The sequence below is a fragment of the Pediococcus sp. EKM201D genome, from assembly GCF_011800215.1.
Taxonomy (GTDB): Bacteria; Bacillota; Bacilli; order Lactobacillales; family Lactobacillaceae; genus Pediococcus; species Pediococcus pentosaceus.
In genome coordinates this window covers 402,724-460,394 of sequence record NZ_JAALFK010000001.1, presented here as the reverse complement: position 1 = coordinate 460,394, position 57,671 = coordinate 402,724, and the positions used below count along the sequence as shown (strand labels likewise).

The 57,671-nt window shown below is 36.4% G+C and carries 58 protein-coding genes and 1 other annotated feature (2 of these 59 only partly in view); of the genes, 50 read left to right on the top strand and 8 right to left on the bottom strand.

Annotation, left to right across the window (positions count from 1 at the left end):
* The 7 genes from HFC68_RS02365 to HFC68_RS02335 form a co-directional block, all read left to right on the top strand.
* Positions 1 to 182: the 3' portion of a Crp/Fnr family transcriptional regulator gene (locus tag HFC68_RS02365; protein ID WP_167399625.1), read on the top strand. The gene continues 490 nt to the left of window position 1, outside the view; 182 of the gene's 672 nt are visible here — the last part of the coding sequence; the start codon falls outside the window, past its left edge; it ends in the stop codon at positions 180 to 182.
* 22 nt (positions 183 to 204) lie between these two features.
* Positions 205 to 663, top strand: a complete 459-nt coding sequence (locus tag HFC68_RS02360) for an arginine repressor (protein WP_002833770.1) — start codon at positions 205 to 207, stop codon at positions 661 to 663.
* Between the two features lie 108 nt (positions 664 to 771).
* The gene (locus tag HFC68_RS02355; protein WP_167399675.1) at positions 772 to 2,919 is read left to right on the top strand and encodes a PBP1A family penicillin-binding protein; all 2,148 of its coding nucleotides are present in this window, start codon (positions 772 to 774) and stop codon (positions 2,917 to 2,919) included.
* Between the two features lie 64 nt (positions 2,920 to 2,983).
* The gene (locus HFC68_RS02350) at positions 2,984 to 3,328 is read left to right on the top strand and encodes a YlbF family regulator (protein WP_002833772.1); all 345 of its coding nucleotides are present in this window, start codon (positions 2,984 to 2,986) and stop codon (positions 3,326 to 3,328) included.
* 114 nt (positions 3,329 to 3,442) lie between these two features.
* On the top strand, positions 3,443 to 4,666 hold the full coding sequence (locus HFC68_RS02345) for a DNA repair exonuclease (RefSeq protein ID WP_167399624.1): 1,224 nt from the start codon (positions 3,443 to 3,445) through the stop codon (positions 4,664 to 4,666).
* Positions 4,656 to 7,232, top strand: a complete 2,577-nt coding sequence (locus HFC68_RS02340; RefSeq protein ID WP_167399623.1) for an AAA family ATPase — start codon at positions 4,656 to 4,658, stop codon at positions 7,230 to 7,232. The genes HFC68_RS02345 and HFC68_RS02340 overlap by 11 nt, the downstream gene beginning before the upstream one ends.
* 14 nt (positions 7,233 to 7,246) lie before the next feature.
* Positions 7,247 to 8,194, top strand: a complete 948-nt coding sequence (locus HFC68_RS02335; RefSeq protein WP_029257856.1) for a 3'-5' exoribonuclease YhaM family protein — start codon at positions 7,247 to 7,249, stop codon at positions 8,192 to 8,194.
* 40 nt (positions 8,195 to 8,234) lie between these two features.
* Here the strand turns inward: HFC68_RS02335 and HFC68_RS02330 are convergent, their stop codons facing one another.
* From HFC68_RS02330 to HFC68_RS02320, 3 genes are all read right to left on the bottom strand, one after another.
* A complete protein-coding gene (locus HFC68_RS02330; protein WP_002833776.1) occupies positions 8,235 to 9,122 on the bottom strand; it encodes a peptidylprolyl isomerase PrsA in 888 nt (295 codons plus the stop codon).
* 106 nt (positions 9,123 to 9,228) lie between these two features.
* Complete coding sequence (locus HFC68_RS02325) at positions 9,229 to 9,594, bottom strand: hypothetical protein (RefSeq protein WP_002833777.1); 366 nt, start codon at positions 9,592 to 9,594, stop codon at positions 9,229 to 9,231.
* 2 nt (positions 9,595 to 9,596) lie between these two features.
* A complete protein-coding gene (locus HFC68_RS02320; RefSeq protein ID WP_023440240.1) occupies positions 9,597 to 10,028 on the bottom strand; it encodes an HIT family protein in 432 nt (143 codons plus the stop codon).
* Positions 10,029 to 10,165: 137 nt separating this feature from the next.
* Between HFC68_RS02320 and HFC68_RS02315 the strand changes: the two genes are divergently transcribed.
* From HFC68_RS02315 to trmB, 3 genes are read left to right on the top strand one after another with little or no spacing between them, the layout of a single operon-like run.
* Positions 10,166 to 10,903: an ABC transporter ATP-binding protein gene (locus HFC68_RS02315; protein WP_002833779.1), complete on the top strand. Its 738-nt coding sequence runs from the start codon at positions 10,166 to 10,168 to the stop codon at positions 10,901 to 10,903.
* Complete coding sequence (locus HFC68_RS02310) at positions 10,896 to 12,095, top strand: ABC transporter permease (RefSeq protein WP_167399622.1); 1,200 nt, start codon at positions 10,896 to 10,898, stop codon at positions 12,093 to 12,095. Before HFC68_RS02315 ends, HFC68_RS02310 begins: the two co-directional genes overlap by 8 nt.
* Before the next feature lie 15 nt (positions 12,096 to 12,110).
* The gene (trmB, locus tag HFC68_RS02305) at positions 12,111 to 12,749 is read left to right on the top strand and encodes a tRNA (guanosine(46)-N7)-methyltransferase TrmB (protein WP_011673202.1); all 639 of its coding nucleotides are present in this window, start codon (positions 12,111 to 12,113) and stop codon (positions 12,747 to 12,749) included.
* 56 nt (positions 12,750 to 12,805) lie between these two features.
* Here the strand turns inward: trmB and HFC68_RS02300 are convergent, their stop codons facing one another.
* Complete coding sequence (locus HFC68_RS02300) at positions 12,806 to 13,132, bottom strand: PepSY domain-containing protein (protein ID WP_011673203.1); 327 nt, start codon at positions 13,130 to 13,132, stop codon at positions 12,806 to 12,808.
* 82 nt (positions 13,133 to 13,214) lie between these two features.
* Here HFC68_RS02300 and ytpR point away from each other — a divergent pair, with 82 nt between their 5' ends.
* From ytpR to rplT, 18 genes are all read left to right on the top strand, one after another.
* Complete coding sequence (gene ytpR / locus HFC68_RS02295) at positions 13,215 to 13,847, top strand: YtpR family tRNA-binding protein (protein WP_167399621.1); 633 nt, start codon at positions 13,215 to 13,217, stop codon at positions 13,845 to 13,847.
* Positions 13,848 to 13,860: 13 nt separating this feature from the next.
* Positions 13,861 to 15,777 carry a DNA translocase FtsK gene (locus HFC68_RS02290; RefSeq protein ID WP_167399620.1) on the top strand — a complete coding sequence of 639 codons (1,917 nt, stop codon included), beginning with the start codon at positions 13,861 to 13,863 and terminating at the stop codon, positions 15,775 to 15,777.
* A 41-nt stretch (positions 15,778 to 15,818) separates the two neighbouring features.
* Entirely contained in the window at positions 15,819 to 17,129 is a 1,311-nt protein-coding gene (murC, locus tag HFC68_RS02285; RefSeq protein WP_167399619.1) for a UDP-N-acetylmuramate--L-alanine ligase, read from the top strand.
* Positions 17,130 to 17,231: 102 nt separating this feature from the next.
* Entirely contained in the window at positions 17,232 to 17,930 is a 699-nt protein-coding gene (locus tag HFC68_RS02280) for a Bax inhibitor-1/YccA family protein (RefSeq protein ID WP_167399618.1), read from the top strand.
* Between the two features lie 99 nt (positions 17,931 to 18,029).
* A complete protein-coding gene (gene polA / locus HFC68_RS02275) occupies positions 18,030 to 20,693 on the top strand; it encodes a DNA polymerase I (protein WP_167399617.1) in 2,664 nt (887 codons plus the stop codon).
* Between the two features lie 12 nt (positions 20,694 to 20,705).
* Positions 20,706 to 21,533 (top strand): bifunctional DNA-formamidopyrimidine glycosylase/DNA-(apurinic or apyrimidinic site) lyase, encoded by an 828-nt coding sequence (mutM, locus tag HFC68_RS02270; RefSeq protein ID WP_023440248.1) that lies wholly within the window; start codon positions 20,706 to 20,708, stop codon positions 21,531 to 21,533.
* Between the two features lie 4 nt (positions 21,534 to 21,537).
* Entirely contained in the window at positions 21,538 to 22,128 is a 591-nt protein-coding gene (gene coaE / locus HFC68_RS02265) for a dephospho-CoA kinase (RefSeq protein ID WP_167399616.1), read from the top strand.
* A gap of 31 nt (positions 22,129 to 22,159) precedes the next feature.
* Positions 22,160 to 22,633: a transcriptional regulator NrdR gene (nrdR, locus tag HFC68_RS02260; RefSeq protein ID WP_002833791.1), complete on the top strand. Its 474-nt coding sequence runs from the start codon at positions 22,160 to 22,162 to the stop codon at positions 22,631 to 22,633.
* Positions 22,634 to 24,004, top strand: coding sequence for a replication initiation and membrane attachment family protein (locus tag HFC68_RS02255; protein WP_002833792.1), 1,371 nt, complete (start codon positions 22,634 to 22,636; stop codon positions 24,002 to 24,004).
* 2 nt (positions 24,005 to 24,006) lie between these two features.
* Complete coding sequence (dnaI, locus tag HFC68_RS02250) at positions 24,007 to 24,936, top strand: primosomal protein DnaI (RefSeq protein ID WP_002833793.1); 930 nt, start codon at positions 24,007 to 24,009, stop codon at positions 24,934 to 24,936.
* Between the two features lie 292 nt (positions 24,937 to 25,228).
* Positions 25,229 to 27,175 (top strand): threonine--tRNA ligase, encoded by a 1,947-nt coding sequence (thrS, locus tag HFC68_RS02245; protein ID WP_002833794.1) that lies wholly within the window; start codon positions 25,229 to 25,231, stop codon positions 27,173 to 27,175.
* 152 nt (positions 27,176 to 27,327) lie between these two features.
* On the top strand, positions 27,328 to 29,067 hold the full coding sequence (locus HFC68_RS02240) for a LytS/YhcK type 5TM receptor domain-containing protein (protein ID WP_167399615.1): 1,740 nt from the start codon (positions 27,328 to 27,330) through the stop codon (positions 29,065 to 29,067).
* A gap of 5 nt (positions 29,068 to 29,072) precedes the next feature.
* Positions 29,073 to 29,804 carry a LytTR family DNA-binding domain-containing protein gene (locus tag HFC68_RS02235; protein ID WP_069825240.1) on the top strand — a complete coding sequence of 244 codons (732 nt, stop codon included), beginning with the start codon at positions 29,073 to 29,075 and terminating at the stop codon, positions 29,802 to 29,804.
* A gap of 228 nt (positions 29,805 to 30,032) precedes the next feature.
* Positions 30,033 to 30,437: a CidA/LrgA family protein gene (locus HFC68_RS02230; protein WP_002833797.1), complete on the top strand. Its 405-nt coding sequence runs from the start codon at positions 30,033 to 30,035 to the stop codon at positions 30,435 to 30,437.
* 1 nt (position 30,438) lies between these two features.
* Positions 30,439 to 31,167 (top strand): LrgB family protein, encoded by a 729-nt coding sequence (locus HFC68_RS02225; protein ID WP_167399614.1) that lies wholly within the window; start codon positions 30,439 to 30,441, stop codon positions 31,165 to 31,167.
* 69 nt (positions 31,168 to 31,236) lie between these two features.
* Positions 31,237 to 31,364, top strand: a sequence feature (ribosomal protein L20 leader region).
* Positions 31,365 to 31,405: 41 nt separating this feature from the next.
* Entirely contained in the window at positions 31,406 to 31,906 is a 501-nt protein-coding gene (infC, locus tag HFC68_RS02220) for a translation initiation factor IF-3 (protein WP_002833799.1), read from the top strand.
* Between the two features lie 24 nt (positions 31,907 to 31,930).
* Positions 31,931 to 32,128, top strand: coding sequence for a 50S ribosomal protein L35 (rpmI, locus tag HFC68_RS02215; protein WP_002833800.1), 198 nt, complete (start codon positions 31,931 to 31,933; stop codon positions 32,126 to 32,128).
* A 56-nt stretch (positions 32,129 to 32,184) separates the two neighbouring features.
* Complete coding sequence (gene rplT / locus HFC68_RS02210) at positions 32,185 to 32,538, top strand: 50S ribosomal protein L20 (protein WP_002831385.1); 354 nt, start codon at positions 32,185 to 32,187, stop codon at positions 32,536 to 32,538.
* Positions 32,539 to 32,631: 93 nt separating this feature from the next.
* On the opposite strand, the gene HFC68_RS02205 is transcribed toward rplT, so the two are convergent.
* Positions 32,632 to 33,558 (bottom strand): NADP-dependent oxidoreductase, encoded by a 927-nt coding sequence (locus tag HFC68_RS02205; RefSeq protein ID WP_099299901.1) that lies wholly within the window; start codon positions 33,556 to 33,558, stop codon positions 32,632 to 32,634.
* 141 nt (positions 33,559 to 33,699) lie between these two features.
* Here HFC68_RS02205 and HFC68_RS02200 point away from each other — a divergent pair, with 141 nt between their 5' ends.
* The 13 genes from HFC68_RS02200 to HFC68_RS02140 all read left to right on the top strand — a co-directional run bounded on the left by HFC68_RS02200 (position 33,700) and on the right by HFC68_RS02140 (position 44,226).
* Positions 33,700 to 34,224 carry a YqeG family HAD IIIA-type phosphatase gene (locus HFC68_RS02200; protein ID WP_002833802.1) on the top strand — a complete coding sequence of 175 codons (525 nt, stop codon included), beginning with the start codon at positions 33,700 to 33,702 and terminating at the stop codon, positions 34,222 to 34,224.
* Complete coding sequence (gene yqeH, locus HFC68_RS02195) at positions 34,225 to 35,337, top strand: ribosome biogenesis GTPase YqeH (RefSeq protein ID WP_099299902.1); 1,113 nt, start codon at positions 34,225 to 34,227, stop codon at positions 35,335 to 35,337.
* A gap of 22 nt (positions 35,338 to 35,359) precedes the next feature.
* A complete protein-coding gene (yhbY, locus tag HFC68_RS02190) occupies positions 35,360 to 35,671 on the top strand; it encodes a ribosome assembly RNA-binding protein YhbY (protein WP_002833804.1) in 312 nt (103 codons plus the stop codon).
* A gap of 16 nt (positions 35,672 to 35,687) precedes the next feature.
* On the top strand, positions 35,688 to 36,332 hold the full coding sequence (locus tag HFC68_RS02185) for a nicotinate-nucleotide adenylyltransferase (protein WP_002833805.1): 645 nt from the start codon (positions 35,688 to 35,690) through the stop codon (positions 36,330 to 36,332).
* Positions 36,322 to 36,930, top strand: a complete 609-nt coding sequence (yqeK, locus tag HFC68_RS02180) for a bis(5'-nucleosyl)-tetraphosphatase (symmetrical) YqeK (RefSeq protein WP_002833806.1) — start codon at positions 36,322 to 36,324, stop codon at positions 36,928 to 36,930. Before HFC68_RS02185 ends, yqeK begins: the two co-directional genes overlap by 11 nt.
* 16 nt (positions 36,931 to 36,946) lie before the next feature.
* Entirely contained in the window at positions 36,947 to 37,303 is a 357-nt protein-coding gene (rsfS, locus tag HFC68_RS02175) for a ribosome silencing factor (RefSeq protein ID WP_002833808.1), read from the top strand.
* Positions 37,303 to 38,040, top strand: a complete 738-nt coding sequence (locus tag HFC68_RS02170) for a class I SAM-dependent methyltransferase (RefSeq protein ID WP_099299903.1) — start codon at positions 37,303 to 37,305, stop codon at positions 38,038 to 38,040. Before rsfS ends, HFC68_RS02170 begins: the two co-directional genes overlap by 1 nt.
* A gap of 5 nt (positions 38,041 to 38,045) precedes the next feature.
* Positions 38,046 to 39,146, top strand: a complete 1,101-nt coding sequence (locus tag HFC68_RS02165; protein ID WP_167399613.1) for a nucleotidyltransferase family protein — start codon at positions 38,046 to 38,048, stop codon at positions 39,144 to 39,146.
* A gap of 57 nt (positions 39,147 to 39,203) precedes the next feature.
* The gene (locus HFC68_RS02160) at positions 39,204 to 39,743 is read left to right on the top strand and encodes a DUF177 domain-containing protein (protein ID WP_002833811.1); all 540 of its coding nucleotides are present in this window, start codon (positions 39,204 to 39,206) and stop codon (positions 39,741 to 39,743) included.
* Positions 39,744 to 39,792: 49 nt separating this feature from the next.
* On the top strand, positions 39,793 to 39,975 hold the full coding sequence (gene rpmF / locus HFC68_RS02155; RefSeq protein WP_002831400.1) for a 50S ribosomal protein L32: 183 nt from the start codon (positions 39,793 to 39,795) through the stop codon (positions 39,973 to 39,975).
* Between the two features lie 233 nt (positions 39,976 to 40,208).
* Entirely contained in the window at positions 40,209 to 41,627 is a 1,419-nt protein-coding gene (gndA, locus tag HFC68_RS02150; RefSeq protein WP_002833812.1) for an NADP-dependent phosphogluconate dehydrogenase, read from the top strand.
* Positions 41,628 to 42,056: 429 nt separating this feature from the next.
* Positions 42,057 to 42,743, top strand: coding sequence for a response regulator transcription factor (locus HFC68_RS02145; RefSeq protein ID WP_002833813.1), 687 nt, complete (start codon positions 42,057 to 42,059; stop codon positions 42,741 to 42,743).
* Between the two features lies 1 nt (position 42,744).
* On the top strand, positions 42,745 to 44,226 hold the full coding sequence (locus tag HFC68_RS02140) for a HAMP domain-containing histidine kinase (protein WP_060743731.1): 1,482 nt from the start codon (positions 42,745 to 42,747) through the stop codon (positions 44,224 to 44,226).
* A gap of 60 nt (positions 44,227 to 44,286) precedes the next feature.
* Here the strand turns inward: HFC68_RS02140 and yidC are convergent, their stop codons facing one another.
* Together yidC and HFC68_RS02130 are read right to left on the bottom strand one after the other, a co-directional pair.
* Positions 44,287 to 45,237 (bottom strand): membrane protein insertase YidC, encoded by a 951-nt coding sequence (yidC, locus tag HFC68_RS02135; protein WP_158190510.1) that lies wholly within the window; start codon positions 45,235 to 45,237, stop codon positions 44,287 to 44,289.
* A gap of 79 nt (positions 45,238 to 45,316) precedes the next feature.
* A complete protein-coding gene (locus tag HFC68_RS02130) occupies positions 45,317 to 45,589 on the bottom strand; it encodes an acylphosphatase (protein ID WP_023440263.1) in 273 nt (90 codons plus the stop codon).
* Between the two features lie 185 nt (positions 45,590 to 45,774).
* Between HFC68_RS02130 and HFC68_RS02125 the strand changes: the two genes are divergently transcribed.
* The 8 genes from HFC68_RS02125 (at position 45,775) to greA (ending at position 53,683) form a co-directional block, all read left to right on the top strand.
* On the top strand, positions 45,775 to 46,542 hold the full coding sequence (locus HFC68_RS02125) for an RNA methyltransferase (protein WP_002833817.1): 768 nt from the start codon (positions 45,775 to 45,777) through the stop codon (positions 46,540 to 46,542).
* Between the two features lie 97 nt (positions 46,543 to 46,639).
* Positions 46,640 to 47,149: a hypothetical protein gene (locus HFC68_RS02120; protein ID WP_002833818.1), complete on the top strand. Its 510-nt coding sequence runs from the start codon at positions 46,640 to 46,642 to the stop codon at positions 47,147 to 47,149.
* A gap of 17 nt (positions 47,150 to 47,166) precedes the next feature.
* Positions 47,167 to 47,499, top strand: coding sequence for a helix-turn-helix domain-containing protein (locus HFC68_RS02115; protein WP_002833819.1), 333 nt, complete (start codon positions 47,167 to 47,169; stop codon positions 47,497 to 47,499).
* Positions 47,500 to 47,777: 278 nt separating this feature from the next.
* Positions 47,778 to 48,824 (top strand): phenylalanine--tRNA ligase subunit alpha, encoded by a 1,047-nt coding sequence (pheS, locus tag HFC68_RS02110; RefSeq protein WP_002833820.1) that lies wholly within the window; start codon positions 47,778 to 47,780, stop codon positions 48,822 to 48,824.
* A 6-nt stretch (positions 48,825 to 48,830) separates the two neighbouring features.
* Complete coding sequence (gene pheT, locus HFC68_RS02105; protein ID WP_167399612.1) at positions 48,831 to 51,260, top strand: phenylalanine--tRNA ligase subunit beta; 2,430 nt, start codon at positions 48,831 to 48,833, stop codon at positions 51,258 to 51,260.
* 83 nt (positions 51,261 to 51,343) lie between these two features.
* A complete protein-coding gene (gene mltG / locus HFC68_RS02100) occupies positions 51,344 to 52,513 on the top strand; it encodes an endolytic transglycosylase MltG (RefSeq protein WP_029257866.1) in 1,170 nt (389 codons plus the stop codon).
* 15 nt (positions 52,514 to 52,528) lie between these two features.
* Positions 52,529 to 53,185 carry a uridine kinase gene (udk, locus tag HFC68_RS02095; protein WP_002833824.1) on the top strand — a complete coding sequence of 219 codons (657 nt, stop codon included), beginning with the start codon at positions 52,529 to 52,531 and terminating at the stop codon, positions 53,183 to 53,185.
* Between the two features lie 15 nt (positions 53,186 to 53,200).
* Entirely contained in the window at positions 53,201 to 53,683 is a 483-nt protein-coding gene (gene greA, locus HFC68_RS02090; protein WP_011673213.1) for a transcription elongation factor GreA, read from the top strand.
* Between the two features lie 26 nt (positions 53,684 to 53,709).
* Here greA and HFC68_RS02085 read toward each other — a convergent pair whose 3' ends face one another.
* The gene (locus HFC68_RS02085; protein ID WP_167399611.1) at positions 53,710 to 56,325 is read right to left on the bottom strand and encodes a YfhO family protein; all 2,616 of its coding nucleotides are present in this window, start codon (positions 56,323 to 56,325) and stop codon (positions 53,710 to 53,712) included.
* 132 nt (positions 56,326 to 56,457) lie between these two features.
* Here HFC68_RS02085 and HFC68_RS02080 point away from each other — a divergent pair, with 132 nt between their 5' ends.
* A protein-coding gene (locus HFC68_RS02080; protein WP_167399610.1) for a penicillin-binding protein 2 crosses the window boundary here: on the top strand, positions 56,458 to 57,671 show its 5' portion. Its footprint extends 877 nt past the window's final position; the window shows 1,214 of its 2,091 coding nt (coding positions 1-1,214); it begins with the start codon at positions 56,458 to 56,460; its stop codon lies off the right edge, out of view.

Here is a 57,671-nt window from a genome sequence, read left to right as displayed (position 1 = left end):
ATTATTTAAATGAAGACTATGCGCAGACGCATGGTACTGTTAAGAAGGTACCTTTTAAAATATTTTTGAAAGATTTGGCGGTTTTGAGTGCCACTACGAGTGAAACTGCCGGATCGGTAATTAAAGCAATGAAAGAAGAAAAGAAAGTGCTGTATAATAATAAAATAATTTCGTTTATATAAATATTGAGCGGAGCGTGAAGATATGAAAAAAGAATTACGTCAGAAAAAAATATTAAATTTAATTTCTAAAAAAAATATTGCAACTCAACTAGAATTAATTGATGCACTAGCAGAAATTGGTATTAAAACCACGCAAGCAACGTTATCTAGAGATATTAAAGAGTTACATCTAGTTAAAAAAACAGATATTACAGGTGAGGTCGCTTATCGAGTTTTAAATGCAGAAGAACAAGTTGAATATAATAGTGGACCCGTTCGCGATATTTTTAAGGAAAGTGTAAATGGTATTACACAAGTACAATTTATTAATATTATCCAAACTGATCCAAATGACGGTAGTCGGGTAGCAGCGGTAATCGATGACGCAGAAATTGATGGAGTTAAGGGAACATTAGCCGGGTATGATACACTGGTGATATTTAGCGCAGATGCTGAAGCGGCCGAAGCTTTGCATCAGAAGTTAAAATCATTTTTAGAATAAAATAGGTTATTAAGACGAAGTTAAAAAGGGCAATCAACCTCGGTAGAATAACATTGATATGATAAACTATTAAAGTATCGTAATCAGCAACGAGGTAAATGTATGAATATGAAAAAAATAGGGAGTGCGATTAAAGCATTCTTACAAAAGATTGGTGCATTTTTAAAACCCGTGTGGGATAAAATTCACCCGTTCATCCATAAGTATTGGCACAGATATCAGCTTACGCGATGGATTATTGTAGTGGTTTTAGCAGTTGTATTTTTCTCAAGTGCGATTTTAACTTATCAAGCGAAGACTGCTAATGTAAAAAATTTAAAAGCAGCTTTATCCCAGCCTACTTTAGTTTATGACAAAAATAATGCTAAAGCTGGAAGTCTATATTCTCAAAAAGGAACCTGGACAAATCTAGATAATATCTCACCTAACGTTCAAAATGCCGTCATTGCGACGGAAGACCGAAACTTCTATAAAGAATATGGTTTTTCAATTAAGGGAATCGGTAGAGCGTTTGTGATGTACGGGATCAATAAATTACTTGGTCGAGATTATATATCTGGTGGGGGAAGTACTTTAACCCAACAATTAGTAAAAAATGCCTTTCTATCACAGCAACAGACTTTTACTAGAAAGGCTAAAGAGTTATTTTTATCAATTGAAGTTGAAAATGTTTATTCAAAAAAAGATATCTTAGCAATGTACTTGAATAACGCCTATTTTGGAAATGGAGTTTGGGGAGTACAGGATGCTGCTGAGAGGTATTTCGGGGTCAGTGCTTCGGAACTATCGGTTCCCCAAGCGGCAACTTTGGCAGGGATGCTGACTAATCCGAGTGGCTATAATCCGATCGATCATCCAAAAAATGCCTTTTCACGCCGTAATGTAGTTTTAAGTTTGATGGCAGAAACCGGTAAGATATCCAAGGCTGACGCCAAATCCTATGCTCAAACAGCTATCTCAACCAGTGATAATTACAATAGTGAGGACGGTTATAAGTATCCATACTACTTTGATGCAGTAATCGATGAAGCCATTAGCAAGTACGGATTGACGGAGTCGGATATTATGAATCGCGGGTATAAAATTTATACGTATCTGGATCAGGATAGTCAGCAAGGTATGCAAGATACTTTTGACAATTCCGCTAATTTTCCGGTTGATGCTACAGATGGTACTAAAGTACAGGCTGCATCTGTTGCAGTAAATGCCAAAAACGGTGGTGTAGAAGCGGTAGTTGGTGGTCGTGGTAATCATGTCTTTAGAGGCTATAACCGAGCTACCCAGATTAAACGCCAACCTGGCTCAACCTTAAAACCTATTGCAGTTTACGCCCCTGCTTTAGCGAGTGGATATAGTTATAGTTCTATGTTAGAAGATAAACTTCAAACATATGGAACTAATAAATATAAACCTGAAAATTACAATAACGAATATGCAGGAAAGATTGCGATGTACCAAGCACTTGAACAAAGTAAAAATGCGCCTGCGGTATGGTTATTAAATAAAATTGGTGTAGATAAGGGTTACGATTACACCAAGAAATTCGGCTTAAACCCAAGCAAAGATGATAAGAATCTAGCGATGGCTCTTGGTGGATTGACGAATGGTGTATCGCCAATTCAACTAGCTTCTGCTTATACTGCATTTGCTAATAATGGAACGTTGTCGAAGACTGGATTTATTCGCAAAATTGTAGATGCTTCTGGAAATACGATCGTAAATAACACCACGGAATCCAAACGAGTTATTTCAAAAAAGGTCGCTAAAGAAATGACCAGTATGATGTTAGGTGTTTATGGTGACAGTTCTGGCACAGGTTATGGGGCAGAACCTTCTGGTTATACAATTGCTGGTAAAACAGGTAGTACTGAAGCAGATACAGGAACTAGTTCATCAGATGCAACCCGTGACAAATGGATGGTAGGATATACAAAGGATGTTGTAGTTGCTACTTGGGAAGGGTTTGATGACACAAACAAGACCCATCATCTGGAAAATATTACGGGAGTCGGCATGAATAGTATGTTCAAGAGTGAAATGAGTGCCATTTTACCAAATACAAAAGGTACTTCATTTGACGTTAAATCAGCTTCTACTCTAGCTAATAGTGGAAACAATGTTACCTCAAATGTTTGGGATAATATTGAAGACGGAACTTCTTCCATCACAGATAGTATTTCTCGAGGAGCTAGTGGGGTCAAAGAGAAAGCGGGAGAATTCTTCAACGAAGCTAAAAAGTTCATTACCGGGAATTGATTTTTATATTAAAAACAAGGCCTAAATGATATAATTAAGATGTTAATTTCAGAGGAGGCGTACTATGGCTGTAAACATTTATGATACTGCAAACCAAATGGAACAAGAAATTCGCCAAACAAGTGAGTATAAGAGCTTGCAAGAAGCTTTTGCTGAAGTACGAAAAGATGAACATGCTAGTGCGTTGTATAGCAAATTTCAGGATGTTCAGAGTAATCTTCAACAAAAACAAATGAACGGTGAAGAACTAACCGAAGAAGAAATCAAAAATGTTCATGAAATTGCAGATCAAATTGAAAAAGTAGATTTGATTAAGGATTTAATGGATAAAGAACGTAATATGAACCAATTATTTAGCGATGTTAGTCAAATCATCGTTAAACCAATCCAAGAATTATACAAAAACTAATTAATTGCACGTGACAATCTTTTTGTTATGACGCTGTGCTATAAAAAATTGGGACTGTAAGACAAAAAATGTCGCAGTCCCATTTTTTAGTTTCTGGGAAAGTAGAGGAAAAATATGAAATTTATTCATGCGGCTGATATCCATTTAGGGAGTCCGTTTCAAGGATTAAAAAATATTCCGGCTAACATCCGTAAACGCGTGGTTAGTTCGACCGGAGTGGCCATGAAAAACTTGGTTCAGGTAGCCATTGAAAATACAGTGGACTTTGTCTGCATTGCGGGGGATTTATTTGATAATCCGGAACCGGATTTGGAAACTTTAAACCTTGCCATCGATCAACTAGAAATTTTAAATGCTGCAAATATCCCAGTATTTCTAAGTTATGGAAATCATGATTATCTTAATGCTAAAATACCTGGAGCAATTTTTCCGGATAATGTAAGTATTTTTGGAGAAGAAGTTGAAACCAAACAAATAACATTGGTAGATGGCTCAACGGTGGATATAACAGGCTTTAGTTATAATAAACGCGCAGAAATTAATGCTCGGATTGAGGAATATCCTAGTAAAAGTAATCAAGCTGATTTTCAAATTGGAATGTTGCATGGAAGTATGGACGGTCTAAAATCGAGCGAAGCCCACTACGCACCTTTTACAATTTCACAATTGTTAGCTAAAAACTATGACTATTGGGCATTAGGGCATATTCATAAGCGACAAACTTTAAATGATATGCCGGTCATTGCCTATGCGGGAAATACTCAGGGACGTCATATTAATGAACCTGGACCCCGTGGGATAAGTCTAGTTACCATTAACCAACAAAAGCAAACTGACGTCCAATTCTTAAGAACCGATGTTGTAGAATGGACTAATGTAGCAGTTCAAGCGCAAAAAGGGATGGATTTACAACAAATTATTTCAGCGATCATTCAAGCGGTCGAACCTTTAGCAGCGCAACAACTTAAATTAGTTAATATTAACCTACAGAATAGTAATGTTTTAACACCAGAAATTTTAGATGAACTTACCAGCGGAATTGTTTTAACTCAAATTCAAAAACAGTTAGACCAAGAGGTATTTTGGGTTTATCGAATTTCTTTGAAGGTTAATAATAATATTCGGATTTTTTCAGAATTAGACCAAGCATACTGGGAAAAAGCGACCGCCAATGTTTTTAACGAAAAAAAAGTTCAAGAAAAGCTCGGCAGGTTAATGGAACTTGATTTTATAGCAGAAACCTATGGAAATGATTTAGAACTTAACCCGTTGAAAGACCAAGTTGAACTAATGTTGAAACAACGGAATGCTCTTGGAGACGAACGCGATGAAAATTAATAAGATTGAGATTTATGGATTTGGAAAATGGAATAACGTTATTTTCGATTTGAAACAAGATTTGCAAGTTTTTTATGGTTTGAATGAAGCTGGTAAATCAACGCTAAGACAATTTATTTATAGTATTCTATTTGGTTTTGCTGGTGGTCGTGGTAATCATAAGTATTTACAATATGTACCTAAAAAAGCACAAGGTGCAGCAGGGTACGGTGGCAATTTGGTAGTAGAATATCAAGGAAAAACTTACCAAATCGAGCGAATTAAAGGTAAAAATGGTGGGAAAGTAAATGTTAAAAATATGGATGATGGACTCGAAATGAATCCAGAATTTTTAACAGAGATGCTTGGCCCCATTGACCAAAATGCTTACGAACGGTTGCTGGGATTTAACCAGAGTGATTTGGACGACTTCAATGATTTAGGCAACCGGGATGATTTACGAAGACATATTCTGCGAATGGGCGCAGTCGGAAGTGATGAGTGGATTAAGCTCGAAAACGACTTAAAAAAGGAAGCGGATAAGCTTCATACTGCCAGTTCTCGAAAACGAGACCTAGATCTTAAAATCAAGCAATATAAAGAAGCTGTTGATCAGCTTCAAGCTGATAAGGCCAAACTACCAGATTATCAGGTAACGAAAGACTTAGAAGAAGCCAGTCAACAAAAGTTGCAGCAAGTTCGGTCGGAGATTGCAAAATTAAATACTAAAATTACTGAAACCAATAATTTGATTAATACGTGGCCTACATATTCAGAAACATTGGATTTAAAGCAAAAGCTGCAAGATATCCCCGAAGCATACTTGAATTTAGATTTGAATCAGTTGGAAGTTTTAGCCAACCAGATACGTGAAAATCAGAATGAACTTCGTAATTTACAAAGTCAGCTAGAGGATTTACCAAATGAGAAAAACAATGTAATTGATATAACTAAATTAGACGAACTACAAAGTAAGCTCCCAGAAGTAAAATTGAATTATGGTCAGTTAGAGGACTTGAAACATAGATTCAATCGATTGAACCAACAACTTGAAGAAATTCAAGCGCAGTATCAAGTTGACCTTGGTAACCTTAAACCCATGCCAGAAGGTCAATTTGTTGAATTAAAGGACTTATTGTTAAAGCAGAAACGTAAGAATGCGGATATTAATCAACTTAAAACACAAATGTTAGAAACTACGGGAAGTCGTTCAACGCATACGAATTCTAATTCCAATATAGTAATTGGCGCAGCCGCGGTACTGGTCGTAATTGATTTTTTAATCCCATTAAACTGGTTATTTAAGTTGATCTTGCTAGCAATAATTATTGGTGGTGGATATGGTTTAACCCATGCTAAATCAGCAGACAACGTTACACCTAATGAAGAGAATTTAGAAGATGTTTTGAAGCGGGATGAAACCGAAGCTGAGCAAATTAAAACTGCAATCAAGCAAATTGGTGATAAAACAAGCTTTAACGCATTTCCAGTGGAAGATTGGGTAGCATTACAATCTAACTTATTGAACTATCAGCATTTGGTTAGTGAAATGAGCGAATTAAAGGGACACTTAACCCAAATCGAAGAACAGCTTGGCACTTTTTGGGAATTCAGCGATGGAATTCTCCCAGTGGATGAACATCGAAAAGAAGCTCTACAAACTCTGATCGATCAGGTAAATGGAATGGTTGAGCAAGATCGAAAGCAACAAAGTATCAGCCAACAGCGTCAATTACTTAATAAGAGTGTGGCAGAACGGCGCGCTGAGTTAGATAAATTGCGAATTCAATTTAAACAGCTTAATGGACCTGAAATTAATGCTGATTTTGATGATTGGCTTAAGCAAGTTAGATCAGCCCAACATTTAAATTTAAGATTAAATACTTTATTAGAATCTAACCAAGTTAAGTTTTTTGACCAACTACAACAATATGCAGATTTAACAAAATTGCAGCAACTTCAAAACGAACAGGAACAAAAGCTAGCCGAGTTTAAACAAGCTGAGCAAGATATTTTAGACCAACGTGCTAATCAACTAGGTGAACTTACGGGCCTTAAGAGTAGGGTAGACATCCTAGCTGAACAACAGTTACTATCAGAACAAGAAACTGAAATTAAAGATTTGGTTTCAGAATGGTTAACTTTACAGCTAGGTGCTGAATGGGTCGATCAAACACTAGGGGTGGCAACTAAGGGACGTTTACCGGTGATCCTTGATAAGGCAAATGAGTACTTTAGACAGATAACTAATCAACGCTACCAAAAAATCGAATTTGATAAAGATGATATGATTAATGTAACGGATGAAGCTGGAAACGTATTTGAAATTGGTGAGCTGTCGAAAGGTACAATGGAACAACTTTATATTTCAATTCGGTTTGCCTTTATGCAAGCTTTTGCGGATACGGTAAGATTACCAATTATCATTGACGATGCTTTTGTAGCGTTCGATGATGTTCGTTTACGACAAGCCTTTAGTTTATTAAACAAAATTGCAGAACAAACTCAAGTTATTTATTTTTCTGCCAAGAAAGAAGTTTACGACTTAATTGATGACCAAAAAATTATTAATTTAAATGAAAAATAAAAGGGGGAGATATTTTGACGAAAAAAATAACCGAATTTCAAAATGATGAAGAAATGGAATTATTTGTCTTAATCAAATCTGCGGAAAAGCGGGTGACCAAAGCTGGAAAAGATTTTATTTCGATGAAGTTTCAAGATCGATCTGGAGACATTCACGGAAATTACTGGGATGCTAAGGAAGAAGATTTTAAAAATTTCCAACCTGGGCGAGTAGTTCTTCTAAGAGGAAAAAGAGAAACTTATAAGAATGCTCCACAAGTAAAGATTATGGCGATGCGTTTAGCTACCGATGAGGAACCAAACGATCCTACTGCTTATACTGAAAAAGGACCGGTTTCAGCTGAAAAATTGCGAGAAGAATTTACACAATTGATGTTTGAAATCAACAATCCAGATTGGAATCGAGTGGTTAGATATTTATTGAAGAAGTATGACCGCGAATTTTTCAGTTTTCCAGCAGCTAAAACTAACCATCATGCTTTTGAGGGTGGTTTGGCTTTCCACACACTTTCAATTGTTAATTTAGCTAAGTCGGTTGCTGCTCAATATGAACAAGTAGATCAATCTTTATTAATTGCGGGAGCCATCCTGCATGATCTAGGTAAAACGATTGAATTATCAGGGCCCATTGCAACTCAGTATACGGTTGAAGGCAATTTGTTAGGGCACATTGTCATTGTCGACGAGGAAATTGTGGAAGCAGCTAAGGATTTAAAAATTGATCCGAGTTCTGAATCAATGGTGGTATTAAGACATATGATTGTTGCTCATCATGGTTTGAAAGAATATGGTTCACCAGTTGAACCGCACATGCTGGAAGCAGTTATTTTACACGCATTGGACGAACTTGATGCTGAAATTCAAATGGTATCTGGAGCTTTGAAAAATACACAACCTGGAGCTTTCAGTGAACGAATTTTTGGTATGGATGGACGTAATTTTTATAAACCAGAAAGCAAATAAAAAAGATGAACGAGAAATCGTTCATCTTTTTTATTTAGCATTATTTAGTACTTGAGCTAGCAGAGCTACCAAGGTAATCGTCAAGAACATTCTTAAGGTCTTTGTCCTTAATAGTTACGTTACCCTTCTTAAGAACTTTAGTGATTACACTACGTAAGGTTGTGCTATCGCTCATATCTGCATTCCAGATACGTTCTTTAAGTTCTTTAGTATGGTCAGACATCTTACCCTTAGATGGTTTGTTAATCATCTTAATCACTTGGTAACCATATTCAGTTTTAACTGGTGTAGTTGTATATTTACCTTCATCAAGCTTGAATGCAGCTTTCTTGAAAGAAGAGTCCAGTGTTGAGTTTGTGTCATCAAAGGCAGCAATTTTACCACCCTTATTCTTAGTTGAAGAATCAGTTGAATATTGCTTAGCAAGTTTAGTGAAATCTCCACCATCGTTAAGCTTCTTGATAACATCTTCAGCAGTTGATTTCTTAGAAACTAAAATCTGAGCCACTGTAACCTTTGGTTCATAAGATTTCCATTCTTTCTTAAGGTCTGCATTTGAAATCTTATCGTTAGCTTTAACGGCTTCTTTCAATAGCAGGTTAGAACGAATCTGAGTCTTCAAAGAAGAAGTTGTCATACCATTAGATGAAAGGATGCTCTTAAATGATGATCCATATTGATCCTTGTATGAGTTGTATTGCTTAGTAACCGTCTTTTTAGAAACTTTATCACCATATTGTTTTTCTAAAACTTTGTTGACGATCATTTCTTGAAGAACTTGCTTACCACTAGTGGTGTTCTTCAAGCTGCTGTAGTATTCGTCTTGAGTGATTTTACCACCCGATGTTGTAGCAACCGTCTTATTTCCACACGCTGCTAAGGTAAATGCCATTGCAATACTGGCAAAACCAATTAAAACTTTTTTCATTACAATCTACACATCCTAACAATTTAATTTGTTAAATACAAAACCTATCATACCATACCTAAATGGATGATAATAAAACAACTTTAATCTTTAGAAAAAGTTTTAATCATTTTCTTTTTTTATCCAAGATTTGGTCTTGTAAATGATCAATTTCGCTATTTATGTGTTTTTTTAGTTCATTAATTTTTTCAATGCGAGGGTCGAGTTTATATTCAAAGCGATCCACCGATTTAGTAATTTGGTTAACCGTTCGCTCGGCTTTTTTTAATTCAACTTGGAGTTGAGCCGAGTTAGCCTTTAAACTTTGAAGTGAGTCAACAAATTCACTTAAATTGGTAAAGTATTCCTTCATCGATATTTTAAAATCACGGATGAAATGGGGATGGTTAAGAAGATATTCGACACCTTTAAAACCAGCCCAAGTTCCGATGGACCACTTTAACCATGAATGCTTCTTAGTTTTTTTTGCCATAATTAATCACCTAAACGATCAGTAATCTGTTTTTGGATTTTTTGAAGTTCCTCAGAACTGTATTTATCGGTGTTATCAGTAAAGGTCATGCTGAAACCATCATCCTTGGTATAACGTGGAATCAAATGGAAGTGAGAGTGGAAGACACTCTGATAGGCTAATTCGCCGTTATTATTAACCACATTCATGGCTTTAATGTCAGGATTGCTAGCCTTGATGGCCGTCGCAATCTTAGGAATTCTGGAGAAGACGTCTGCTGCCAGCTGGGAATCATAGGCAAAAAGATCGGGAACATGTTTTTTAGGTACCACCAAAGTATGTCCAGGTGTTACTTGAGAAATATCAAGAAATGCTTTAACCACGTCATCTTCATATACAGTATAACTAGGAATATCGCCAGTAATTATTTTACAAAATACACAATTTTCATCCATTATTTCTACCTCCAATTTATAATTAATTATACATTAAAAAGGAGGGAATGTATCATCATAGCAATATGGTTAAAGACCGATATGTTATAATTTATGGAGATTTTCAAAATCTTTTTTAGACGATTGGGGATTTAAATTTGACACTATCAATTGAGCACTTAACGGGCGGTTACACACAAACGCCAGTCATAAAAGATATTAATTTTGAAGTTAAAAATGGTGAATTACTAGGATTGATTGGTCTAAATGGAGCAGGAAAATCAACTACAATCAATCATGTCATTGGATTAATGCGTCCTATGAAGGGTAAAATTATTTTAGATGAAATTGATTTGGAACAGAATCCTACTCAATATAAAACCAAGCTTGCGTATATTCCGGAATTACCTATTTTATATGATGAATTGACGTTGAAGGAACATATTGAACTAACGATTAAGGCTTACGAAATGAATTCAGAAAAAGCATGGCAGCAAGCTCATAAACTTTTAAAAACCTTTCGATTAGAGAATAAGCTAGACTGGTTCCCAGCTAATTTTTCAAAGGGGATGCGTCAAAAGGTGATGATTGTTTGTGCCTTTATTACTGACGCAGAATTATTTGTAGTCGATGAACCTTTTCTAGGGTTGGATCCGCTAGCAATTGATGACCTTTTAAAGGTGATTAATGAAAAAAAGCAACAAGGAGCTTCCATTCTAATGTCTACGCATGTCTTAGACACTGCTGAAAAGTATTGTGATCGCTTTGCTCTCTTAAATGAAGGTGAATTAAAAGCGGTTGGAACGTTAGCTGACTTTCAGAAACAATTTAATTTACCGAACTCTAGTTTAAATGATATTTATTTAACAATTGCTAAGGGTGAGCGCGATGAATGAGTTATGGAACAGTCGAACTAAGCAATATCAAAAAATGATCATGCGATATTTAAAATATGTATTGAATGATCATCTGATTTTAGCGTTGCTATTTTTCGGTGGTGGAATTGGTTTAGCATATTCGAATTGGTTAAAAGAAATCCATCCAGGAACCTGGTATATCAAACCTTTAGTTTTAATTGGAGGCGTTTTGCTAACTTTACTAGGTAACCCTGTCCTCCTACTAAAGCTGCCGGATAAAGTTTTCTTGGTTCCTAAAGAAAAAGATATTCATCAATATTTAGGGAAATCGGTCAAAAGATCATTAATCTCAGTGGTATTGCCAACTTTGATTGGTAATATTATTTTATTTCCATTATTAGCATTGGAATATCACCATGTTGAAGCGGCGGTAGCCATTACGGTTACTATTTTCTTGGGAAGTATGGCAAATGTCTTGAGAAAATATCAAACTCTATACTTTGATACCAGCCTTTCACAAATGTGGTTTCATTTGGTAGTGATGTTGATTGCTGTAGGACTAGGTGTTTGGTTTAGTCCGATGGGTGGATTAATATTAATGGCGATTAATTTGATTTTTAGAGTTGTACTTTTGAATCAGGTTTTCAAAACTAAGCGGTTTAACTGGAATCATGCAATTGACTTAGAGAATAGTCGAATGCAGCGCTTGTATCATTTCTTCAGCTTGTTTACCAACGTCAAGCAGGTTAGTGCAGAAGTTAAACGTCGAAAATATGCGGATGGCTTGGTTCATATTTTATCTGGGAAACCAACCTTGTTTACTTATTTATATCCTAGAATAATGATTCGGAGCGGTAATCAAGGGAGTTTGATGTTACGTCTATTACTATTAGGGATGGTTATTGAAGGTTATAGTCAACAGATTCCATTAAAGGTAATTGTTGGTGGACTAACAATCTATTTAATGGTTATCCAAATGATAGACATTTATCGTCCCGTTCACGAAAATGTATTTATTAAGATCTATCCTGTTAGCCCAGATGCAGCAGAAAAAGACTTGTTATCTGTTATGAAAAGAATCATACTTATAAGCGCGATATTTTTAACATTAATTGGACTGATAAGTAACTTATCATGGAACTTTTTAGTTGCATCGGTGGTAACACAGGGGATTGTTGCAGTGATTTTACTCAAGTGGTTCATACCACGTTATATAAAAAAATTAAATTAAATTTAAGAGGTAATTATGCGAGTTAGAAATAAACCATGGGCACCGGAGTTAATCGAGGCTCATCCAGAAAAGATTGTTGAAAAGGGCCAAGCGTTCAAGGGTCAATGGAACCAGCGGTTTGAAAAAGAACAACCAATTTTTATTGAAGTAGGAACGGGTAAGGGTCAATTCATTATTAATATGGCCAAAAAATATCCTCAATACAATTTTATTGGAATTGAAATTCAAAAAACTGTAATTGCCATTGCTTTAAAAAATGCTTTGGAGGAAGAAATTCCCAATTTGCAATTCTTATATGCTGATGGCGCTGAACTTACGGATTATTTTGAAGATGGTGAGGTTTCCAAAGTTTTTCTTAACTTTTCAGACCCATGGCCTAAAACACGTCATGAAAAACGCCGGTTAACCTTTAAGACTTTCTTGAAAGTTTATGAACAAATTTTAGTTAAAAATGGGGAAGTTGAATTTAAAACGGATAATCAAGGATTATTCGAATATTCACTTTACAGCCTTAATAACTATGGAATGACTTTTGAAGGCGTTTGGTTAGACTTACACAATAGTGAAGAAAACGAAGATAACGTTGAAACTGAATATGAACATAAATTCAGTGCTAAAGGCCAACCAATTTACAAATTAAAAGCACATTTCTAAAGTGAAAAATAAAAAGAGTCTGAGGATTTTTCCTCAGACTCTCTATTAGTTTGCTATTATCGACGATAAATATCGATAATGGTACCAGTATAGGCATCTGCGATAAATTCGTACTGAATAAGTTCATTGTTTTCGTACTTGGTGATTCCACCATAATAAACTGAAGCTTTAAGGCCATAACGATTAAGAGGAGACGGCTTTGATTCAATCCAAGCGCCCTCAATGGGGCCATCGTCTTCAAAAGAACGTCGTACCCGAGCTAAGGCAGATTGTGGTCTTACTTTACGGTGTTCCTTGATTTGATATGTAACTAATGAACCCAGTGCAAAAGTTCCGATTGCGGTAAGCGTTAAACCGAGTAATGCAGATGATTTAGATGACATGAAACCACTTCCTTTTCTACTAATTCTAACATTAGTAAGAAGGTTTTGAGAATTAAAAAGTATATATTTTAAGGAGAAAATAATGTTAATTGCTAGTTATAATAAAGAAACCATGGGAGATATCCTAATTACGATGATTCGTCCAGATGCTGAGGAAGCAAAAATTGAACAAAAAGGCTCCGTAGTTCGAATTGCCGATGCTAAAACAAATGAAACCACCGGTTTTAATTTCTTAAATGTTAGCGAAATTTTTGAAATCAATGGTAAGGGTCCCATTACTTTGACTCAAGAACAAGTAAAGCAACTTAATGCCACATTATCTGCTAATGGTTTTGAAGCTGAATTAGTAGCAGATGAACGTCCAAAATTTGTCATGGGTTACGTGAAATCAACTAAACCACATCCAGATTCAGATCATTTGTTAATCACTGAAACTGAGGTGGACAATGGTGAAACTTTGCAAATCGTTAGTGGTTCACCTAATATGACCGACAATATCAAGGTAGTAGTAGCTAAGGTGGGAGCAATCATGCCAGATGGAATGATTATTTGGCCAGGCGAACTTCGTGGCGTTGAAAGTAATGGAATGATTTCCTCTGGAAGAGAATTGCATTTAAATAATGCACCTCAGAAGAAGGGAGCATTAATTTTACCAGATGATTTCGTTGTAGGTGAAGCATTTGATTTTGAAAAAGGTAATCATATCTTTGATTAAAGAAGGGATTTAGATGGTTAAATATGATGGGCCTGCTTTTTTTCGAAAAAAAGGCGTAGATTTTAATAATCCAAGTTTAAATATTCAAGAAGACCAAACTTCGAAGTTAAAAAATGAGGATTTTACCCCTGCTATTAAACGGCGTAAACAGGTTCCAGAGACCATTTCCCAAGCAAAATTATCGCAGGCGGTAGATCCCATCCAACCAACGTTGGCTAAAGATACACCTGAACCAACTAAACAAGTGGTAGAGAAAACTGAGCATCGACAGCCTCGTTTTAGAATGCCCCGTACAAAATATGAGGCACCGAAACGTCCAGCAAAGGTTATGCATGAAATTAAGCATCGACACCAGCTTGAGAAAAGTCATCATGAACTTGATGAAAATATTACACCGGTGATAGAAAAAAACGTACCGAAAACGATGGTTGAAAAAGCTGTCCCAATTGAAAATAATAATCACTTTGAAGAGCAACCGCTGGAAGAAAATCCAAGGCAGCCATTTGAACGAAGTGAAACTAATGAATTCGGGTATCAATTTCCAAGTTTGAATTTATTACCTAATCCAGTAATTGACACTGATAATACGGACGAGTGGGTTAATGATCAAATTCAAAGATTGAATGATGCCTTATTAGCGTTTGATGTTGATGCTGAGGTTGTAAATTGGACTGTGGGTCCAACGGTAACTCAATTTGAAATTGAACTCGGTCGAGGAGTTAAAGTCAATAAAATCACGAATCTAACGGATGATTTAAAGCTGCAGTTAGCGGCTAAGGATATTCGAATTGAGGCTCCAATTCCTGGTAAAAATACCGTGGGGATTGAAGTACCTAATTTGCATCCTCGACCAGTGCCTTTAAGTGAAATTATTAGTTCAGATAAGTTTAAAGCAAGTGAGTCACCATTAACCGTGGCTTTGGGAGTTGATTTGTTTGGTCAACCTCAAACTTATGATCTTCGCAAGATGCCGCATGGTCTGATTGCTGGTGCCACTGGTTCTGGTAAAAGTGTTTTTATTAACAGCGTTTTGGTGTCGTTGTTATACAAAGCGACTCCCCAAGAGTTGAAACTACTATTAATTGATCCCAAGACGGTTGAGTTAGCGCCATACAATGGACTGCCACATTTGCTTGCTCCAGTTATTTCAGATCCTAAGGCCGCATCGGCTTCTTTAAAATGGGTTACCAAAGAGATGGATGAGCGTTATGAAAGACTGGCGGCTGCAGGTGCTCGCAATATTGAGCAATATAATAAAAAGGCCGAAAAGGCCCAAGATTACGCCAATAAGATGCCGTACATTGTAGTTATTATTGATGAATTAGCTGATTTAATGATGGTTTCTTCTTCAGAAGTACAGGATTACATTGTACGAATTACGCAAAAAGCACGAGCAGCTGGGATTCATTTATTGATTGCAACCCAGCGACCTAGCGTGGACGTAGTAACCGGATTGATTAAAAATAACATTCCAACAAGGGTAGCGTTTATGGTATCTAGTCAAGTCGATTCAAGAACAATCTTGGATCATTCAGGGGCAGAGCGACTCTTAGGAAGAGGAGATATGCTGTTCCTTGGAAATGGAAAGAGTAATCCGGTTCGTCTACAAGGGGCCTTTATTGATGAAGAAATCGATGACATTACTGATTTTGTCCGAGCACAGGCTGCGCCACAATATGCTTTCAATCCTAATGAGTTGAAAGTCCAAAGTGAAGAGTTGGATAGCGAAGACGAATTAATGGATGATGTACTTGAATTCTTAGCGGATGAGGAAACTATCTCAACATCTAAATTACAGAGAATGTTTTCAATTGGATACAACCGAGCAGCAACCATTATGGATCAACTTGAGGCTTCAGGATATATTTCGGAAGCTCGTGGTTCAAAACCACGGGAAGTTTTTTATGATGGAAACAATAACGAAGTGTAGTGTGGTAAACTAAAAACAATTTAATTATAGGAGTGGTAAAGGTGGATAAAGATTCAACTTATTATTTTATCGGTATTAAGGGGTCAGGGATGAGTTCCCTAGCACTTATTTTGCATGACGAGGGATACAAAGTAGAAGGATCAGATATTGAGCAATATACCTTTACACAAAAGGGCTTAGAAGCTGCTGGGATTAAGATATTATCTTTTGATCCGGCCAACCTACGTGAAGGCTTGACGGTGATTGCTGGAAATGCATTTACTGACGAACATCCTGAAATTAAAAAAGCTAGAGCAATGGGTCTAAAAGTAATTCGTTACCATGAACTTCTGGGACAAATGCTAGACAAATATACTAGTATTGGTGTTGCAGGAACGCATGGTAAGACTAGTACAACAGGATTGCTTGCTCACGTTTTAAGTGGTTTAGACAAGACTAGTTATTTAATTGGTGATGGAACCGGTAAGGGTATTCCAGATGCACGATTCTTTGTTTTTGAAGCTGACGAATATCGTCGTCATTTTATTGCATACCATCCAGACTATATGATTATGACTAACGTCGATTTTGATCATCCAGATTATTATAAGGATCTCGCCGATGTTGAAAGTGCCTTCCAGCAGGTTGCCGATCAAGTTCATAAGGGAATCTTTGCTTGGGGCGAAGATGAAAGTCTTCGTAAAATCAATACATCTGTTCCAGTTTACTATTATGGAACTAAGGAAAATGATGACTTCCAAGCTACCAATATTAGTCGAACAACCATGGGTTCTGAATTTGATGTAATCCATAAGGGTGAAAAGTTAGGTAGATTTACAATTAACCTTTTTGGTGAACACAATGTGCTAAATTCCTTGGCTGTAATCGCAGTAGCATACTTTGAAAAAGTTGATTTGGACCTAGTTCAAAAAGAACTTTTAACTTATCAAGGTGTTAAACGTCGTTTCTCTAAGGAAGCAGTTGCTGATAATATTTTAATTGATGATTATGCACATCATCCATCTGAAATTAAGGCGACATTAGATGCAGCTCGCCAAGAATTTCCTGATAAAAAAATTGTTGCTGTTTTCCAACCACATACTTACTCAAGAACTGCCGCTTTGATGGATGGCTTCGCTAAGAGTTTAAGCTTAGCTGATCAAGTTGTTTTAACTGAAATTTTTGGTTCTGCACGTGAAGACGCCGGGGCTGTTTCATCGCAAGACTTAGCAGATAAGATTGGTAATAATACTAAATTAATTCATCAAGACGATTTATCGGCTATTAGCGATTTACACGATGCAGTATTGGTCTTCATGGGGGCCGGAGATATTCCTAAGTACGAAAATGCTTATAAGGCATTATTTAAATAATTTATTAAGTTTTGATTTGTTTGACTAATTTTGACCTATAACATTAGCCATTTGGGTAGCTTCTTGTTACAATGTGGTAAATAATCGAATGGGGGAATTAGATTGGATCAAAGACCAAATGTTATTAATACAGAAATAGGATTAAATCGATTTCTAACAAAGATGTACGGGTGGATGGCAGCTGCTGTAGCCTTCTCTGGAGTGATTGCTTACCTGGGAGCCACAATCTGGCGACCAGCTGTAATGACTTTCCTTTCTCAAGGAAGGATGAGTATCTGGGTAATTTTTATTGCTTTGTTCTTGTTTATGATTTTTGGACAAAAGGCGGCCTTACAGAATCCAACGGTTAGTTTCTTAATGCTATTTGCCTTTTCGGCATTCTTTGGAATTACGTTGTCGAGTGTCTTTATGCTTTATAGTACCGCTACTATTGCGGGGGCATTTTTCTCAGCAGCATCGGTTTTCATTGTAATGAGTGTGATGGGAGTAACCACAAAGCGTGATCTATCAAGGATAGGTAACCATTTAATTGCGGCATTGATTGCGATGGTGGTAGTTTCAGTGATTAATTTATTCTTCCTTCACAGTTCAGCCGTAACTTTCTTCTTCTCAATTATTGGAATTGTGATTTTTGCGGGTTTGTCAATGTATGATACTGCAACTATGAAACGTCTTTACCTGAACTATGGTGACCAAGTTTCTGAGACTGGACTTGCAATCCAAGGGGCATTTAGTCTATATCTAGACTTTATTAACCTCTTCCAATACTTCTTAACTATTTTTGGATGGAATCGAGACTAAATAAAAATTTTATAAATACAAATAAACCGAAGGTCAATCTTTTTCACGTTGACCTTCGGTTTTTGGTATCATTAAAGAGGATAGAAAACGGAGGAAATTATGGCAAAAGATAAACTTTTATTGATTGATGGAAATAGTATTGCTTTTCGGTCTTTTTTTGCGTTACATAATTCTTTAAGTAAATTTGTAAATAAAAATGGATTACATACTAATGCAATCTTTGGTTTCAACAAAATGTTAGATAGTATTTTAGAACAATACCAGCCGACAGCGGCCTTGGTGGCCTTCGATGCTGGTAAAACCACTTTTAGAAATGGAAAATTTGATAATTATAAAGGTGGTCGGTCTAAAACACCACCTGAACTATCAGAGCAAATGCCTTATTTACGTGAATTACTTACAGGATATGGAATAAAATCTTACGAGCTTCCTAATTATGAAGCTGATGACATTATTGGAACGCTTGCTAAAGAAGCTGAAGCCCAAGATTATGCGGTAGTTGTGGTTACGGGAGATCGTGACTTAACCCAATTGAGTAGCGAAAAAACAATCGTCGCCGTTACGAAAAAAGGGGTAAGCGAAGTAGAAGAGTACACACCAGCATATGTCGAAGAAAAATTAGGCGTAACACCTAAACAAATTATTGACATTAAAGGCTTAGCTGGAGACACATCGGATAATTATCCTGGGGTAACTAAAGTTGGTGAAAAGACGGCCATTAAGTTGTTAAAACAATTTGATTCATTGGAGAATTTGTATGAGCATCTTGATGAATTAAAACCTAGCAAGATGAAGGAGCATTTGATTGAAGATCGAGACAATGCTTTCATGTCAAAAGATCTAGCAACTATTAGACGGGATGCACCGATAGAAATTAGTCTCGATGATGTGCAGTATGTCGGTATTAACGAAGAAAATTTGAGAGAATTTTACCACCAAATGAACTTTAAGTCCTTTTTAAGTAAATTAGATCAAACGGCAACTCAAGATGGAGTTGAGGCCGTGAAAAAAGAGGTTATTTTTAACGTTTTAAATAAGGACAACGTGGAACAACTCCAATCATTAAAGGGTGAAATTGATTTTTATTTGGAAATGTTGGACAAAAACTATCATTTGTCTGATTTTACGGGATTTGTGATCGGAAATGCCGATAACATTTGGGTTAGTGATGATGTAGAACTGTTGAACAATTCAAAAATCAAAGCTATTTTGGAAGATCCCAAAATTAAGATAAATGTATTTGATAGTAAGCGGACGTATGTTGGCTTACATCGACTAGGGATTAAGCTAACGGCGGTTAACTTTGATATATTGCTTCAATCGTATTTGTTAGATACTAATGATAATTCTAATGACCTAGGTCAACTTGCTCATGAGCATGATTACGATGCGATTGATACAGACGATGATGTTTATGGCAAAGGCGCTAAGCGTGCGGTTCCAGAGCAAACAGAATTGTTTAACCACCTTGCACGTAAATTAGCAGCTATTAACTTTTTAGGTAAACAATTGGACCAAGAATTAGTAAAAAATGAACAAAATAATTTATATTGGGATATTGAATTACCACTCGCAATTGTATTAGCCAAGATGGAAATTAGCGGTATTAAAGTTGACCGCAACCGCTTAAATCAAATGCAAAGCGAGTTTACTGAACGCTTAAGTGAAATTGAAACCAATATTTACAACGAAGCGGGAGAGGAATTTAATCTTAATTCGCCCAAGCAACTCGGAGTAGTGCTGTTTGAAAAGTTAAAATTACCAATCATTAAGAAAACTAAAACAGGGTATTCAACTGCGGTAGACGTCTTAGAGAAATTACAAGGCGAGTCACCAATTATTGATAATATTTTGAACTACCGTACGCTTTCAAAAATTAAATCAACTTATGTTGATGGGCTTTTAAAAGTAATTCATACGACTGATGAAAAAGTGCATACAACCTATGTACAAACTTTGACCCAAACGGGCCGACTATCTTCCATTGACCCTAATTTACAAAATATTCCGGTGCGCATTGAAGAGGGTAGGAAGATTCGCCAAGCCTTTGTTCCAGCTCGTGAAGGGTGGCATATTTTATCATCGGATTACTCACAAATTGAATTACGTGTATTAGCACATATTACAGGTGATCAGAATTTACAGGAAGCATTTAAAAATGGCGAAGATATTCATGCTACAACTGCAGTTAAAATATTTGGATTAAAGGATGCTAGCGAGGTAACTCCTAATATCCGACGTCAAGCTAAAGCAGTTAATTTTGGAATTGTGTATGGTATCAGTGACTATGGTTTGTCCCAAAACATTGGAATTTCTAGGAAAGATGCCAAGAAATTTATCGAAACATACTTTAAGGAATTTCCTGGTGTAAAAAAATATATTGATGAATCAGTTCAGTTAGCTAAAGAACAAGGCTACGTAGAAACAATTGCGCACCGTCGACGTTACTTACCAGACATTAATTCGTCTAGCTTTAATTTACGTTCATTTGCGGAAAGAACCGCTATGAATACGCCTATTCAAGGTAGTGCTGCTGATATTATTAAGATTGCGATGATCGATATGCAAAATGAATTAGAAAAGCGTAACTTGAAGAGTAGAATGTTACTCCAAGTGCATGATGAATTGATTTTTGAAGTTCCGGATGAAGAAATGACGTTAATGAAAGAATTAGTACCGAAGGTTATGGACTCAGCAGTTAAATTGGATGTTCCACTTAAAGTTGGAGCAGCTTGGGGAAATACGTGGTACGACGCTAAATAACGGGGGAGAAGTATGCCTGAATTACCAGAAGTTGAAACAGTTCGTAGAGGCCTAGCAGCCTTAGTTGAAGGAAAAATAGTTACTAATGTTGTAGTACGTTATTCAAAAATGGTCTCACCAAAAGCGGAAATTTTTGCAGAAGAACTAGAGGGTAAAAAAATTCTTAATGTTCGACGACGCGGCAAATATCTATTAATTGATTTTAGTGGAGATTACACGATGGTTTCTCATCTTCGCATGGAGGGTAAATACTCTGTAGTTGATCGTCATGAAGAGTATGGCAAACATGATCACGTTATTTTCGAGCTTGATGATGGAAAAGATCTTCGGTACAACGACACTAGAAAATTCGGTAGGATGAATTTGGTACCCACGGGTGAGGAATTACAAGTGGGCGGTTTAAAAACGATTGGACCAGAACCAACGCCTGAGACCCTTACCTTAGAATATTTAACCCATCAGCTACGGAATCGAAAACGTGGAATGAAAAGTTTTCTATTGGATCAGTCCATGATTGCTGGTTTAGGCAATATCTACGCTGATGAAGTATTGTGGCTAAGCAAAATTCATCCTCAGCAGATTTCTAATACTTTAACTGATGAAGAAATTGCAATTTTGCGTGAATCAATTTTTGAAGAGTTGCAATTGGCGATTGAAGCTAAAGGAACGACGGTTTTTTCTTATTTGAATGCGGATGGTCATGCGGGAAGTTTTCAAAACCAGTTGCATGTATACCATCGCCAAGGTTTGCCGTGTCAGCGATGCGGGACACCCATTGAACGGATTAAAGTGGCACAACGTGGGACCCATTTTTGCCCCCATTGCCAAGTTTTGAGGTAGTGATATGACAGTGATAGTTGGTCTAACTGGTGGGATTGCAATGGGTAAAACGACGATTAGCCAATTTTTGAAATCTAAAGCAATTCCGGTAGTTGATGCTGATCAAATTGCACACGAAATCTTAACAGTTGATGAAGTTAAAGTGAAATTGATGGATACTTTTGGTGAAAGTATTCTAGATAAAAATCAAAATATTGATCGTCGAAAACTAGGACCAATTGTATTCAATGATCAAAGACAATTGGAAAAGCTAAATATAATTGTGCAACCTTATATTCGAACCGAAATAGTAAGACAATTGGACACTTTTAGCGCAAGTAAGGTAGTAGTTTTAGATGCTCCGGTGCTCTTTGAGCAAGGATATGAAAAAATGGTTGATTATTTAATGGTCATTAAAACTAGTGCTCAAATTCAAGTAGAACGTTTAATGCAACGTGATAGTTTAAATGAAATTGACGCTCAAAAAAGAATTCAAGCTCAGATGCCTATCGAAGAAAAGGTAAAAAAAGCTGATATTGTGGTTGATACCAGTGGAACAATTGAAGAGACACGAAGTCAAGTGGTAAAATGGCTTGTTGACAAGAATTTATTCTAAGCTTCCGAAGCATTCGGCGAGGTGAAACGAAATGAAATGTCCACACTGTGGAAATAATGGATCAAGAGTTGTTGATAGTCGACCAACCGATGAAGGTCGGGTTATTCGACGAAGAAGAGAATGTGAAAAATGTGGCTTTAGATTTACCACGTTTGAACGTGTTGAAGCAACACCATTACTAGTTATTAAGAAAAATGGATCAAGAGAAGAGTTTGATCGAGATAAAATTTTAAAAGGGATTGTACGAGCAGCTGAAAAACGGCCCTTAAACATGGAACAGATGACGGATATGGTCGATAAGGTTGAAAATAAGGTTCGTTCTTTAGGTGAGAGCGAAATTTCAAGTCAAATTATTGGCGAATATGTGATGAATATTTTAGTAGATTTAGATGAGATTGCTTATATTCGATTTGCTAGTGTTTACCGTCAATTTAAAGATATGCATGTCTTTTTAGATGAGCTGCAAGATATGATGAAAAAAGACGAAGAAAAGGAAAAAGAGTAGATGGCAACTGAGATGAGTGAATTAGCACCCCATGATTCATTTATAATTGATAGCCAACGTCAAATTACTGATTTTGAGCAACGTTCATTGACGACACTATATCGTCCATTGTTGACCTCAGATGCATATAGTTTGATGATGGTTTTGTGGGAAATGAGTCAGGAAACCAAATCGATCTCAGAACAGTACACACATACAATCCTTTTAAATTGGCTTGGAATCGATCTACCAGCGATAGTTGAGGCACGAGGACGTTTAGAAGCACTGGGTCTACTAAAAACGTATCAGAGAAAAATTGATCGTCGAAGTTTATTTTTGTATGCACTCCAAGCTCCAGCCGATCCCGTTAAATTCTTTAAAGATGACACTTTGAGTGCTTTATTGCTGGGCGTGATTGGCGAAAGTGAATTCGATCGGCTGAGTCATCGACTGATTAAGCAGCACGTGCGTCAGGACGAATTTTATGATGTTTCCAAAAAGCTGGGCGACTATTTTCAATTGGGAAGTAGCGTAATAAATAAACCAGATGCAATTAATCAGGTTCAGAAAAGTTTATCGGAAACCGAGCATGAAGTTGATACAGAAGTTATTAACCAAGATTTTGATTTTAAATTACTTGCGCAAATGCTAAGTTCTAGTTTTGTAGATCATCAGAGCTTGCTAGAAAATGAACATTTAATTATGGTTGAACAGACTATTTATGGGATTAATGAAAGCGAAATGGCTCAGTTAATCAAAGCCTCTACGAGTTATGAAGATAACAAAATTGATCCTAAAGAATTAAAGTCACGAGTTTTGAACGCTTATAATGGGCAGACGCCGGTTAAAGATGATGGAAATTCTCAGCCTAAAAACGAGTCAATTCCGAATAATGCACTAGCTAAACTTACTACAGAAGAACGCGCCATTATTAGTGCAACCTATGCTATGTCACCCAACGCATTTATTGAAAGTTTAAAAGCACAAGCAGGGGGCTTTACAACTGCTGCAGAAAAAAGAATTATCACAGATTTAGTTGGTAAAGGGTTAATGCCAATTAGTGTGATAAACTTTTTAGTTTACTATTTTATTGTTGATCAGGGTCGACCTACGTTAAATAAAAATTTAGTGGAAGCAATTGCCAATGACTGGATTAAAAATAAAATTAAAACTCCAGTGGAAGCTTTAGAATTTATTCGTAAACGCCAAGAACAAAAGAAAAATACGAACAATAATTATTCGAAAAATCGGCGTACGATTCAAAGAGAAACCTTACCTGAATGGGCTACGGAGACCGCTAAGACTAAAGAACCCAAGCAAGTTAATCCAGAAACAACTAAAAAAATTAATGAACAACTTAAAAAACTTCGTTCTAGAGGCAAGGAGGGATAGTCATGGAAAATGTCCGAGAAATTTTGCAAGAATTAATGAGCAAAAGAAAGCTCGACCAGCGTTTTAATAACGTGATGAAATCAGTGTATTCTGATCCAGAAGTGATTAGTTTTTGCGAGGAGCATCAAGACGAACTATCCAAGGAAGCTATCGAACGTGGAGCGGCTAAGCTGTATGAATTTGTTTCAGAACGGAATAAGATTAAAAATAACCAAGCAACCTTTTTACCGGGATATCAGCCAGAATTAGTCTTAAGCAATCATTTGATTGATATTGAATATGTGCCCACGAAACAGACTCATTTATTAGAACAAGAACGTCATCGAAAAGCGTTAGTTAAATCGATTAGTATGCCTAAATTAATCCGTCATGCTTCATTGGAGGGATACTATCAGGAACCAGAACGAACAGACGCTTTGGCTAAAACTTTAGCGTTTGTAAACGAATATTTAGAACGCCCTCAAGATTGGCATAAGGGTTTGTATTTGACGGGAAGTTTTGGTGTGGGAAAAACGTATCTAATGGGTGCAATGGGGAACGCTTTGGCTGATGAAGGATATTCGACAACTATTGTTCATTTTCCTAGTTTAGCTGTTGAATTAAAAAATGCGATTGGAAGTTCTAATACGATTCAAACTAAAATCGATGCGATTAAAAAAGCTCCGATTTTGGTAATTGACGATATTGGAGCGGATAGCATTTCTTCTTGGATTAGGGATGACGTATTGGGAGTAATTCTCGAATACCGAATGCAAGAAGAATTACCAACATTTTTTACATCTAATTTTTCAATGGACCAATTAGAGCGAGAACATCTAACAGTCAATCAGAGAGGCGAAGCAGAACCTTTAAAAGCGAAAAGATTGATGGAACGAATTAAATTTTTGAGTGAGGAAGTCTCGATGACGGGAAAAAATCATCGACAGGATTGACAAACAATCAAAAATAGGTAGAATAAATGTATAAATCACAGTCAAACATGTAGTTTTTAATTCAGGGAGCGGAGCCGCGACTGCAAGCGATGCACTTAAAACTTCCCACTTGACTAGAGGCTGGGCGCAATCCCAGTTCGGTTGCCACCGTTATGGCTTTTAATCGAGTGGTAGATAGTTTTTTAGCTGTCTACAATTAGGGTGGAACCGCGTGAATAATAAATGACAATCACGTCCCTGGTATTTTTATACCAGGGACTTTTTTTGTACATAAATTTAAGGAGAGAGTGTTATGACAGAAATTAATATTGAATTTCCAGATGGCAGTGTAAAACCTTTTGAACAAGGCGTTTCAATTTTAGATATTGCTAAGTCAATCAGTACTAGCCTTGCTAAAAAAGCTGTTGCTGGGAAAATTAACGGTGCCTTGGTTCGTTTGGACCAAGCTATTAACGAAAACGTAAAAATCGAAATTGTCACAAAAGATTCAGAAGATGGTAACATCGTTAACTGGAATTCGGCAGCCTTAGTTTTGACTAGTGCTATCGAAAGCATCTATCCTGGAGTTCATTTTGGTGAGATTGGCAACGGAGAACATGGTTTTTACGTTGATACAGATAAGGTTGATCAACAAATTTCAGTTGACCAATTACCAGCAATCGAAGATAAGATGAAGGACATTATTAAATCTAAGATTAGCTTAAAGCATAGTGAAATTAGTGTAGAAGAAGCCCTAGCAAGCGTTGATGGTGACCCATACCAAGCTAAAATCGTTAAGCGTAACGAAAAAAATGGCAAAGTTAGTGTTTATGACGTTGATGGAAAAATAATTGTTAGTGATAACGTTGCTTTACTTAGCACTTCAGATATGAAAGCCGTTAAGTTGTTGTCAGTTGCAGGTGCTTATTGGGAAGGTAAGTCAAGTAATCCGATGCTCCAACGGATTTACGGAACATCTTTCTACAAACAAAAAGATCTTGAAGCAGAACTTGAACGCCAAAAGGAAGCTCACGAACGTGACCACCGTGTCATTGGAAACAATTTAGACTTGTTCTTCGTTGACCCTAAGGTTGGTGCAGGACTTCCTTACTGGATGCCAAATGGTGCTACAATTCGTCGTTCCATTGAACGTTACATTATTGATAAGGAAGTTAAGCATGGTTACCAACATGTTTACACTCCAGTATTGATGAACCTTGATGCATATAAGACTTCTGGTCACTGGCAACACTATCGTGAAGACATGTTCCCACCAATGGACATGGGTGATGGCGAAATGCTTGAACTCCGTCCAATGAACTGTCCTTCACATATCCAAGTTTATAAGCACCATATTCGTTCATATCGTGAATTACCAATCCGGATTGCTGAATTAGGGATGATGCATCGTTACGAAAAATCCGGTGCTCTTTCTGGATTACAGCGAGTTCGTGAAATGACGTTGAATGATGGTCATACATTTGTGGCTCCAGACCAAATTCAAGCTGAATTTAAAAAAGTTCTTCAATTAATGGTTGAAGTTTATCGTGATTTCAATATCACTGACTACACATTCCGCCTAAGTTATCGTGATCCTGCCAATACTGAAAAGTATTTTGACGATGATGAAATGTGGAACAAGTCACAATCTATGTTGAAAGCTGCTATGGATGATCTTGGTTTAGATTATGTTGAAGCTGAAGGCGAAGCCGCATTCTACGGTCCAAAGCTTGACGTTCAAACTAAGACAGCCCTTGGAAATGAAGAAACACTTTCAACAATCCAATTAGACTTTATGCTTCCAAAGCAATTTGATCTACATTATGTTGGGGCTGACGGGGAAGAACATCGTCCAGTAATGATTCACCGTGGATTAGTTTCAACTATGGAACGTTTCACGGCTTACTTGATTGAAATGTATAAGGGTGCTTTCCCAACTTGGTTAGCTCCTAAGCAAGTTACAATCATTCCTGTTAAAGATGATTTACATGGTGCTTATGCCGATAAACTTCGTGAAGAAATGGTCGATAAAGACATTCGAGTTGAAGTTGACCACCGTAATGAAAAGATGGGTTATAAGATTCGTGAAGCTCAAACTCAAAAGATTCCATATATCTTAGTTGTTGGTGATAATGAATTAGAAAATAACTCCGTTAGTGTACGTCACTACGGTGAAGATGATTCTAAGAATGAAGCTAGTGCTGACTTTATCAACAATATCGTTCGTGAAATTGAAAGTTACAGTCGCGAAAATGACTAAAATAGTTTAATTAAAATAGGATTTTTAATGGTGTGAATATCATTAAAATCCTATTTTTTTGTAGGCTTTAATAAGGGATGACCGTTGAAAGGCTTATAATTATATTGTGATTAAGAATGGTAGTTTTAGAATGATTAATGTAAGGAGTAGGCATGTTAAATTTAACCGTACTTTTGTTTGAAAGAGCTGGATTAATTATTATTTTGGCTTTTTTTCTAGTAAATATTCCTCAATTTAGGAAATTACTTTTTCGAAAAGATTGGTCAACAACTTTCCAATTATTTGCGATTTTTTCTATTTTTACGATTGTAGCAAATTTAATTGGTGTTGAACTTCGACCTGATAATAGCATTCAATTCAAATCCCTTCTGCAGAATGTTACCCCTGGAGATTCTGTAGCTAATATTCGAATTTTAACGGTTACAGTTTCAGGAATTATTGGCGGGCCGCTGGTTGGGGGCGGAGTAGGCTTAGTCGCTGGACTTCACCGAATGTTGCAAGAGTCGCTAACAACCGATGCCCTTTTTTATATTCCCAGTTCGATGATAATTGGAATTTTAGCCGGTTTTTTTGCTAAGAAAAAACAACATCGATTTGCAACAATGAAAGTGTTTGATGGTTTTTTAGTAGGACTTTTAATGGAAGCAATCCAAATGCTGTTTATTTTACTATTTAGTCCGACAGGTTGGACTTTGGTAAAATATATTGCAATACCAATGATGCTAGTAGGTGCTTTAGGGACTTCGGTTTTCTTATCAATCATCACGCTTTATTTTCGGCAGGAAGTTGATACTCAAGCTACCCAAACTAAATCAATTTTTCAGTTAGCTTTAAAAACTTTGCCAGTTTTTCGCCAAGGGTTAAATCAAGAAGCCACTAAAAAGGCTGCTAGTTTAATATTGGAATATACAAATTTTGATGCGGTTGGTATTACAGATGAATCTAAGATTCTGGCTTTTGCGGGGATGGGAAGTGATCACCATATCACAGGTGCTTCTATCTTGACGGAATTATCTGAAGAGGCGGTTAAATTGGGTGAAGTTCAAATTGGAAATAATGCTCATGAGATTAATTGCCCTGTAAAAAGTTGTCCATTACACTCGGCTGTTGTAGTACCTTTAATCATTAAAGGTAAAGCAGTAGGTAGTTTGAAACTCTACTATGTAGAAGAATGGCGATTAAGTCCAGTGGAAATTCAATTAGGAACAGGGCTGGGAGAAATATTAGCAATGCAGATAATGTTAGGAGAAATCGAGCATCAATCAGAATTAGTGCGGGATGCCGAAATAAAATCTCTCCAATCGCAAGTCAATCCGCACTTTTTCTTTAATGCGATAAATACAATTGTGGCAGTTATGCGGTACGACAGTGACCAAGCACGTGAATTACTGATCCAACTCAGTACTTATTTTAGGGCAAATTTAACGGGGATTAGAGAAACAACCATTCCGTTGTATCAAGAATTCAAACATGTTAAAGCCTATTTAATGCTTGAACAAACACGTTTTCCAAATCGATTTGAAATTTTGTTTCACCAGAAGGTTTCGGAAAATGTAATGATACCTCCATTTAGCATCCAAATTATTGTTGAAAATGCCCTTAAGCATGCCTTTAATAGTCGAAAAAAGGGCAATATAGTTTCAATTAGTGTTGAACAGATTAAACAAAGACTTAAAATTGAAATTACTGACAATGGGCAAGGGATTGATAAAAGTATTATTGATAAATTAGGAAAACAGACGGTAAGTTCTGTAAGTGGGAGTGGAACGGCATTACAAAATCTTAATGCGCGCTTGATGGGTCTTTATGGTAAAGATGCCGAACTAAAAATAAGCAGTAATCAAAATGGAACCCAGGTGGTAATCCAAATTCCATATAAGGAACAGGTGTAAAGATAGTGAAGATATTAATTGTTGATGATGAGCCCCTAGCTCGAAGTGAACTTGATTTTTTATTGAGGAATAATCCGTTAGTAGATAGCGTTAGTGAAGCAGAAGGAGTCACTGAAGCTAAACAAAAATTAATGACGGATCAACCGGATCTAATGTTTTTAGATATTAGACTTGATGATGGAAATGGGATGTCATTTGCAAAATTCTTGAAAAAGGAAGAAAAACTACGTCCATATATTGTTTTTGCCACGGCTTACGATCAATATGCTTTAGATGCATTTGACGTTAATGCTACAGATTACATATTAAAACCCTTTGAAAAAGATCGTATTGATGAAACGCTTAAACGAGTCGATAGAATTTTAAAAAAGCCAGAGGCATTAGTTAATAGTGACATGTGTAAAAATCCGCGACTTTCGGTTACAGTTGATGAAAGAACGATAATTATTAAAAAGAGCGATATTCTTTATTTGGAAGCCCAAAATGGGAATGTACTAATTTATACCAAAAATTTACCATTAATCACAAGCAAACAAACGTTAATTAACCTTGAAAAGCAGTTAGATCCAGAACAATTTCTACGAGTACATAGAAGTTTTCTAGTAAATTTAGATATGATTTTGGAGTTTCAACCCAGCTTTAATCATACTTATGAATTAACATTAATAAATGGAACCAAGATTACGGTTAGTAGATCATATGTTGCTAAAACTAAAAAAGTGTTAGGAATTGGATGATCTAATATTTATAAATTGTAGAATAAGTTCATACCTATTCTTAGAAATTCTCAACTCAATCGTTGAGGATTTTTTAATTAAAAACCAAGGTAACTAACACGAACTGTATGGCATTTTGAAGCAAAAAATGGTCACTTCATGTGAAAGCGCTAACATAAATGAGCTAATAGCTTAAAATAAGGTTGTGATAAACAGTATTAGATCCATAAAGGTAGGGAGGAAGCTAAAATGAAAAAAGATGGGAAGAAAGAAACACCAATCCTTATTCAAATGGGAATATTTATGGCAATTTTATTTGTAGCACAATTACTATCGCAGTTATTTCCGCCTAGTTTTGCAGTTCCGACACCCTTAATTGGAATGATTATTTTATATATACTATTAGCGACGCACATTATTAAGCTTGAACAGGTAGAAAAACTGGGGGATTCATTGATTGGTTTGATTGCTTTTTTGTTCGTACCATCTGGAATTCAGTTAGCAGGAAGCTTAGATTTAATTAAGCGTGAAGGCTTACAGGATGTCATTGTGACAATCATTTCAACCATTATTTTATTAGTTGTAATCACGTATGTAGGATCGTTTTTCATAAAATTACATCAAAAAATAAATAATAGAAAAGGGGATGATTAATATGACAGCAGCCTTGGCAACACCTTTTACAGGTATCTTCATATCGCTTTTGGTATATTTAGTGGGGATGTGGCTTTTTAAGATTAGTAAAGGCTTTTTCCTATTTACACCGTTACTGGTGGGAGTTGTTTTAGGAATCTTTATTTTGGCATTATGGGCGAAAGGGATTGGCTCTACAACCGTGGAAGTCTATAAAAAATTCTTTTTACCGGGTGGTAATATAGTATTTTGGTTTTTAAATCCAGCGACCATTGCTTTTGCTATTCCACTTTATCGTCGAAATGATATATTTAAAAAATATTGGATAGATATAGTATTAACTTTATTTGTGGGTGGATTTATTTCACTTTTCGGTATTCATATGGTTTCAAAACTATTTGGACTATCAAAAGTCTCCATTGCAGCAATGTTACCTCAAGCCGCTACAACGGCGGTGGCAATGCCAATAGCTAAGAGCATTGGAGGTGACCCTGCCGTAACAGCAATGGTTTGTATCATAAATGCTGTGATTATTTACGCTCTTGCAGAATTTCTTATTAAATTTTTCAAGCTTAAAGAAATTTCAAAAGTGGGGTTAGGTTTAGGTCTAGGTACATCTGGGCATACAGTTGGTTCTGCTAAGGCAGTGCAGTTAGGTTCAATTCAAGGAGCCATGGCATCTGTTTCAGTAGTAATCGTTGCATTAGCGATGGATATTTTAGTACCGATTTACGCTCGTTTATTCCTTTGAAATAAAAGATAAAACAAATAGTTTCTTTAGTTGACATGAGACATAGAATTTGGTATTCTAATAAACGTTGAGAAAAAGCAGAGGCCACCGCTTCTCGCCTTGTAACTTAAGTTGCTGGGCTAAAGAACGTTGAATGGATACTAATTAATTATCCAAACAAAGCGGGTGGCGTATGCCATCCGCTTTTCTGCATTCTCGCTAATTTTCCTGGAGGTGAAGAACCATAGCAAACGATATAATGGTAAATGAAACCATTCGGGCTAGAGAAGTCCGCTTAATTGGTGTCAACGGTGATCAATTGGGAGTTAAAACTAAGGCTGAAGCAATTAGTATGGCTGAAGAAGCTAACTTAGACGTCGTAGTCGTATCCCCAAAGGCTAAGCCACCCGTTGCCAAGATTATGGATTATGGAAAATATCGATTCGAGCAACAAAAGAAACAACGTGAAGCTCGTAAAAAGCAAAAGACTGTCAGCATTAAAGAAATTCGTTTGAGTCCTACAATTGATACAAATGATTTTAATACTAAGCTTAAAAACGCTACTAAGTTCTTGAGTAAAGGTGATAAAGTTCGTGTTTCAATTCGTTTTAAGGGACGTGCCATCACTCATAAAGAGATTGGTCGTAAGGTACTTGAACGAATGGCTAAAGAAACTTCAGATGTCGCACGTGTTGAGGTTCATCCAAAGATGGACGGCAGAAGTATGTTTCTTGTGCTATCACCAATTGCTGATAAATAATTTAAAATTCTGGAGGAACAGATTATGCCTAAAATGAAGACAAACCGCGCTGCTGCTAAGCGTTTTAAGAAAACTGCTAATGGCGGTCTTAAGAGTGCAAATGCTTATACAAGTCACCGTTTCCATGGAAAGACTAAGAAGCAACGTCGTCAATTACGTGGTACAGACATGATGGACAGTACTAACGTAAAGCGTTACAAGAAGTTACTTTCAAACATCTAGTTAAGAATTTAAATTTAGAACAAATGACCTTCGGGTGATTTAAGGAGGAATTTATTATGCCACGAGTAAAAGGTGGAACAGTTACACGTCGCCGTCGTAAACGCGTTTTAAAACTTGCTAAGGGTTATCGCGGTGCAAAACATATTCAATTTAAGGTTGCTAAAGACCAAGTTATGAAGTCTGGTCTATATGCATTCCGTGACCGTCGTAATCGTAAGGGCGAATTCCGTCGTCTTTGGATTGCACGTATCAATGCTGCTGCTAGAATGAATGGTTTAAGCTACAGCAAATTAATGCATGGTCTAAAAGAAGCTGGAATCGATATGAACCGTAAGATGCTTGCTGATCTTGCAGTTAACGATGCTGATGCATTCAAGGCTTTAGCCGAAGAAGCAAAGAAAGCTCTTTAATCTATTAGATTAAATGAATTAATAAATAAAAAGGATTGGAACAAAACAATGAGTTTTGGAACCAATCCTTTTTATTTATTTTCTGAACGTTAATTAAACTTCAACGATATATTTCCCTCTCGGATGATGCGTTTGAAGAGCATGAAAAGCTTTTTGAATTTCAGCTACATCAAAATTTAAGATTTCGGCAATTGGGACGGTTATTTCTTGACTTGCAACTTTTTTAACAAGATATTCTAAAGCGGCTTGGTTCATTTTGTAATCTGTGTTGTAAAAATCAACTAATCTTGATGGGTCAGTTTTGAAGTTGTCAATCCCAGTTGTAGAAATCAATAAACCAGATGGAGCAAGGTGAGCTAAGTAAAGGTCGGCCAGCTCATTTTGCGGCGCAACGTTAATAATTACGTCATAAAGACCTAGTTGCTCAATTGTTTTTGGAGCATCGTAAAAAACAACTTGTTTAAAATCTGCAGTATCGAATTGTTCAGTATACTTGGAGTTAATTACAACGGAAACTTGCTTATTTAAACTATTTAAAATTTGATACAAGTTAGTTCCTACCGCTCCAGAGGCACCAATAATGAGCACTTTTGAAAACGAAACGTCTTTTAATGCTCCAAAAACGATATCATACGCAGTGATACCTGCGTTGGGAAGACCTGCAGCCGTCCGATAACTGATTTCGGCAGGAAGTTTAGTTGCTCGACGATAAGGAACTGAAACATATTCGCTATAACCTTTGAGGTTAGCCAATCCCACAATTGAATCACCAAGGCTGAATTCGGTAATGGAGGGGTCTTTGTCCACGATGATACCTGCAACATCACTACCTGGAATGGCTGGCAGTGAAATTGGGCGAAACTTGGCTTGAGTACCATCAATAATTCCTAAATCATATGGGTTTAGTGCAAAAGCTTTGGTTTGAACAATAAGGCGTCCACTGGAAGGCTCTGGCTTTGGAACGTCTAGTTCAGTTAAATCTGAAATATTACCAAATTGATTAACACCGATTGCTTTCATAATATAATCACCTCTTGTACTAAACATAATATAAAGTTAAGTGAAATAAAAGATTTAAGCTTGCAAGTATAGGTTGCTCTCTTTCCAAAAGAGTCTACTATCGTTTATAATTAGACAGATAGCATTTATGGGAGAAGATTAATGAATATTTTTAAACCAACGTGGATGATTGAAAAAATATATAATTTATCTGCAAAAGATTTAAACCAAAAAGGAATTACGACTGTCTTAACCGATTTAGATAATACGTTAATTGCCTGGAATAATCCGGATGGAACTCCCGAATTAAGACAATGGATCGAAGATCTAAAACAAGAAAATATTAGAGTAATCGTAGTTTCTAACAATAACCATGCTCGCGTTAAGAAAGCAGTTGAAGGCTTTGGACTTGAATTTGATTCAAGAGCTTTAAAACCATTGACTGTTGGTATTAATCGAGTGGTACGCAAAAATAAATTGGATAAGAACTCCACCATTATGGTTGGAGACCAATTAATTACGGATATGGCCGCTGCAAATTTAGCTGGAGTGCGGGGAGTTTTAGTGAAACCGTTAATTGAAACGGACGCTTGGAATACTAAATTCAACCGTTTTTTGGAATTCTTTGTAAAGCGTTCTTTAAAAAAGAAGTATCCGGAATTAGTTTGGCATAAGGAGTTACAATAAATGGACGAACAAAATGAATTACGTTGTATTGGTTGTGGAGCAATTCTACAAGTGACTGATAAAAAAACGCCTGGATATACACCAGAATCAGCCTTAAAAAGGGGATTAGAATCTGGCCAATTATATTGTCAAAGATGTTTTAGATTACGTCACTACAATGAAATTGCTCCAGTAGACATTAGTGATGATGACTTCCGAAAGTTATTAAGTCAGATTAGTGATTCCAACTCACTAGTTGTGTATGTAGTTGACATGTTTGATTTTAATGGAAGTTTGATTCCAGGACTTCACCGATTTATTGGAGACAATCCAGTATTGTTGGTAGGAAATAAAGAAGATGTCTTTCCAAAATCAATCAAACGTCATCGTATGAAAGAATGGCTTAGACAACAAGCAAAGGCAAATGGTATTTTGCCTGAAGATGTGGTTATTACCAGTGCTAAAAATGCTAGTTCAGTGGAAGCCTTATTTAATGCGGTAGAAAAATTACGTAAAGGTCGGGACGTTTATGTAGTCGGAGTTACAAATGTTGGAAAGTCAACTTTAATTAATAGTTTGATTGCTATTCGCAATGGAATTAAAGATGTAATTACTACTTCCCGTTTTCCAGGTACTACTTTAGATCGCATTGAAATTCCGTTCGATGATCATAGTAATTTGATTGATACACCCGGAATTATTCATGCCGATCAAATGGCACATGTATTGGCTGCGGAAGATTTGAAATATGTCTCGCCACAAAAGACGATTAAACCTCGTGTATTCCAACTAAACAGTCAACAAACTCTTTTTGTGGGAGCTTTAGCTCGATTTGATTACGAACACTCTGAGGGCTCTGTAACAGCTTATTTTGATAATAATCTTATGGTTCATCGGACTAAGTTGGAAAACGCAGATAATTTTTACGAAAAACATGCAGGTGAATTATTGACACCTCCAACTGCAGATAATTTGGCTAAAATGCCTAAATTAGTTGCACATCAGTTTAGTGCAGATCAAGATAGTGATATTGTTTTTGAAGGATTAGGTTGGATATCCGTTCCTGAAGGAAGCACGATTACTGCATGGGCACCAGAGGGTATTTCAGTAGTAATAAGACGATCATTAATTTAAGTTGCAAATAAAAGGAGAAACAATGGAATTAAGAGGAAAACAAAAAAGATATCTTAGAGCTCGAGCACATTCATACCGCCCAGTTTTTTCCGTGGGTAAAAACGGTCTAACTGAAGCATGGCTCAATCAATTGGCAGGAGCTTTAGACAACCATGAATTATTAAAAATTAATATCCAACAAAATTCAGATGCAACAACGGCTGAAGCTAAAGAATTTATTGAATCTAATACAGATATTCAAGTAGTTCAAACCATTGGACGGGTACTAGTGTTGTTTAAAGTTTCTTCGGAAGCGGATAAACGTGAAATTTCAGATACAGTTAAGAAGATATAGATAAAGGTGATTAATCTTGATAGCAACAAAATCTAAAACAGTTTCTGGAGTACAAGTAGAAGTGGTTGAAGAGCCATTAATACAAAAGAAAGGCAAGAAAATTGGCATTCTGGGAGGGACGTTTAATCCGCCTCACATTGCTCATTTATTAATTGCTGAACAAGTAGGAAGCCAGTTGGGACTGGATAAGGTGCTATTTATTCCAGATTTTATTCCACCACATGTTGATGAGAAAAAAACCATTCCTGCTGAGCACCGAGTTGAAATGGTCCGCTTAGCTATTCAGGATAACCCACTGTTTGATTTAGATTTAATCGAAATTAATCGTGGTGGCTCAAGTTATTCGTACGATACGGTTAAAGAATTAAAACAACTACATCCGGAAAATGACTATTATTTTATTATTGGTGGTGACATGGCGGACTATTTACCGACTTGGCATCGAATTGACGAATTAGTTAAAATGGTTCAATTTGTGGGTGTTGATCGGCCGAAATATCAACGCCAAGAACAATATCCGATTATTTGGGTAGATGTTCCTAAGATGGACATTAGTTCCACCAAAATTAGAAAAAACGTTAAGAATGGGTGTTCAATTAGGTATCAAGTGCCCGAAAGTGTCGAAAAGTATATAAAGGAGCACCGTTTATATGAGCAATAATGAAGAATTAATTTATCAAAAAAACTACGTGCCTTTTACGCGAGCAGAATTAATCGACGCTGTTTCTAAAAGTATTACCGGAAGTCGATTCGAACATGTTCTACGAGTTGAAAAGAAGGCGATTGAATTAGCACAAAAATATGATGCTGACGTGGAGAAAGCCAGTATTACCGGTTTACTACACGATTATGCCAAGCAACGTAGTGATAGTGAATTTATTAAATATATTAATGAACTAGAGCTTGATCCCCAATTATTAGATTATGGTAATGCTATTTGGCATGGTGTTGTTGGCGCAGAAATCGTTAAAAATGAATTGAAGATTTATGATGAAGAAATTTTAAATGCAATTCGACGTCATACCGTCGGGGCACCATACATGACATTGATTGATCAAATAGTGTTCATGGCCGATTATATTGAAGATGGTCGTGATTTTGAAGGCGTAGAACAAGCCCGTTTAATTACAGAACAAAGTTTACAAAAGGGCGTTACTTTCCAAATGAAGAGTACCCTTGCATACTTAATCGCTGGAAATAAGCCAGTTTTTCCAGCTACGATTGAAAGTTATAACGCATGGATCTCAAAATTTAATTAAAACTAGGAGAAATAGATTGAACAATTTAGAAGAATTAGAATTACTAGTAAAAGCAGCAGATAGCAAACGAGCTGAAAATACAATCGTTTTAAATGTACGTGAGGTTAGCACCTTAGCAGACTACTTTATGATTACAAGCGCTGATTCTAACCGCCAAGTAGCTGCCATTGCAGATGCTATTATTGAAAAGGCTAAGGAAAACCAGATCGAAATCCGTCGTATTGAAGGAAATCGTGCTGCAGAATGGATTTTGATTGACTTAGGAAATATTGTTATTAATGTTTTCCAAACGGATCAAAGAAAGTACTATAATCTGGAAAAGCTTTGGTCCCAAGCTGAAGCAGTTGAAACAACTGATTGGATTGCAGAATAATGATATATCAAAGCTTTGCGGAGTTATATGACCAACTTTTTGATGAAGATGAATACCAAAATTGGTTTGAATATACGCAAAAAGAAGTTGATTTAAGTCGTAAAAATAATTGGCTTGAATTAGCTTGTGGTGCGGGGAGATTGGTTGTTCAACTTGCACAGCATGGACAAATCGTCACAGGATTTGATTTGTCAGAAGAAATGTTAGCTCTAGCAGAACAGCACACTAGAGATGCTGAGGTGGCAGCAGAACTGATTCAAGGAAATATGTTGGATTTAAGTGAATTAGAGCAGTTTGATGTTGTATCATGCTACGCTGATTCTTTTTGCTACCTTCCGGATGAAGAACAAGTGTTACAGTCGTTTAGCGAAGTGTATGAGCACTTAAAATCTGGCGGCCAGTTTATCTTTGACGTGATCACTCCATATCAAACAGGGGTGGTTTACCCAGGTTATATGTTTAACTATCAAGATGACCGCCAAGCATTCATTTGGTCAAGCTTTGAAGGCGAAGATAAATATCATGTCGAACATGACTTAACTTTTTTTACCAAAGCAAATGATGATGAGCTATTTAGACGGACCGAAGAAACTCATTTTGAACGAACGTATGAACTGGAAACGTACGTTAAACTTTTAGAAAAAGCTGGTTTTTCTAAAATCAAATACTATGCCGATTATGGAAAAGCTGAAGTAGATGAAAAAACAACTCGGTGGTTCTTTAGTTGTAGGAGGTAGCTGTATTGCAAGCATGCGCGGTGATTGCAGAGTTTAATCCATTTCATAATGGACATCAATATTTGTTAGAGCAGGCACGCAAGGTTACTAAGGCGGACCTAGTGATCGTAATTATGAGTGGCAATTTTGTACAGCGGGGGGAACCCGCCTTGATTAATAAATGGGAGAGAGCACGGGTTGCCATTAATTGTGGTGCTGATTTAGTTGTAGAAATACCTACTGAATATGCCATTGATTCTGCTAAAGAATTTGCCCATGCGGGAGTAGAGATTGCTCAAAAATTAGGAGCTAGCTTTTTAGCTTTTGGGAGTGAAAATCCAGATTTGGATTTTGAAAATGAGAGTAAGATTCTGGACCGACAATTTGACCAGAGAGCCAAAAAATATAATCAAAATTTTGCAGCTCAATTATTTGATGATACAGCCATTACGAACTCGAACGATATTCTAGGAATCAATTATGCGTACTGGAATTCTAAATCAAAAAGAAGCTTGCAGTTAATACCATTGCAAAGGGAACAAGCAGATCACCGAGATACGGAGATAAAGGGCTCGATTGCTAGTGCATCAGCAATTCGGCGGGCAGCTTTAGAACAATCAGAGTACTTTAACGCGGTACCTAATGCATCTTTAAAGGCTATTAGAAATGCTAAATTAACAAGCTGGGAAGATTTCTGGATAATGTTAAATTATCGGTTATTAACTTCAACGTCCCAAGAATTACGTCATATAAAGGGTGTTACAGAGGGTTTCGAAAATCGTATTTTAAATTTGGTTGATAAAAGTAACTCGTTTACAGAGTTGATGCAGAAGTTGAAGACTAAAAGATACACTTATACTAGAATTCAACGAAGTTTAACGAATATTTTACTTAATATCCAAGCTGCTCCGTTTAATCTAACTAAGACGAGATTATTGGCGACAAATCAGCTCGGCCGGATTTTTATCCGAGAAGCAGCCCTTGGATCAGTAGTAATGACCAAAGTCACCAAAGAAGATTTTGAAAGTAATTATGCAATTACAAAACGAGCAGACGATTTATACCAATTAGTTTCTCCATATCAATGGGGAAAGGGCCCTATTATAAAAAAGAATGTCAAGGAATAAACGTTGACAATGTGGTTCCACATGGTATAATTGTTTCTGTTGCATTGGAGGTTCATTATGGAATGGTATTTTACAGAACTGCGTAAGCACAAAGAGCCGTTTCAGTTCGATGAAACGATGGATTTGGAACAATCTTTAGTCGAACGCTTTCCAGATGTAGTTATTAAATGCTCACCAATTAATTTTAAAGGAACGGTGACAATCGAACGTGATTCAGTTATCATTGATGCTGAGATCAGTTGTGATTTGACAGTTCCTTCATCACGATCATTGAAGCCTGTCCACATGAATTTAGACTTTTTCATAAGTGAAATTTATGTAGATAATCCTAGTATTATTGATTCTTTTGCGAAAGAAGAAGTGGTAATGCTAGTTGAAGATGATGTGATTAGTGTTGATAAACTAATTGAAGATAATATCGTCCTTCAAGTTCCAATGCAGGTTTTAACGCCTGAAGAGGAAAAAGAGGGAGTCATGCCTTCTGGTGCAGAATGGCAAGTGATTTCTGAGATGGACGTGGAATCGGAGCATGAAAAACAAGTTGATCCACGCCTTGCTAAGTTAAAGGGTTTATTGAAAGATAATCCTGAATCGTAAGGCTTTAAAAAAGCGGGAAACCGAATTCTCTTAAAGGAGGTGCTCATAGATGGCTGTTCCAGCAAGAAGAACATCAAAGACACGTAAGCGTAATCGTCGTGGACACATTAAGTTAACTACTCCAGGTTTGGCACCATGTCCAAACTGTGGTGAATTACGAGTTTCACATCGTGTTTGCCCAAGTTGTGGTTACTATAACGGAAAACAAGTTATTGACGTGAAAGCTAACTAATTTGTTAAAAGAAGTAAAAGGAGCCTAGGTCCTTTTACTTCTTTTTTTGTGTTTAAAACGATTGAATATAAATTGCTTAGTGTTATATATTAATTAAATCTCCTTAGAGGTTCTCAGCTTTTTATACATTTTTTTTACTTATCTGTTAAAATATAATATATTGCTACACAAAGTTTCGAGTATTTTAAAATCAATGTCTTGGAACAATTGTTAGATATAGAGGAGGAATCACGATGGATCAACCACAAATTGGTGTAGTGGGAATGGCCGTAATGGGTAAAAATCTCGCTTTAAACATCGAAAGCAGGGGATATACAGTTGCGATCTACAACCGTACTGCCTCAAAAACTGAAAAAGTAATGCAAGATCATTCTGAAAAGAAATTAGTTCCTGCATATTCTATTGAAGAATTCGTAAATTCACTAGAAAAGCCTCGTCGAATTATGATGATGGTTAAGGCTGGTAAACCAACTGATGCTGTTATTGCTGAATTACTTCCTTTACTTGACAAAGGAGATGTCTTAATCGACGGTGGTAACACTAACTTTGAAGACACTATGCGTCGTAATAAAGAATTGGATGAATCTGGAATTAACTTCATTGGTACAGGTGTTTCAGGTGGTGAATTAGGTGCGTTACAAGGTCCTTCAATGATGCCAGGTGGACAAAAAGAAGCTTATGACTTAGTTGCACCAATCTTCGAACAAATCTCTGCTAAGGCTAAAGACGGCGATCCATGTGTGACCTATATTGGACCTAACGGAGCTGGTCATTACGTTAAAATGGTTCATAACGGAATTGAATATGGTGATGAACAATTAATCGATGAAAGTTACGACCTAATGCGTAAGTTATTGGGTCTCCCAGTTAAAGAAATTGCTGATATTTTTGCTGACTGGAATCAAGGTGAACTTGACAGTTATCTAATCGATATTACTGCTGATATTCTAACAAGAACGGACGATCTTGGTTCAGATAAACCAATCGTTGATCTTATTATGGATAAAGGTGGCAATAAAGGAACAGGTAAGTGGAGTTCACAAAATGCACTTGAATTAGGGGTTCCACAATCGCTCATCACTGAATCTGTATATGCTCGTTATATTTCCGTGCTTAAGGACGAACGTGTCGCAGCAAGTAAAGTGCTTGCAGGTCCAGAAAAGAAAATTGACGTTGACAAGGATGAAGTCATCGAAAAAATTCGTCGCGCACTATACTTCAGTAAGATTATGAGTTACGCTCAAGGATTTGAACAAATGCGTGTAGCTTCTGAAAATTATGACTGGAACTTGAATTTTGGTGAAATTGCCAAGATCTGGCGTGCTGGATGTATCATCCGTGCTCAATTCCTTCAAAATATTACAGATGCTTTCGATAAGAATCCTGAACTAAATAACCTTTTGATGGATTCATACTTCCAAGAAATTGCTGCTAAGTATCAAGAAGCCGTTCGTGACGTAGTTGCACTTGCTGTTAAAGCTGGAATTCCAGTTCCCGCACTATCAGCAGCGGTAGCATACTATGATTCATATCGTTCAGCTGTTTTACCAGCAAACCTTCTTCAAGCACAACGTGATTACTTTGGTGCTCACACCTACGAACGTGTTGATCGCGAAGGTATTTACCATTTTCCATGGTATGAAGAACAATAAAAATTAGTTTAAATAGAAAAGCGATAACCGTTATGGCTACCGCTTTTTTTATATGGATTTATTAAGGATATCACCTTGAGACTAGATCAAATTAAGTGAGTCACTTAAGTAGAGGATAGGCTTATTATAGTGCAACTTAAAATGTAAGTCTTAGATGGAAAAATAGTTGCTTAGAATCGAAAAACTTTTAAAATAACAAAACTGATGTGAAATAAGTTAAGATACTATAATTAAATTATTACGTTTCAAAGTCAAATCAAATAATCTAACAATCTTATTTATATTGGATTAGAAAGGAATGGAAGCCTAGGGAAGCTATTTGACTCCCTTTTGTTTGCAACATAATATTGGAAGCGCTAGGCAAAGCAACCGGATAATGTTAGAATTTACTACAGTAGGGTTAAAATAATTTAATTTTGGGGTAAAAAAATGAGTCGTATTTTGATAATCGAAGATGAAAAAAGTCTTGCACGTTTTGTTCAACTTGAATTACAGCATGAAGGATATGAAGTTGAAGTTCAATCTAACGGACGCACAGGTTTAGAAGCAGCATTATCAGAAGATTTTGATGCTATCTTACTTGATTTAATGTTGCCAGAAATTAATGGAATTGAAGTATGTCGGCGTATTAGAAGAGAAAAAATAACTCCTATTATTATGATGACAGCTCGCGATTCAATCATTGATCGTGTTTCAGGTCTTGATCACGGAGCAGATGATTATATTGTAAAACCTTTTGCTATTGAGGAGTTACTTGCTCGTTTACGCGCAGTTCTTCGCCGAGTGGATTTAGAAACACAAGATTCCACTTTCCACCAAACAACGGTTGAATTTCAAGATATTGTTATTGAAAAGGAAAATCGAGTTGTACGTCGTAATAACGAAGTAATCAATTTAACTAAACGTGAATATGAGTTGCTATTGTTATTAATGGAAAATATTAACGTGGTTCAGTCTCGAGAAACTTTATTGAATAAGGTATGGGGTGTAGACGATGGTGTAGAAACTAACGTTGTCGATGTGTACATTAGATACCTCCGAAATAAAATTGATGTTAAGGGACGTCCTAGCTACATTCAAACCGTACGTGGTACTGGATATGTAATGAGGACCTAGTATGGAAAATAAAGTAATTAAAAAAAAGAGAATGTCGCTAAAATGGAAATGGGCTATCGGTACTGGTGTTGGAGTCCTATTAATTTTTGCACTTTTCTCTTTTTTTGTTTTTAAAATTGTAACAGATTCATTATATGCTGAAGAACATCGAGATGTGGAATCAACAGTAACCCAAGTAAGAAGTCGTCTTCAAAATGCGAATGAGATTAATTATAAAACTACGGATATATTCAGACCTGATTTAAACCAAAAATCGGCGGTTAATAATAACCAAGGTGGTTTTAATGATTCATTGTTAGCGAGTCTAACCAGGCGAGATTTAGTAGTTTCAGTTTATAATTTAGAAAAAGAATCAGTTTTTTCGAATCAAAGAATTAATATGAAGACTAGTCTCTCCGAACGAAAGTCAATTAAACGGAGTAAATTTCATCATAAAGATATTATTGTGGGACAAGCACCGATTATTAATAAAGATAATCAAGTAATCGGGTATGTACGAGTTGTTGATTTACTGGTGAAATATAATAACAGATATCAGCGCTTGATCTGGTTATTTACCTTAACGTCGCTTTTAATTTTTATGGTAATCTCCATTTTCGGTTATGGATTAACGGCATACTTATTAAAACCAATGAATTTAATTAATCAGTCGATGCGTAATTTAGAGGAAGATCCTCAAACCGATTTAAGAGTTCCTGAAATTGATACAAATGACGAGTTATCGGACTTGGCTCATGAATTTAATGATATGATTGATCGAATGCAACGCTATATTGATCAACAGAGACAGTTCGTTGAAGATGTATCACATGAATTGCGAACGCCAGTGGCAGTTGTGGAAGGTCACCTAAAGATGCTTGACCGTTGGGGAAAGGATGATCCACAAGTTTTGGATGAATCAATTAAAGCGTCCTTAGAAGAAACGCAACGAATGAAAAGTTTAGTTAGTGAAATGCTAGATCTAACACGAGCTGATCAAATTGAGATTAATTATGCCGATGAAAAAACGAACGTCGTTCAATTAGTAAATCAAGTATTCAATGATTTTAAGATGATTCATCCAGAATTTAATTTCGTAATGGATGACGATATTACTGGTGAACCCATTGTTCCTATATATCGGAATCATTTAGAACAAATTCTCGTAATTCTGCTTGATAATGCCATCAAGTACTCAAAAGATCGCAAAGAAATTCATATTTCAACTGCTAATACCAAAAAGACCGTTGAAATTGCTGTACAAGATTTTGGTGAGGGGATTGCTGAAGAAAATCTGAAACAGGTATTTAATCGTTTCTATCGTATCGATAAAGCTCGCAGTCGAGATCAAGGTGGGAACGGTTTAGGGTTATCCATTGCTAAGAAATTAACTGAAGAATATCATGGAAATATTTCGCTAGAAAGTTCAGTTGGTTCAGGTTCAATATTTAGAATTAAATTACCGATTATTGAAGATCAACAGATAGAAATTAGTGAAAAATAAAAAATCCTTGGAAAATGAGTTTTACTCAAAATTTTCCAAGGATTTTTTTGGTATTTAATTTTAGTCACGATGATGATTTTGTTTACCTGCATTACGACGAGGTTTGTTATTTTGTGGTTTAGAAACTGGTTTAGTTTCAGGTTCACTAGTAACTTCTGTGGCTGTTTCTGTAACATTTTTAAGATCTACTGGACCAGTTGGTTCAACAATCTTAGGAGGATTCTTTTTCATTTCCTCTTGGATCCGTGCTTTAATTTTTGGACGATAGAGATTAATTGCGAGTGTTTGGATACATGCAAAAACTCCACCAACAGCAAAGTAAAGTCCTAATCCACCAGGGGAAGAAAAAGTGAAAAATAGAATCATCAAAGGACTGACAATCATCATGGAACGCATCATTTTTCTTTGTTCTGGTGCAACACCTAAAGTACCTAACCAGCCTTGTAATAAGTAAACAAGGAAGGAAATTGCTGCCAATAAAATACTTGGCTTAGCCAAATTAATACCTAGGAATAGTCCCTGATGTAATTCAGGTGAATACTGAATAGCTGCGTATAATGCGGCAAAAACAGGAAATTGGATGATAATTGGAAGGCAACCAATTCCACCAGTCATGCTAACGTTGTTATCCTTATACAAGGCCATCATTTCCTGACTAATAGCGGCACGCTCTTCAGGCGTTTTAGCTGCTTGATTACGTGCTTGAAGTACCTTAAGCTGGGGCTGAATAAATGCCATTTTTTCTTGTTGAATTGTGGCTTTGCGAGATTGATTTAACATCAATGGAAGCAAAATTAAACGAACAACAAAAGTAACAAGAATAATCGCTAGCCCATAACTTCCACCAAGTAAGTGTGAAAGGTAATTCATAAAGTGCTGAGTGGGGATGGCTAGATAATCATAAATCGGTCCATACGGATTACCGTGTTTATCACGTTGGACACATCCACTAAGAACTAATGCGAGTCCCGAGATTAAAGTAATCGTCGAGATACTTTTAAGCTTTTTCATAATATACGTACAATTCCCTTCTGAATGCTAGAAATACAAGGGTAACTATACTTGATTTTCCGTCTTTTTTCAATGAAATTTAGTATTTAACAATAAAGTCTTGCCCTTCAAATAAGGGAATTGATTTAACAGTTAATTTATTGACTCGTCCAGATGGCGAAGGTGAGGCTTTTACTCCATCAATAAACTGGTCTAAAACAGCGTCTGGAGCCTGCGCCTCAATTTCTACGGTACCATCGGGGTTGTTTTTGACCCATCCAGTTACTTTAAGTCGATCAGCTAGTAATTTGGTTGTATAACGGAATCCCACGGCTTGTACCCGTCCAGAAGCGTTCATGTGAACAGCTTTCATTATAATCATTCCTTCCAAAAAGATTTATATTAATAATTTTAACATCGTTACCTTAATTTGTTAGTATGAAAGGTGTTAAGATTAAAAGTTCGACAAGTCTGTATATCATTTAGATTGTGATAATGATACGATTAAATAGGATAGAAACAGAATACTTACAAATGGTAAGGAGATAAGGTATAATTATGGAAAAGATTTCTTCAACAAAGAATTCAAAAGTGAAAGAATGGGTGAAACTAAAAACCAATAATGGTAGAAAAAAATTTAAGAAATTTCTTTTAGAAGGACGTCATCCAGTGGAGACGGCTTTGGAACAGGCAACTGAATATGAGTTTTTAATTGTCCAAGAAGACTTTGATTTGGGTGAGCTTGCTGAACAAGTCGATAATGACAAATTAATTTTAGTGACCAAAGAAGTTGCTAATCATATTTCAGATACTGTTCACGATCAAGGCATCTTTTTAATTGGTTACATTAACGAGGAAGATTGGCAATTTCCAGATGATTTGTCTGGAAAATGGTTAGTTTTGGATAATGTACAAGATCCTGGAAATATTGGTACAATGGTAAGAACGGCTGATGCGGCTGGGTTTACAGGAGTTGTATTTGGCGATGGGACAGCTGATTTCTATAACCCTAAGATTCTAAGGGCTATGCAGGGTAGTCAGTATCACTTGCAGTTGAAACGATTGAATCTTGAGAAATGGATTCGTAATTGTAAGGATCAAGGTAGTGTAATTTTTGGTTCAATTTTAGATGAAAATGCCCGTGACTATCGTAAAATTGATGTTCCAGACCAGTTCTCTTTGATTATGGGGAATGAAGGCAACGGCATGAGTGAAAGACTTATTGAAATGACGGATATGAATTTATATATTCCAATCAAGGGTTCCGCAGAATCTTTGAATGTGGCGGTTGCTGCTGGAGTGTTAATGTTTGGTTTGGCTGGTTAAGGTTTTGTTACGTTTTAAATTTGGCAATTAGATTTACTTGATTTAAAAAAGTATGACGCTAAGATGGTAGTAACTTAAGCTAAAAAGGAGCTTTTTAATGAAGTCACTAGATTGGAAAAATGATTCTGAATATATGGCAATTGTTGGAGATTTATTAGAGAAAAAAGAGGTTCAAAAGTTAGATAACTACACTCAACATCACAATGGAACTCGTTTGGATCACTGTATTAGCGTTTCCTATGAAAGCTATTTGTTAGCCAAAAAACACAATCTAGATGCTGTTTCGACAGCACGAGCTGGGTTACTCCATGATTTATTCTATTACGATTGGAGAACAACTAAGTTTACTTTGGGTTCTCACGCCTTTATCCATCCTCGGGTTGCTTTACGTAATGCGGAAAAGCTCACGGTCTTGAATGATAAAGAAAAAGATATTATATTAAAACATATGTGGGGAGCCACTATCGCGCGACCTAAATATTTTGAAAGCAGTATTGTGTCATTTGTAGATGACGAACAAGCTATTACTGAATATTTTGATCATGTTCGCAAGGAATTTAAGATGAAACTCATGAAATATAAAGAGAAGGTTATTAAGTTTATCTAGTAAAAGAGGTTTTTATAATGCAGAGTACACAACTAAAAGAACAAACTGATTTTGAACTTTGTCCAAAGTTTGAAAAGATGTTTGATATATTAGGAAAAAAATGGAATGGACTTATTTTAGAAGTGCTTATGAATGCTGGTCCACAGCGTTTTAAAGACATTGCGCATAGTGTTACGAAATGTAGTGACCGTGTACTTGTAGAGCGTTTGAAAAGCTTAGAGGAAGCTGGGCTAGTGGAACGATGTACTTATGAGGATTCTTCCTTAATTGAGTATCGATTAACAGAACAAGGTGAAAATCTACGTCCGGTGCTTGACGCCGCTCATAAATTTGCTGATTGCTGGTTTTAATTAGGTATTGACCTAATGCGTTTTTTTGGTTAAAGTAGCTAAGAGAATAAAAGCTCGAAGAGTAGTAGCTGATTTAAATTATCAGACAGAGAAGGAATCGTTAGGTTGAGAGATTCCGATGATGGTTTCAGTGAATTCGCTTCGATTTAAAAATGGGCAGGCCACCCGTATCTGGCTGACCAAGTGTGCATTGAGTTGCAAACAAGGGTGGTACCGCGTTAAAAAACGTCCCTTTCTAGGAGGGGCGTTTTTTTTATTTGGAGAAAGGTGGAAAGATCATGAGTTTACAAGAGAAGTTAAAAGAACTTGAAGAAAAAGGTCTTCAAGAAATTAGCGTTGCTAATGAATTATCAAAATTAAATGAAGTACGGGTCAATTTTTTAGGTAAAAAAGGTCCGATTACTGAGGTCCTCCGAGGGATGCGTGATTTAAGTAAAGAGGAACGTCCTAAGGTCGGTGAATTTGCTAATAAAGTACGTGATAACCTAACATCTAAATTGGAAGAACGTAAAGAAGAATTAGCACAGGCAGCCTTGAATAAAAAATTAGCTGAAGAGGCTGTAGATGTTACTTTGCCAGGGACACCGATGAAGCAAGGCCAACCGCATGTTATTCAGCAAATTATTGATAACTTGGAAGATTTATTCCTTGGGATGGGTTACCAAGTTGTTGAAGGACCAGAAGTTGAACTCGACCGCTATAACTTTGAAATGCTAAATCTGCCTAAAGATCATCCGGCTCGTGATATGCAAGATACATTTTACATCACGGACGAAGTTTTGATGCGCTCTCAAACTTCTCCAGTTCAAGCTCGAACAATGGAAAAACATGACTTTTCAAAGGGACCATTAAAAATGATCTCACCAGGGGTAGTTTACCGTCGCGATACTGATGATGCTACTCATTCACACCAATTCCATCAAATTGAAGGATTAGTGATTGATAAGAACATTACGATGGGTGATTTGAAAGGTACTTTAGTAACTTTGGCTAAGGAACTTTTTGGTGATCGTTTTGAAGTACGCTTGCGTCCAAGTTATTTTCCATTTACAGAACCTTCTGTTGAAGCAGACGTTACTTGCTTTAATTGTATGGGAAAAGGCTGTTCAGTATGTAAGTCAACCGGTTGGATAGAAGTATTAGGGGCTGGAATGGTTCATCCTAATGTTTTGAAAATGGCTGGTGTGGACACGGACGTTTACGGTGGTTTTGCCTTTGGATTAGGACCTGATCGTTTTGCAATGTTACGTTATGGTGTTGATGATATTCGTAATTTCTACCTAAATGATGTTAGATTCCTATCCCAATTCAATAAGCGAGGTTAATAAAAAATGAAACTTTCATACAAGTGGTTATCTAAATATTTAGAACTAGACTTAGAACCTAAAGACTTGGCTGAAAAGATTGAACGTACAGCTGTTGAAGTTGATTCAGTTACAAGATTAGATTATAAATTAAAGAAAATTGTTGTGGGTCATACCCTAGAAGTGACTGAACATCCTGATTCAGATCATTTGCACATTTGCCAAGTCGATGTTGGTGAAGAAGAACCAATTCAAATTGTTTGTGGTGCACCTAATATTGCTGCAGACCAAGATATTATTGTTGCTCTCCACGGTTCAAGAATCAAAGACAACGTCAAAATTAAGCGTAGCAAAATGCGTGGAGTTCCATCTAATGGGATGATTTGTGCTCTGCAAGAAATTGGTTACCCAGACAATGTGGTACCTAAAGACTATGCAGATGGAATTTACGTATTCCCAGCTGACAGCCATGTTAAACCAGGTGATTCTGTAATGGAAGCTTTAGGAATGGATGACGATGTGATTGATACATCCGTAACACCTAATCGTGGTGATATGTTCAGTATGAACGGTAATGCACACGAAATTGCCGCTATTCTAGATCAAAAGGCTAATTTTGAAGTTTTGAAGGTCCAAGACGAACAAAAATCAGCTGATACTTTAGCCGATCAAATAAAAGTTGAAATCGATGAGCAAGATGTTGCCCCAGTTTACAAGTTGATGGCCATTGAAAACGTGAAAATTACGCCTAGTCCATTCTGGCTACAAACGACATTGATGAAGGCGGGAATTCGTCCTATTAATAATGTAGTGGATGTTACTAATTACATTATGTTGAAATATGGACAACCTCTTCATGCCTATGATTTGGACCAACTTAAAGGTCAAATAATTTCAGTTGCTCCAGCGGGTGAAAATGTTAAATTTACTACTTTAGATGATGAAAAACGTGATTTGCGTCCAGAAGACCTTGTAATCACAGCTGATGGGACCCCGATTGCAATGGCTGGTGTGATGGGTGGAATGGCTACAGAAGTTAGTGATCAAACTCAAAATATTGTTATTGAAGCAGCAATTTTTGACCCAATTAAAATCCGTAAAACTGCTCGTTACCATAATCTACATAGCGAAGCTGCAATGCGTTTTGAACGTGGTATTGACTATAGTTCACTTGATGATGCATTAAACGAAGCAGCCAGCTTAGTAGCTGATTTTAGTCAAGGGAAAGTAATGAGCGGGGTAGTTGTTGGCAATGATACTAAACTTAATCCTGAATCAATTACAATCGCTTTAGCTCGTATTAACAAAATTTTAGGTACGTCACTTACTAGTGAAGAAGTCGTAGCTATTTTTGATCGACTTGGATTTAGTACAGAATTAGATGCTACAAAGCAGACCTTCAAGGTAACTGTTCCCGTTCGTCGTTGGGACATTCATATTGAAGCTGACTTGCTAGAGGAAGTTGCTCGAATCTTTGGTTACGACAACTTACCAGTGACATTACCAACTGGTGATCCAACCATTGGACAACTTACTACTGAACAGAAATTGATGCGGGCCTCAAGAACAGTTATGGAAGGCTTAGGGCTTACTCAAGCCATGAGTTATGGACTTACAACCATCGCCAAGAGTCAACAATTTGTGAAGGGTGATCACGAACTAGTGAAGGTCGATTGGCCAATGACAAAGGACCGAGAAGCCTTAAGAATGAATCTAATTAGTGGATTACTTGATGATATTGCTTACAATAAGGCACGTTCAGTGGAAAATGTTGCTCTTTATGAACAAGGGCGAGTTTTCTATGGAAATGGACAAGCACAACCAGAAGAAATTGAACATATTGCAGGAGCAATTACAGGTTCAATGCAGGCTAAGTCTTGGAATGAAAAAGAAAAGCCAGTAACTTTCTTTGATGTTAAGGGAATTGTAGAACAATACCTTAAGAATGTTGCCGTTGCTGGAGAAGTAAGTTATGTTGCAGACCATGATCGTCAGGGGATGCATCCGGGACGCACTGCTGATGTTTTGCTTGATGGAGATGTAATTGGTTTTATTGGTCAAATTCATCCAACCACTGCAGAAGAGTTTAAGATTAAGGAAACTTATGTTTTTGAATTGAATTTAACAAAAATTATTCATGCCGAAAAGAAGTTACAACATTATGACGTAATTTCTAAATATCCTGCAATTACACGAGACATTGCTATTTTAGTTAATAAGGAAGTTTCTAATACAGAAGTTCTAAACGTTATTAATGAAACTAAGCAAAAGAACTTGATAAAAGTTGAATTGTTTGATGTTTATGAAGGTAAGAACCTTGAAAAAGGGATGAAGTCCTTGGCATATCAATTTACTTATCAAGATACAAATGATACTTTGCAAGAAGATGCTATCAATGATGAATTTTCTAAGGTAATTAAAAACCTGGAAGAGAAATTAAATGTAACCGTTAGATAACCGTATTAAATCTATGTTACTTTAATGCGAAGTTAAAGATAGTTATTGTATAATTACCATTATTGTAAATGATAGGAGAAATGATCTTGGATAATAACAATGATTCGAATCAAAGACATAGTCGTGTACAGAGTAACTATAAACGACAAAAAAACGGTCACAACATTATTAAATGGGTGATTGGTATCTTAGTTGCTGTTGTTTTAATCACTACGTTTATGGGATACCGCTATTACAGCACTTCCCTACAACCTTTAGACGCGAAGAGCAATAAACAAATTGAAATTAATATTCCGGTTGGAACAACTTCACGAGGAGTGGGCTCGATCCTGGAGGATAAACATGTCGTTAAGAGTGGTGCAGTATTCAATTACTACACTAAGTCTAAGAAAATCAATAACTTCCAAGCGGGTTATTATGTTTTAAAACCATCGATGACTTTAAAACAAATCGCTAAAAAACTTGAAAAGGGTGGAGCAGCAGAGCCAATTGCCTTGAACGGTCCACGCGTATTAATCAAGGAAGGCGAAAATATTGATCAAATTGCTAATTCGATGAAATCTTCGAAGTACTTTAAGAAGTCCGATTTCTTGAAATTAATGAAAGATGAGGACTTTATAAAGAGTCTAGCTAAGCAATATCCTAAATTATTGGGATCGGCGATGAAGGCTCAAAATGTGCGCTATCGATTAGAAGGATACTTATTCCCAGCTAGTTATGCAATTGATAAAAATACCAAACTAAAAGATGTCATTACGCAAATGGTTGCTAAAGAGGATGCTGTTTTACAACCTTATTATTCTAAGATTAAATCAGATGGTTTAACCGTTCAGGAAACTTTGAGTGTAGCGTCACTAGTTGAAATGGAAGGTAGTAAATCTAGCGATCGCTCTAAGATTGCAGGGGTCTTCTTAAATCGTATCAAGCAAGGTGAAACATTAGGATCTGATGTTTCAACACGTTATGCAGTTAAAAAATCCGCAACAGAAGACTTAACTCAATCCGATTTAGCAAGTACTAACCCATATAACACTCGGGTGAATACTGGATTTATGCCAGGACCAGTTGATAATCCTGGTGAAGATTCTATTCTATCCGTGGTTAATGCTGATACTAAAGACGGATATCTATTCTTCTTTGCAGTTACAAAAAATGTATCTGGTTCAAAACATAAAGTTGGAGACGTCTTGTTCTACAAAGACATTACTTCATTTAACGAAGCAGTTGCGAAGTACAATCCAGAAGGTAAATAGTGAGGAATTAAGCTTATGAGTACAAAGAACAGCCCAATAATTATTGGGGTAACCGGGGGATCCGGTAGTGGAAAAACAACTGTTAGTCAAAAAATTCTTGAAGAATTACATGGTCATTCGATTTCTATCATTCAACAAGATTCGTATTACAAAGATCAAGCTGAAAAAACGATGGAAGAACGCCGGGCGGTTAATTACGACCATCCACTGGCCTTTGATGCCGACCTTTTATATGAACATTTAAAAATGTTGAAAAACAACCAAAAAATCGAAGTTCCTATTTATGATTATAAAATTTCGACGCGAAGTTCAGAAGTTATTGAACAAGACCCAACCGACGTGATTATCCTTGAGGGGATTTTAATCCTAGCAGATGAGCGAATTCGTGATATGTTAGACATTAAGGTTTACGTTGATACTGATGATGATATTAGAATTATTCGTCGTATTCGTCGCGATATGGAACAACGTGCACGAACATTAGATTCAATCATTAATCAATATTTAACGGGTGTTAAACCCATGTACCACCAATTTATTGAGCCAACCAAGCGCTATGCTGATGTGATTGTTCCTGAAGGTGGAAAAAACAGTGTGGCGATTGATTTATTGGTTACAAAAGTTCGCGATATTCTATCAGAAGATGGGCGCGATGAGAGTTTTAATAAATAATTTTGAGGTGTAAAAATGGCAGATGAAAAAACTTATCCAATGACTTTGGATGGAAAAGCTAAGTTAGAAGAAGAACTAGAAACTTTAAAAACAAAGACTCGTCCACAAGTTATCGAACGTATTAAAATCGCTAGAAGCTTTGGCGATCTATCTGAAAATTCAGAATATGAATCAGCTAAAGATGAGCAAAGCATGGTAGAAAGCCGAATCAATACGGTTGAACATATGCTCCACTATGCACAAATCATTGATAATGATGATATTGCTGGTGATGAAGTTTCTTTAGGCCGAGTGGTTGAATTTAAAGAGCTTCCTGATGAAGAACCAGAAGAATATACGATCGTTGGGGCTGCAGAAGCCGACCCTATGACTGGTAAAATTTCAAACGATTCACCAATTGCTAAAGCTCTTTTAGGTAAAAAAGTTGGCGATGAAGTTTCAATCGCTACTCCCGGTGGAGATATGAAAGTTAAAATCCTAACCGTTAAAAATGCTTAAAAACTAATCATATTAAAAAAAGCTTTTCACTTCTTATGAGTGAAAAGCTTTTTTTGTTGGAGCAAGACGAGCATTAGAAAACCAATTATGGTAATAGACATACCTAGCATAAAGAATGGTGGTATATAAGTAAACTTGATTTGATGTTTGCCAGAAGTTAATTTTACGTTGCTTCCTAAGAAGTAATTACCGACTTTAGAAGTAGGAATCGTTTTACCATCAATTTTAATGTGCCATCCCGAACTGTAAGGGATGGAAGTGAATAAGTAGGGTTTATCAGAATTAACGTTTAAATTGCCTGTGACTACGTTCCCAGCGTTTTTCACCTGCGTTAGACTATTTGTCTTAGCAGCTTGGTAATCTTGCTTAAATGTGCCGTAATGAAGCTCAGCGACACTAAAATCAGATAAAAGTAAACTTTGCTTCTTTAAAACAATTTGAATACGAACTTTTTTGCCTTTCATCTGATCTGCAATCGATAAAACAATTGGTTGGTCATAATCAAGGTCTTCAGTAATTCGTTGGTTGTTAACGAAGATATCCGCATTATCATGTGAAAGTTGTGATCCGGCGGTAATATAAATTGGATTATTATTTTTTGGCTCATATTCAAAAGTTACCGTGGCAGCCTTATTAAGTTTCTGTTTAGTTAACAGACCATTTTTAATATTAGGCGTGGAAGTAACATTTGAAAAGTAAATTTGGGCCTGGTTAGTAATGTCTGTAAATAAATTTTGAGAATGATTACTGATTTTTTTGAGTAAATTAGATTGATATTGCAAAGGATTTCCAATTTTTTTGGTATTACTTACCGGATGAGTAGTAGTAAGACCTAATGGAAGGGCATATTGATTTAAGTAGTTATCAGCATATTTAGTGTTACCAATCTGATGATACCTTTTTAAAACATCGTGCCGAACACTTTTAGTTGAAAAAGGATTATGGTCAGTTTCGTTATTTACAAATGACCAATACTTGAAGTTCAGAAGGGCATCAGAGATCAAGGTTCCGTTCATATAGGTCACATTTCCGGAAGTTGTAGGTTGGCCCAGAGCACTCATCATATCAAGCATATTAGTTTCTAGGTTAGAGTTAAAACTTGATCCACTATTGAAACCTAATTGAATTGGATCATTTTTAGTCCTAGAGTAATTTGTACCAATCCTCGAAAAATGATGACCTTGGTCTTTAATCTGGTCGATTGCATTGCGAGCTGCTGAGCTATATTGAGCAAATTCGGTTTGGCTAACATAACTTATACGATTCAACGACCAGATAGCATTGACAGATAAATCTAGGGCCATAAAACAAACTAAAATTGGCGTGAGCCCCGGATTAAAGTCTTTAGCTTGGAAGCCAACCCAAAAGACAAGCGCTGCAATAAAGATAATAACTCCAAATTGAATTTGATTCTCGGTCATAAAGTCGCTAATTTTTGGTAAATTTTTAGTTGATATATAAGCAACAAGACTAATGAGTGCTAAACCAGCGATGACGGGTTTTAAAAGTGCTTCTTGGATGGGATGTAATAGTCCTTCAAAAGCTAAAGTAAGAACCCAGAAACTAAAAATGAAACTAAAACGATATGCATACCACCATGGAAATTGCATGGCATGCCAGAATAAGTTTAATGGGGTGAAACAGAAAGAAAGTAAGAAAAAAGCAGTTATTAATAGAGCTCCAAGTCGTCTTTTTAAACCAATATTTTTATTGAAAAAGTAGGCGACAAAAGCCATTAACACAAACATTCCCACGTAAATATTTGGTAGACCATCAGACATTTGCTTAAAACTGAATGTCCCCGGCATTAATTTAGTTAACATTTTAAGTGGTGTGTAAGCAAAAGACCATTTAATTGAGTTTTCTGTATACTGTGCTTTACCATGGAGGAGAGCCCATAACGTCGGCATCCAAGCAATGGCGGAAAAAACTAGAACGTAAATCCAAGATTGAACATAGTGAAAAATCTTTTTCCATGATAACGGCGAAGCTCGCCATAGAAAGTAAATTAAGGTGAAAATACCAATCATATAAGCAAAGTAATAATTTATAATGACCATTAAGCTCATCGTCGTTACAAAAATTTTAATCTGATTTTGATCAATTAGAGCATCCAAACCAAGAATAATTAAGGGTAATAAGATGGAAGCATCTAGCCAAAAAAGGTTAAGTTGATTGGCGATGGAAAAAGCCATCAAACTATAGGCAGTAGCAAAACCAACAACACTAGCTCGCGGAGTGGTGATTTTATTTTTTTGAGCAAGATGCTGCAAGTAAATAGCAGATGTTAGTCCAGCTAAAGCGTATTTTAGTACAGTTATTACTAGGATTCCGGAAGTGATACTCTCTTTTTTAAAAAACAAAAGCAGCAAATTGGTTGGACTGAAAAGATAATAAGCCCAAGTACCAAACATATCTCCACCTAAACCATTGGAAAAAGAATAGAAAAACTGACCAGGATGACTGATAAGTGTACTGCGGAAATATTCATAGAACGCGACATATTGCTGTCCCATATCGACAGTTAATAGACTAGATGTTCCAAATGGAGCAAATCCGCGATAAACGAAGTATGCTAGCATAATGCAAGCGGGGATACATCCACTTAAAATTAAATTCTGATGTTTCTTAATAAAATCCATTAAAATCCCAACCTTTAAATTGATAATAATAGAATAGCACAAAACATGCTTAAGACTTTGTTAATACTATTAGTACACCGATATATTTTCTGGTAGAATGAACGAAGTGATCTAAAAGGAGCAACATAAATAATGAAAAATCCTAAAAAAATTAGGCGACCAAAAAGTGAATTACCATTTCGATTGAATTTGATCTTTTTTGTTGTCTTTGCGTTATTACTACTGTTAGTTGGACAATTAGGGTATTTACAAATTTTGTATGGCTCGAAGTTGCAAGCAGTCGTAAATCGAACTGATAACACCGTTGAAACCAATAATGTTCAGCGGGGGGTGATTTACGATTCTACTGGAAAGGTTTTAGTAGGAAATACTGCGCATCAGGCTATTTCATATACCAAGGGTGCCAACGTAATGGCTCAAGACATGTTCAATATTGCTAATACACTTGGAAAATATCTTGAAGCCAATGATACAGAGTTGAGTCGAACAGATATTGCGAATTACTTGCTGGCAGATTCTAAAAATAGTAAATACTACGAAAAGAAAATTACTAATCGTGAAAATTTGAGTAGTAAGGCAGTTCAGGAAAAAGAAATTGACTATATCAAAAATTCGGATATTAAGTTAAGTTCAAAGGAAGAAAATGCTGCTCGAATTTTTAAAATTATGAATGGAGCTTACCAACTTTCTACGGTTTATATTAAGGAAACGGATGTTTCTAGTAAGGAGCTATCTGAGATTGGTGAACACCTTTCTGAGATGCCTGGGGTCAAAATTTCAACAAGTTGGACTCGTAGCTATCCAGAGGGGAATGACATTAAGTCCCTAGCAGGAACGGTAAGTAGTTCCAAAACTGGTCTACCTAGTGATGAAGTTAACACTTTATTAGCTGAAGGCTATGCTCGTAATGATAGCGTTGGACAAAGTTATCTCGAAAAACAGTATGAATCAGTTTTAAAGGGAACCAAATCGCAGACTGCCATTCAAGTTAGCTCGGGAGGACAGATTGTTAAGAAAGTTCAACAATATGCTGGTAAAAAAGGTGATAATCTTGTTTTAACGATTAACTCCAAGTTCCAAGAAGAAGTCCAAAAAATTATGAAAGAGGCCTCAAAAAACGCTGGTGGACAATCAACTGGTGGTTATGCAGTGGTAATGAATCCTAAAACAGGAGCAGTGATTGCGCTTGCTGGTGCTGACCGAAATCCTTCAACAGGTAAGATGACAGATAATGTCTTAGGAACAATTAATGAACCAATTGTAATGGGTTCCGTGGTTAAGGGGGCAACAATTTCTGGAGCTTTGATGGACGGGGTTATTACTCCTAGCAATAATACCTTGATTGA

What these genes read in the sequence shown, in the direction of transcription:
- HFC68_RS02360 (WP_002833770.1), top strand. Translation starts at nt 205, where the DNA reads ATGAAAAAAGAATTACGTCAGAAAAAAATATTAAATTTAATTTCTAAA.
- HFC68_RS02355 (WP_167399675.1), top strand. Translation starts at nt 772, where the DNA reads ATGAAAAAAATAGGGAGTGCGATTAAAGCATTCTTACAAAAGATTGGT.
- HFC68_RS02350 (WP_002833772.1), top strand. Translation starts at nt 2,984, where the DNA reads ATGGCTGTAAACATTTATGATACTGCAAACCAAATGGAACAAGAAATT.
- HFC68_RS02345 (WP_167399624.1), top strand. Translation starts at nt 3,443, where the DNA reads ATGAAATTTATTCATGCGGCTGATATCCATTTAGGGAGTCCGTTTCAA.
- HFC68_RS02340 (WP_167399623.1), top strand. Translation starts at nt 4,656, where the DNA reads ATGAAAATTAATAAGATTGAGATTTATGGATTTGGAAAATGGAATAAC.
- HFC68_RS02330 (WP_002833776.1), bottom strand. Translation starts at nt 9,122, where the DNA reads ATGAAAAAAGTTTTAATTGGTTTTGCCAGTATTGCAATGGCATTTACC.
- HFC68_RS02325 (WP_002833777.1), bottom strand. Translation starts at nt 9,594, where the DNA reads ATGGCAAAAAAAACTAAGAAGCATTCATGGTTAAAGTGGTCCATCGGA.
- HFC68_RS02320 (WP_023440240.1), bottom strand. Translation starts at nt 10,028, where the DNA reads ATGGATGAAAATTGTGTATTTTGTAAAATAATTACTGGCGATATTCCT.
- HFC68_RS02310 (WP_167399622.1), top strand. Translation starts at nt 10,896, where the DNA reads ATGAATGAGTTATGGAACAGTCGAACTAAGCAATATCAAAAAATGATC.
- trmB (WP_011673202.1), top strand. Translation starts at nt 12,111, where the DNA reads ATGCGAGTTAGAAATAAACCATGGGCACCGGAGTTAATCGAGGCTCAT.
- HFC68_RS02300 (WP_011673203.1), bottom strand. Translation starts at nt 13,132, where the DNA reads ATGTCATCTAAATCATCTGCATTACTCGGTTTAACGCTTACCGCAATC.
- ytpR (WP_167399621.1), top strand. Translation starts at nt 13,215, where the DNA reads ATGTTAATTGCTAGTTATAATAAAGAAACCATGGGAGATATCCTAATT.
- HFC68_RS02290 (WP_167399620.1), top strand. Translation starts at nt 13,861, where the DNA reads ATGGTTAAATATGATGGGCCTGCTTTTTTTCGAAAAAAAGGCGTAGAT.
- polA (WP_167399617.1), top strand. Translation starts at nt 18,030, where the DNA reads ATGGCAAAAGATAAACTTTTATTGATTGATGGAAATAGTATTGCTTTT.
- mutM (WP_023440248.1), top strand. Translation starts at nt 20,706, where the DNA reads ATGCCTGAATTACCAGAAGTTGAAACAGTTCGTAGAGGCCTAGCAGCC.
- coaE (WP_167399616.1), top strand. Translation starts at nt 21,538, where the DNA reads ATGACAGTGATAGTTGGTCTAACTGGTGGGATTGCAATGGGTAAAACG.
- nrdR (WP_002833791.1), top strand. Translation starts at nt 22,160, where the DNA reads ATGAAATGTCCACACTGTGGAAATAATGGATCAAGAGTTGTTGATAGT.
- HFC68_RS02255 (WP_002833792.1), top strand. Translation starts at nt 22,634, where the DNA reads ATGGCAACTGAGATGAGTGAATTAGCACCCCATGATTCATTTATAATT.
- dnaI (WP_002833793.1), top strand. Translation starts at nt 24,007, where the DNA reads ATGGAAAATGTCCGAGAAATTTTGCAAGAATTAATGAGCAAAAGAAAG.
- thrS (WP_002833794.1), top strand. Translation starts at nt 25,229, where the DNA reads ATGACAGAAATTAATATTGAATTTCCAGATGGCAGTGTAAAACCTTTT.
- HFC68_RS02240 (WP_167399615.1), top strand. Translation starts at nt 27,328, where the DNA reads ATGTTAAATTTAACCGTACTTTTGTTTGAAAGAGCTGGATTAATTATT.
- HFC68_RS02230 (WP_002833797.1), top strand. Translation starts at nt 30,033, where the DNA reads ATGAAAAAAGATGGGAAGAAAGAAACACCAATCCTTATTCAAATGGGA.
- HFC68_RS02225 (WP_167399614.1), top strand. Translation starts at nt 30,439, where the DNA reads ATGACAGCAGCCTTGGCAACACCTTTTACAGGTATCTTCATATCGCTT.
- infC (WP_002833799.1), top strand. Translation starts at nt 31,406, where the DNA reads ATGGTAAATGAAACCATTCGGGCTAGAGAAGTCCGCTTAATTGGTGTC.
- rpmI (WP_002833800.1), top strand. Translation starts at nt 31,931, where the DNA reads ATGCCTAAAATGAAGACAAACCGCGCTGCTGCTAAGCGTTTTAAGAAA.
- rplT (WP_002831385.1), top strand. Translation starts at nt 32,185, where the DNA reads ATGCCACGAGTAAAAGGTGGAACAGTTACACGTCGCCGTCGTAAACGC.
- HFC68_RS02205 (WP_099299901.1), bottom strand. Translation starts at nt 33,558, where the DNA reads ATGAAAGCAATCGGTGTTAATCAATTTGGTAATATTTCAGATTTAACT.
- HFC68_RS02200 (WP_002833802.1), top strand. Translation starts at nt 33,700, where the DNA reads ATGAATATTTTTAAACCAACGTGGATGATTGAAAAAATATATAATTTA.
- yqeH (WP_099299902.1), top strand. Translation starts at nt 34,225, where the DNA reads ATGGACGAACAAAATGAATTACGTTGTATTGGTTGTGGAGCAATTCTA.
- yhbY (WP_002833804.1), top strand. Translation starts at nt 35,360, where the DNA reads ATGGAATTAAGAGGAAAACAAAAAAGATATCTTAGAGCTCGAGCACAT.
- yqeK (WP_002833806.1), top strand. Translation starts at nt 36,322, where the DNA reads ATGAGCAATAATGAAGAATTAATTTATCAAAAAAACTACGTGCCTTTT.
- HFC68_RS02170 (WP_099299903.1), top strand. Translation starts at nt 37,303, where the DNA reads ATGATATATCAAAGCTTTGCGGAGTTATATGACCAACTTTTTGATGAA.
- HFC68_RS02160 (WP_002833811.1), top strand. Translation starts at nt 39,204, where the DNA reads ATGGAATGGTATTTTACAGAACTGCGTAAGCACAAAGAGCCGTTTCAG.
- rpmF (WP_002831400.1), top strand. Translation starts at nt 39,793, where the DNA reads ATGGCTGTTCCAGCAAGAAGAACATCAAAGACACGTAAGCGTAATCGT.
- gndA (WP_002833812.1), top strand. Translation starts at nt 40,209, where the DNA reads ATGGATCAACCACAAATTGGTGTAGTGGGAATGGCCGTAATGGGTAAA.
- HFC68_RS02145 (WP_002833813.1), top strand. Translation starts at nt 42,057, where the DNA reads ATGAGTCGTATTTTGATAATCGAAGATGAAAAAAGTCTTGCACGTTTT.
- HFC68_RS02140 (WP_060743731.1), top strand. Translation starts at nt 42,745, where the DNA reads ATGGAAAATAAAGTAATTAAAAAAAAGAGAATGTCGCTAAAATGGAAA.
- yidC (WP_158190510.1), bottom strand. Translation starts at nt 45,237, where the DNA reads ATGAAAAAGCTTAAAAGTATCTCGACGATTACTTTAATCTCGGGACTC.
- HFC68_RS02130 (WP_023440263.1), bottom strand. Translation starts at nt 45,589, where the DNA reads ATGAAAGCTGTTCACATGAACGCTTCTGGACGGGTACAAGCCGTGGGA.
- HFC68_RS02125 (WP_002833817.1), top strand. Translation starts at nt 45,775, where the DNA reads ATGGAAAAGATTTCTTCAACAAAGAATTCAAAAGTGAAAGAATGGGTG.
- HFC68_RS02120 (WP_002833818.1), top strand. Translation starts at nt 46,640, where the DNA reads ATGAAGTCACTAGATTGGAAAAATGATTCTGAATATATGGCAATTGTT.
- HFC68_RS02115 (WP_002833819.1), top strand. Translation starts at nt 47,167, where the DNA reads ATGCAGAGTACACAACTAAAAGAACAAACTGATTTTGAACTTTGTCCA.
- pheS (WP_002833820.1), top strand. Translation starts at nt 47,778, where the DNA reads ATGAGTTTACAAGAGAAGTTAAAAGAACTTGAAGAAAAAGGTCTTCAA.
- pheT (WP_167399612.1), top strand. Translation starts at nt 48,831, where the DNA reads ATGAAACTTTCATACAAGTGGTTATCTAAATATTTAGAACTAGACTTA.
- udk (WP_002833824.1), top strand. Translation starts at nt 52,529, where the DNA reads ATGAGTACAAAGAACAGCCCAATAATTATTGGGGTAACCGGGGGATCC.
- greA (WP_011673213.1), top strand. Translation starts at nt 53,201, where the DNA reads ATGGCAGATGAAAAAACTTATCCAATGACTTTGGATGGAAAAGCTAAG.
- HFC68_RS02085 (WP_167399611.1), bottom strand. Translation starts at nt 56,325, where the DNA reads ATGGATTTTATTAAGAAACATCAGAATTTAATTTTAAGTGGATGTATC.